Origin of the sequence: Pseudoalteromonas sp. BSi20439, from assembly GCF_000241165.1 — a bacterium.
In the GTDB taxonomy this organism is placed as follows: domain Bacteria; phylum Pseudomonadota; class Gammaproteobacteria; order Enterobacterales; family Alteromonadaceae; genus Pseudoalteromonas.
The window spans coordinates 1-57,256 of record NZ_BADW01000216.1 but is presented as its reverse complement, the minus strand read 5'-3'; the positions used below and the strand labels follow the sequence as shown (position 1 = coordinate 57,256).

General features: G+C 40.8%; 45 protein-coding genes, 1 tRNA gene, 1 rRNA gene and 4 pseudogenes. 37 read left to right on the top strand and 14 right to left on the bottom strand.

Annotated features, from left to right (window positions below; genetic code table 11):
* Positions 1 to 87 precede the first annotated feature (87 nt).
* The 6 genes from rrf (at position 88) to ihfA (ending at position 6,229) form a co-directional block, all read left to right on the top strand.
* Positions 88 to 202: ribosomal RNA gene (gene rrf, locus P20439_RS16395) — 5S ribosomal RNA — on the top strand.
* A 496-nt stretch (positions 203 to 698) separates the two neighbouring features.
* Entirely contained in the window at positions 699 to 1,754 is a 1,056-nt protein-coding gene (locus tag P20439_RS16390; RefSeq protein ID WP_036934517.1) for a DUF2066 domain-containing protein, read from the top strand.
* Positions 1,754 to 2,464 carry a DnaA regulatory inactivator Hda gene (gene hda, locus P20439_RS16385; protein WP_008114063.1) on the top strand — a complete coding sequence of 237 codons (711 nt, stop codon included), beginning with the start codon at positions 1,754 to 1,756 and terminating at the stop codon, positions 2,462 to 2,464. Before P20439_RS16390 ends, hda begins: the two co-directional genes overlap by 1 nt.
* 82 nt (positions 2,465 to 2,546) lie before the next feature.
* Positions 2,547 to 3,527: a phenylalanine--tRNA ligase subunit alpha gene (pheS, locus tag P20439_RS16380; RefSeq protein WP_008468473.1), complete on the top strand. Its 981-nt coding sequence runs from the start codon at positions 2,547 to 2,549 to the stop codon at positions 3,525 to 3,527.
* A gap of 15 nt (positions 3,528 to 3,542) precedes the next feature.
* Positions 3,543 to 5,930 (top strand): phenylalanine--tRNA ligase subunit beta, encoded by a 2,388-nt coding sequence (gene pheT, locus P20439_RS16375; RefSeq protein ID WP_008468471.1) that lies wholly within the window; start codon positions 3,543 to 3,545, stop codon positions 5,928 to 5,930.
* Positions 5,931 to 5,932: 2 nt separating this feature from the next.
* Positions 5,933 to 6,229 carry an integration host factor subunit alpha gene (gene ihfA, locus P20439_RS16370; protein WP_008114070.1) on the top strand — a complete coding sequence of 99 codons (297 nt, stop codon included), beginning with the start codon at positions 5,933 to 5,935 and terminating at the stop codon, positions 6,227 to 6,229.
* A gap of 41 nt (positions 6,230 to 6,270) precedes the next feature.
* Here the strand turns inward: ihfA and P20439_RS16365 are convergent, their stop codons facing one another.
* Entirely contained in the window at positions 6,271 to 7,068 is a 798-nt protein-coding gene (locus P20439_RS16365; RefSeq protein WP_008114073.1) for a DUF2989 domain-containing protein, read from the bottom strand.
* 172 nt (positions 7,069 to 7,240) lie between these two features.
* Between P20439_RS16365 and P20439_RS16360 the strand changes: the two genes are divergently transcribed.
* The 10 genes from P20439_RS16360 to ccoG all read left to right on the top strand — a co-directional run bounded on the left by P20439_RS16360 (position 7,241) and on the right by ccoG (position 20,303).
* Entirely contained in the window at positions 7,241 to 8,683 is a 1,443-nt protein-coding gene (locus P20439_RS16360) for a glyceraldehyde-3-phosphate dehydrogenase (protein ID WP_008114075.1), read from the top strand.
* A 192-nt stretch (positions 8,684 to 8,875) separates the two neighbouring features.
* On the top strand, positions 8,876 to 10,003 hold the full coding sequence (locus P20439_RS16355; protein WP_008114077.1) for a M14-type cytosolic carboxypeptidase: 1,128 nt from the start codon (positions 8,876 to 8,878) through the stop codon (positions 10,001 to 10,003).
* 361 nt (positions 10,004 to 10,364) lie between these two features.
* Entirely contained in the window at positions 10,365 to 11,867 is a 1,503-nt protein-coding gene (locus P20439_RS16350) for a sodium:alanine symporter family protein (RefSeq protein WP_008114078.1), read from the top strand.
* Between the two features lie 123 nt (positions 11,868 to 11,990).
* A complete protein-coding gene (locus P20439_RS16345) occupies positions 11,991 to 12,317 on the top strand; it encodes a hypothetical protein (RefSeq protein ID WP_008114079.1) in 327 nt (108 codons plus the stop codon).
* 1 nt (position 12,318) lies between these two features.
* Positions 12,319 to 12,600 (top strand): YeaC family protein, encoded by a 282-nt coding sequence (locus tag P20439_RS16340; protein WP_008114080.1) that lies wholly within the window; start codon positions 12,319 to 12,321, stop codon positions 12,598 to 12,600.
* On the top strand, positions 12,590 to 15,274 hold the full coding sequence (locus tag P20439_RS16335) for a DUF349 domain-containing protein (protein WP_008468468.1): 2,685 nt from the start codon (positions 12,590 to 12,592) through the stop codon (positions 15,272 to 15,274). The genes P20439_RS16340 and P20439_RS16335 overlap by 11 nt, the downstream gene beginning before the upstream one ends.
* A gap of 97 nt (positions 15,275 to 15,371) precedes the next feature.
* Positions 15,372 to 15,926, top strand: a complete 555-nt coding sequence (locus tag P20439_RS16330) for a DUF1439 domain-containing protein (protein WP_008114082.1) — start codon at positions 15,372 to 15,374, stop codon at positions 15,924 to 15,926.
* Positions 15,927 to 15,990: 64 nt separating this feature from the next.
* Positions 15,991 to 17,292: an AarF/ABC1/UbiB kinase family protein gene (locus P20439_RS16325; RefSeq protein WP_008114083.1), complete on the top strand. Its 1,302-nt coding sequence runs from the start codon at positions 15,991 to 15,993 to the stop codon at positions 17,290 to 17,292.
* Between the two features lie 56 nt (positions 17,293 to 17,348).
* Entirely contained in the window at positions 17,349 to 18,767 is a 1,419-nt protein-coding gene (locus tag P20439_RS16320) for a sigma-54-dependent Fis family transcriptional regulator (RefSeq protein WP_008114084.1), read from the top strand.
* A gap of 153 nt (positions 18,768 to 18,920) precedes the next feature.
* Positions 18,921 to 20,303, top strand: coding sequence for a cytochrome c oxidase accessory protein CcoG (gene ccoG / locus P20439_RS16315; protein ID WP_008468465.1), 1,383 nt, complete (start codon positions 18,921 to 18,923; stop codon positions 20,301 to 20,303).
* A gap of 27 nt (positions 20,304 to 20,330) precedes the next feature.
* Here ccoG and P20439_RS19055 read toward each other — a convergent pair whose 3' ends face one another.
* The 4 genes from P20439_RS19055 to P20439_RS16300 form a co-directional block, all read right to left on the bottom strand.
* Positions 20,331 to 20,528, bottom strand: a complete 198-nt coding sequence (locus P20439_RS19055; protein ID WP_008468463.1) for a hypothetical protein — start codon at positions 20,526 to 20,528, stop codon at positions 20,331 to 20,333.
* Positions 20,497 to 20,739 carry a hypothetical protein gene (locus tag P20439_RS19050; RefSeq protein WP_008468461.1) on the bottom strand — a complete coding sequence of 81 codons (243 nt, stop codon included), beginning with the start codon at positions 20,737 to 20,739 and terminating at the stop codon, positions 20,497 to 20,499. The genes P20439_RS19055 and P20439_RS19050 overlap by 32 nt, the downstream gene beginning before the upstream one ends.
* A gap of 35 nt (positions 20,740 to 20,774) precedes the next feature.
* Positions 20,775 to 21,689: a M14 family metallocarboxypeptidase gene (locus P20439_RS16305; protein WP_008468460.1), complete on the bottom strand. Its 915-nt coding sequence runs from the start codon at positions 21,687 to 21,689 to the stop codon at positions 20,775 to 20,777.
* Positions 21,690 to 21,811: 122 nt separating this feature from the next.
* Entirely contained in the window at positions 21,812 to 22,339 is a 528-nt protein-coding gene (locus tag P20439_RS16300) for a LuxR C-terminal-related transcriptional regulator (RefSeq protein ID WP_008114089.1), read from the bottom strand.
* Positions 22,340 to 22,497: 158 nt separating this feature from the next.
* On the opposite strand from P20439_RS16300, the gene P20439_RS19045 reads away from it, so the two are divergent.
* The 4 genes from P20439_RS19045 to P20439_RS16285 are packed head-to-tail and all read left to right on the top strand — an operon-like array spanning position 22,498 to position 26,945.
* Positions 22,498 to 22,887, top strand: a complete 390-nt coding sequence (locus tag P20439_RS19045; RefSeq protein WP_008468457.1) for a hypothetical protein — start codon at positions 22,498 to 22,500, stop codon at positions 22,885 to 22,887.
* On the top strand, positions 22,835 to 23,575 hold the full coding sequence (locus tag P20439_RS16295; RefSeq protein ID WP_242376096.1) for a hypothetical protein: 741 nt from the start codon (positions 22,835 to 22,837) through the stop codon (positions 23,573 to 23,575). Before P20439_RS19045 ends, P20439_RS16295 begins: the two co-directional genes overlap by 53 nt.
* Complete coding sequence (locus P20439_RS16290) at positions 23,576 to 26,647, top strand: efflux RND transporter permease subunit (RefSeq protein WP_008468452.1); 3,072 nt, start codon at positions 23,576 to 23,578, stop codon at positions 26,645 to 26,647.
* Positions 26,640 to 26,945, top strand: a complete 306-nt coding sequence (locus P20439_RS16285; protein WP_008468451.1) for a DUF3240 family protein — start codon at positions 26,640 to 26,642, stop codon at positions 26,943 to 26,945. The genes P20439_RS16290 and P20439_RS16285 overlap by 8 nt, the downstream gene beginning before the upstream one ends.
* Before the next feature lie 50 nt (positions 26,946 to 26,995).
* Here the strand turns inward: P20439_RS16285 and iadA are convergent, their stop codons facing one another.
* The 3 genes and pseudogenes from iadA to P20439_RS16270 all read right to left on the bottom strand — a co-directional run bounded on the left by iadA (position 26,996) and on the right by P20439_RS16270 (position 32,646).
* Positions 26,996 to 28,162, bottom strand: a complete 1,167-nt coding sequence (gene iadA / locus P20439_RS16280) for a beta-aspartyl-peptidase (RefSeq protein ID WP_008468450.1) — start codon at positions 28,160 to 28,162, stop codon at positions 26,996 to 26,998.
* A gap of 12 nt (positions 28,163 to 28,174) precedes the next feature.
* Positions 28,175 to 29,577 (bottom strand): annotated as a pseudogene (gene yfcC / locus P20439_RS18370) (putative basic amino acid antiporter YfcC).
* 141 nt (positions 29,578 to 29,718) lie between these two features.
* A complete protein-coding gene (locus P20439_RS16270) occupies positions 29,719 to 32,646 on the bottom strand; it encodes a TonB-dependent receptor domain-containing protein (protein ID WP_008468443.1) in 2,928 nt (975 codons plus the stop codon).
* A gap of 352 nt (positions 32,647 to 32,998) precedes the next feature.
* Between P20439_RS16270 and P20439_RS16265 the strand changes: the two genes are divergently transcribed.
* The 3 genes and pseudogenes from P20439_RS16265 (at position 32,999) to P20439_RS16255 (ending at position 36,828) form a co-directional block, all read left to right on the top strand.
* Positions 32,999 to 34,699: a cyanophycinase gene (locus tag P20439_RS16265; RefSeq protein ID WP_008468441.1), complete on the top strand. Its 1,701-nt coding sequence runs from the start codon at positions 32,999 to 33,001 to the stop codon at positions 34,697 to 34,699.
* A gap of 112 nt (positions 34,700 to 34,811) precedes the next feature.
* Positions 34,812 to 35,363 carry a flavodoxin family protein gene (locus P20439_RS16260; protein WP_008468439.1) on the top strand — a complete coding sequence of 184 codons (552 nt, stop codon included), beginning with the start codon at positions 34,812 to 34,814 and terminating at the stop codon, positions 35,361 to 35,363.
* Between the two features lie 133 nt (positions 35,364 to 35,496).
* Positions 35,497 to 36,828 (top strand): annotated as a pseudogene (locus P20439_RS16255) (IS4 family transposase).
* 26 nt (positions 36,829 to 36,854) lie between these two features.
* Here P20439_RS16255 and P20439_RS16250 read toward each other — a convergent pair.
* A pseudogene (locus P20439_RS16250) lies at positions 36,855 to 37,450 on the bottom strand (hypothetical protein).
* A gap of 389 nt (positions 37,451 to 37,839) precedes the next feature.
* Here P20439_RS16250 and P20439_RS16245 point away from each other — a divergent pair.
* The 3 genes from P20439_RS16245 (at position 37,840) to P20439_RS16235 (ending at position 40,729) form a co-directional block, all read left to right on the top strand.
* A complete protein-coding gene (locus P20439_RS16245) occupies positions 37,840 to 39,333 on the top strand; it encodes an acetyl-CoA hydrolase/transferase family protein (protein WP_008468433.1) in 1,494 nt (497 codons plus the stop codon).
* Between the two features lie 159 nt (positions 39,334 to 39,492).
* Positions 39,493 to 39,741 carry a hypothetical protein gene (locus tag P20439_RS16240; RefSeq protein WP_008114111.1) on the top strand — a complete coding sequence of 83 codons (249 nt, stop codon included), beginning with the start codon at positions 39,493 to 39,495 and terminating at the stop codon, positions 39,739 to 39,741.
* A gap of 448 nt (positions 39,742 to 40,189) precedes the next feature.
* Positions 40,190 to 40,729: a methyltransferase gene (locus tag P20439_RS16235; RefSeq protein ID WP_008468426.1), complete on the top strand. Its 540-nt coding sequence runs from the start codon at positions 40,190 to 40,192 to the stop codon at positions 40,727 to 40,729.
* 155 nt (positions 40,730 to 40,884) lie between these two features.
* Here the strand turns inward: P20439_RS16235 and P20439_RS16230 are convergent, their stop codons facing one another.
* The 5 genes and pseudogenes from P20439_RS16230 to P20439_RS17990 all read right to left on the bottom strand — a co-directional run.
* Complete coding sequence (locus tag P20439_RS16230; RefSeq protein ID WP_242376094.1) at positions 40,885 to 42,606, bottom strand: GGDEF domain-containing response regulator; 1,722 nt, start codon at positions 42,604 to 42,606, stop codon at positions 40,885 to 40,887.
* Between the two features lie 24 nt (positions 42,607 to 42,630).
* Complete coding sequence (locus P20439_RS16225) at positions 42,631 to 43,053, bottom strand: response regulator (protein ID WP_008468424.1); 423 nt, start codon at positions 43,051 to 43,053, stop codon at positions 42,631 to 42,633.
* Entirely contained in the window at positions 43,050 to 44,531 is a 1,482-nt protein-coding gene (locus P20439_RS16220) for a PAS domain-containing sensor histidine kinase (RefSeq protein ID WP_008468423.1), read from the bottom strand. The genes P20439_RS16225 and P20439_RS16220 overlap by 4 nt, the downstream gene beginning before the upstream one ends.
* 625 nt (positions 44,532 to 45,156) lie before the next feature.
* Positions 45,157 to 45,233, bottom strand: a tRNA-Pro gene (locus P20439_RS16215).
* Positions 45,234 to 45,352: 119 nt separating this feature from the next.
* Positions 45,353 to 45,973: pseudogene (locus tag P20439_RS17990) on the bottom strand (arylesterase); the annotation flags it as partial.
* On the opposite strand from P20439_RS17990, the gene P20439_RS16205 reads away from it, so the two are divergent.
* The 11 genes from P20439_RS16205 (at position 45,974) to ybgF (ending at position 57,087) form a co-directional block, all read left to right on the top strand.
* The gene (locus P20439_RS16205) at positions 45,974 to 46,687 is read left to right on the top strand and encodes an ABC transporter ATP-binding protein (protein WP_008468411.1); all 714 of its coding nucleotides are present in this window, start codon (positions 45,974 to 45,976) and stop codon (positions 46,685 to 46,687) included.
* On the top strand, positions 46,677 to 49,178 hold the full coding sequence (locus tag P20439_RS16200) for an ABC transporter permease (protein ID WP_008468408.1): 2,502 nt from the start codon (positions 46,677 to 46,679) through the stop codon (positions 49,176 to 49,178). The genes P20439_RS16205 and P20439_RS16200 overlap by 11 nt, the downstream gene beginning before the upstream one ends.
* A gap of 132 nt (positions 49,179 to 49,310) precedes the next feature.
* Positions 49,311 to 49,835, top strand: coding sequence for a crossover junction endodeoxyribonuclease RuvC (gene ruvC / locus P20439_RS16195; protein ID WP_008114131.1), 525 nt, complete (start codon positions 49,311 to 49,313; stop codon positions 49,833 to 49,835).
* Positions 49,836 to 49,837: 2 nt separating this feature from the next.
* Entirely contained in the window at positions 49,838 to 50,455 is a 618-nt protein-coding gene (gene ruvA / locus P20439_RS16190; protein ID WP_008114133.1) for a Holliday junction branch migration protein RuvA, read from the top strand.
* Between the two features lie 7 nt (positions 50,456 to 50,462).
* Positions 50,463 to 51,470: a Holliday junction branch migration DNA helicase RuvB gene (gene ruvB, locus P20439_RS16185; protein ID WP_008468403.1), complete on the top strand. Its 1,008-nt coding sequence runs from the start codon at positions 50,463 to 50,465 to the stop codon at positions 51,468 to 51,470.
* An 879-nt stretch (positions 51,471 to 52,349) separates the two neighbouring features.
* The gene (gene tolQ, locus P20439_RS16180) at positions 52,350 to 53,054 is read left to right on the top strand and encodes a protein TolQ (protein ID WP_008114137.1); all 705 of its coding nucleotides are present in this window, start codon (positions 52,350 to 52,352) and stop codon (positions 53,052 to 53,054) included.
* Positions 53,041 to 53,472, top strand: a complete 432-nt coding sequence (gene tolR / locus P20439_RS16175) for a protein TolR (RefSeq protein WP_008114139.1) — start codon at positions 53,041 to 53,043, stop codon at positions 53,470 to 53,472. Before tolQ ends, tolR begins: the two co-directional genes overlap by 14 nt.
* A gap of 4 nt (positions 53,473 to 53,476) precedes the next feature.
* Entirely contained in the window at positions 53,477 to 54,382 is a 906-nt protein-coding gene (tolA, locus tag P20439_RS16170; RefSeq protein WP_008114140.1) for a cell envelope integrity protein TolA, read from the top strand.
* 8 nt (positions 54,383 to 54,390) lie between these two features.
* Entirely contained in the window at positions 54,391 to 55,749 is a 1,359-nt protein-coding gene (gene tolB / locus P20439_RS16165) for a Tol-Pal system beta propeller repeat protein TolB (protein ID WP_008468400.1), read from the top strand.
* A 35-nt stretch (positions 55,750 to 55,784) separates the two neighbouring features.
* Positions 55,785 to 56,321: a peptidoglycan-associated lipoprotein Pal gene (gene pal, locus P20439_RS16160; RefSeq protein WP_008114144.1), complete on the top strand. Its 537-nt coding sequence runs from the start codon at positions 55,785 to 55,787 to the stop codon at positions 56,319 to 56,321.
* A gap of 13 nt (positions 56,322 to 56,334) precedes the next feature.
* Complete coding sequence (gene ybgF, locus P20439_RS16155; protein ID WP_036934501.1) at positions 56,335 to 57,087, top strand: tol-pal system protein YbgF; 753 nt, start codon at positions 56,335 to 56,337, stop codon at positions 57,085 to 57,087.
* Positions 57,088 to 57,256 lie beyond the last annotated feature (169 nt).

Sequence of the window (57,256 nt, the reverse complement as noted above, 5' to 3'; positions counted from 1 at the left end):
TAATTAAAGTAGATTACTGAAAACTTTTATTATCAGAAATTCCAAATTTTAGTTAGTGCGTAGTAATACGAACTGACATCAAATTTGCTTGGTGACAATAGCGTTTTGGACCCACCTGACCCCATGCCGAACTCAGTAGTGAAACGAAACAGCGCCGATGATAGTGTAGCATTTGTTATGTGAAAGTAGGACATTACCAGGCTCCAAATACAAGAAAGCCCGACTCGAAAGAGTTGGGCTTTTTTACGTCTGTAGGAAAGTGAAAAACAAAGGTTAAAGGTATTAGGTTAAAGAGAAAGAAAGCCTATTCTCTGCATTGATAATGTACTCTCTAGCGCTGTGGGCACTACGACATTCTACTGCGTTGTCGCTATGTAGTAGCGCACCGACTCCAAATACAAGCAAGCCCGATTCGAAAGAGCCGGGCTTCTTTACGTCTGGAATAAAGTAAAAGAAGGTTCGAGGTGAAAGGTATTGGGTTAAAGGAAGAGAATTGACCAGAATCGAGCCCACGACATTCTACTGCGCTGTCGCTACGAAGTCGTACACCGATTCCAATTAGCCGGTATTTGCTTTTAGGTTTTTTATGATCATTAAAGCGAGCTTAATGGTGTTAGTAACTGAGAAAAATATAATTTTGCTTTGTTAGTGGCTTTGATTTAGGATCAAAACAGTTTAAAACCATGAATGATTTGCCTGTGTATAGATTATTAATTAGCGCCTTATCCATTTTCTTTTGTGTTTCTGTATCAGCAGTTGAAGTAACTGATCTATATCAAGATATTTTGGTTGTAGAAGATAAATCTCGTGATACACGTTTAGATGCTAGCCGCAAAGCGTTGCTGAACGTATTAGTAAAAGTGAGCGGTGATAAAAGCGCGGACGAAAATCAGCTAGCGAAGCAGCGCACCAAAGACATATCTGATTACATGTTAAAATTTGAATACGATGAACGTATCCCCGGAGAGCTTAAATTATTAGTCAAATTTGAGGCTCGAAAGATCAATGCGTTAATTAAAGATCTTAATTTGCCACTATGGGGAGTACAGCGCCCACTAGTTGCTATCTGGTTAGGGATTGAAGATAACAGGCAACGAGAACTAGTAACGCAAGAAAGTTACCCACAGTTAGAGCAACTCATTTATGATAAAGCAAGCCGTCGTGGCTTACCTGTGGTTGTGCCTTTGCTGGATTTACAAGATAGACGCCTTGTTGGAGTCCCTGAGGTTTGGGGGAACTTTTCAGAACCAGTAGAAGAGGCATCTAAACGCTACAGTGCTGAGCGAAGTATTACTGCTAGGATGTATCAAGAATTTAACTCCGATAATTGGGTATTAGATTGGCGCTTCACCAATGATGAAATGTTTGAATCTAACCGAATTATTGGCTATAGACAGCAAATTGTTGCGCAAATGCTTGATGATTTAGCACAAGGTTTAGCTGGCGAATACGCCATCGATCCTAATGCGTATTATGAACAGCGTACTGCTAATTTGACCTTAAAAGGGACTGATACCTTTGTGGATATAGAATTGGCAAAGCGCCGTCTACTCAACCTAAGTGTTGTAACCCAAGCGGTTATCATACGTAAAACTCCCGATTCGGTTGAATTTAAGCTAGATCATACCGGCACTGTTAACGACCTTAAAAAAGCCCTTGGTCTTGATAATGCCTTTAAAGATTATGTTGACCCTCGTGCTTTTTATCACATAGTTGATAAGCAAAGCCTAGAGTATCAATGGGTTGAAAACTAATGCTAACTCAAGAGCCAATGCAAATGGCGCTACCGGTTACTTTACCGGATGATGAAACATTTGCCTCTTATTTTGGTGGAGAAGACTCATTAGAGGTAAGCCATCTAAAAGATAGTTTTGCTAAGCTTACTCATGCTTTTCAGTATACTTATTTGTGTGGCTTAGGAGACTCAGGTAAATCCCATTTGTTATACGCCACCTGTATTCAAGCCCAAGAGCGCGGCTTATCTAATATGCTGCTATCAATGCGAGAAGTTCTACATTTTGGCCCGATGGTTTTAGATGGACTTGAGGCGCTAGATGTATTATGTATTGATGATGTTCACCTAGTGGCAGGTAATGATGCATGGGAAAAAGCGTTATTTAACTTTTTTAATCGCTTTAATGAGCCTAATAAAATGTTGGTAGTAACCGCTGATTTACTGCCAAATATGCTTAATATTAGCTTGCCCGATTTAGAATCGCGTTTGAAGTGGGGTACCACTTTTCAAATTCGTTCTATGAGTGATGATGATAAAGCACAAGCGCTGGTTAAACGTGCGAACATGCGTGGACTTGAACTTAGCGACGAATGTGCGCGGTTTTTATTAACCCGTTTAAGTCGTGATATGCGCGCTTTATTGGATGTATTGGACAAATTAGATCATGCATCTATGGCTGCACAGCGAAAATTAACTATTCCTTTCATAAAATCAACGCTAAAGCTGTAGTAGGTCTAGAATCTAGACCCTGCTTTCAGTTATCATTAGCTAACTAAATTGTAATCACCTTCTTTGAAAGATCAGGTATCGAATGAACTTAGAAAATATATTAGCGCAAGCACTTGAGGCAGTTGCCAGTGCCAGTGAAATCGCGCAACTAGAAGAGATCAGGGTTAACTACCTTGGTAAAAAAGGCGAGATCACCAGCTTACTTAAAACACTGGGTAAAATTGCTCCTGAAGAACGCAAAGAAGCAGGCCAGGTAATCAATCAAGCTAAGCAAGATGTGCAAAGCGCAATTAATGATAAGCGTGAGCTTTTAGCGAGTAAAGCACTTGAAGAAAAACTAGCTGCTGAAACTATCGATGTAACTTTACCAGGGCGCGTTATGCCCTCTGGTGGCCTTCACCCAGTAACACGTACAATTGAGCGTATTGAAAGCTTTTTTGGTGAACTAGGCTTTGAAGTTAAATCAGGCCCTGAAGTTGAAGATGATTTTCATAACTTTGATGCGCTAAATATTCCTGAGCACCATCCTGCTCGCGCCGACCACGATACTTTTTACTTTAATCCTAAGTTGGTGTTGCGTACTCAAACTAGTGGTGTGCAAATTCGTACCATGGAAACAGAGCAGCCGCCGCTTCGTATAATTTCACCAGGGCGTGTATACCGTAATGACTACGACCAAACACATACACCTATGTTCCATCAGGTGGAAGGTTTAATGGTTGATACGGACGTTAGCTTTACTGAGCTCAAAGGTATTTTACATGACTTTTTACGTAACTTTTTTGAAGAAGATATGGAAATTCGTTTCCGTCCTTCATTCTTCCCATTTACAGAGCCTTCAGCTGAAGTAGATGTAATGGGTAAAGACGGTAAATGGTTAGAAGTATTAGGCTGCGGCATGGTTCACCCTAACGTACTTAAGTCTGTTGGTATCGATCCTGAAAAATACACCGGTTTTGCTTTTGGTATGGGTGTAGAGCGCTTAACTATGTTGCGTTACGGCGTAAATGATTTACGTGCGTTTTTTGAAAACGACTTAAAATTCCTAAACCAGTTCCGTTAAGAGTGAAGAAATAAAATGAAATTTAGTGAAAAGTGGTTAAGAGAGTGGGTAAATCCTGCAATTGATACGCAAGCTCTTTCGGAACAGCTTTCAATGGCTGGTTTAGAAGTAGATGGCGTAGAGCCGGCAGCAGCCAAATTTAATGGTGTTGTTGTAGGTGAAGTGATTGAATGCGGCCAGCACCCTGATGCAGATAAACTACGTGTAACAAAAATTAATGTTGGTGGTGATGAACTGCTTGATATTGTTTGTGGTGCACCAAATTGCCGCCAAGGTATTAAAGTTGCTGTTGCCACTGTTGGTGCAGTATTACCAGGTGATTTTAAAATTAAAAAGGCCAAACTTCGTGGTCAACCATCACACGGCATGTTGTGTGCGTTTGATGAGCTAGGCATTAGCGAAGAAGGCGATGGCATTATGGAATTGCCGCTTGACGCGCCTATTGGCACAGATTTACGCGAATACTTAGGGTTAGATGACAACATCATAGATGTAGATTTAACCCCTAACCGTGGTGACTGTTTAGGTATTAAAGGGCTTGCCCGCGAAGTCGGCGTACTGAACAGCATTGATGTTAATACATTAAGTATTCCAGCGGTAGCACCGACAATTGAAGATAAAGTATCAATCGAGTTGGTTAACGATGAGGCTTGTCCTCGTTATTTAGGGCGTGTTATCAAAGGCATTAACCTTAATGCTGAAACTCCTTTATGGATGGTTGAAAAGCTACGCCGTAGTGGTGTGCGTTCAATCGATCCGGTTGTTGATGTGACTAACTTTGTATTATTAGAACTTGGTCACCCAATGCATGCATTTGATTTAAATGCGATTGAGGGTGGAATTAAAGTACGTAGTGCAAACGCAGGTGAAGAATTAGTTTTACTTGATGGTAACACTGCAAAGTTAAATGAATCGACATTAGTGATTGCCGATCATCATAAAGCGCTAGCTATTGCTGGTATTTTTGGTGGTGAGCAATCTGGCGTTACTGACAAAACAGCTGATATTCTGTTAGAAAGCGCATTCTTTAACCCTGTGGCTATTGCTGGTCAAGCACGTAGCTACGGCTTACATACCGATGCATCTCATCGCTATGAGCGTGGCGTAGACTTTGCGCTACAACATGACGCAATGGAGCGCGCTACAGCGTTACTACTTGAAATTGTTGGTGGTGAAGCGGGCCCTGTTGTTGAAGCTGTGGCTGCTGATAAGTTACCTAAAGTAACTGAAGTACGTTTACGTCGGTCACGTTTAGACCGCGTTATTGGTCATCATATTGAAGATGCGAAAGTAACCGATATTCTGACGCGTTTAGGACTTGATGTTAAATTTGACAATGATAGCTGGAGCGCTGATGTGCCAAGCTACCGTTTTGATATTCGTATCGAAGAAGATTTAATTGAAGAAGTTGCACGAGTGTACGGTTATAACAGCATTCCTAATGTTGCACCGACAGCAAAACTTAAAATGACCACGCATGATGAATCAACTGTTGCCCTGAGCCGTTTTCGAAATGCGCTAGTAACACGTGGCTATCAAGAAGCCATTACTTACAGCTTTGTTGACCCTAAAGCGCAAGCTATTTTACACCCTGAGTGTAATGCACTGGTATTACCGCACCCAATTTCAATTGAAATGTCAGCGATGCGTGTAAGTTTAATGCCTGGGCTGCTTTCATCTGTTGCGTATAACCAAAACCGCCAACAACCTCGTATTCGCTTATTTGAACATGGCCTTAAATTTATCAGCGATGAAAGCGCAGAAAATGGCGTTTACCAAGTGCCTGTTATTGGTGGCGTTATTACTGGTTTGGTACATGGTGAGCATTGGGTTGAAGAAAAACGCAATGTCGACTTTTATGACCTAAAAGGGGATGTTGAAGCATTACTTGCAATTACCAACGATGTTAGCCGCTTTGAAATTAAAGCTGAGCAATCGGATGGTCTTCACCCGGGTCAGTCTGCCGTTATTTATGTTGATGGTAAAAAAGTAGGTTTCTTTGGCGCATTACATCCTCAAGCGCAAAAATCGTTAGATATCAACAATGCTACTTTTGTGTTTGAAATTGAAATGTCGGCATTAGAAAAAAGAAATTTACCTCAAGCTGTAGGGGTGTCTAAATTCCCATCAAATCGCCGCGACATCGCTATTTTAGTACAAGACAGCGTTAAAATTGGTGATATTTTAAACGTCATCGGAAAAGTTGGCGGAAATCAATTGGTTGACCTAAACTTATTCGATGTGTATAAGGGCAAAGGTATTGAGCCAAATTATAAGAGTTTGGCGATTGCTCTAACACTGCAGGCGGTTGATAGAACACTCGAAGAGAAAGATATCAATCAGGTAGTTGATAACGTGGTGGCCGCACTGGCCGAACAGTTTAATGCATCGTTGAGGGACTAGATATGGCGCTTACTAAAGCCGACATAGCTGAACACCTATTTGAAAAGCTCGGGATCAATAAAAAAGATGCCAAAGATTTAGTTGAAGCGTTTTTTGAAGAAATCCGCTCAGCGCTTGAAAAAGGCGAGCAGATTAAGCTCTCTGGATTTGGTAACTTTGATCTTCGAGATAAGAAAGAAAGACCGGGACGTAATCCGAAAACGGGAGAAGACATTCCAATTTCAGCACGTCGCGTAGTTACTTTTAGACCGGGACAAAAGTTAAAGACCCGTGTCGAAGTAGGCACAAGCAAAAAATAAACAAAAAGGCAGCGCAAGCTGCCTTTTTTGTATCTGTTGTATTATTTCCGGGGGGAAATAAACTTTCCTTGATCTATTTGCTGCAAAGTCTGCTCGGCTAACCTATCTAAACTCTCTAAATTCTTTCCTTGTGCTATTAACTGCTGCTCAATTAATAATATGTCGATATTTTTTATCCCAGAGAGCTCTGCTATTTTGGCAAAAATGTACGCGTGCTTATATTGATGATGCTTGTAAAAAAGGCTAATTAAAGAGGTGTATATTTCTGGATCAGGTACTTGCTTAGCTTGATTTAACGCCAGTGTGTTGTATAAAAAACCAATCGCTTTGTGCTCATCAACTTTAATATAATAAGACGCCAAGTAAAATTGCATTTCAGCACTCGTTTCAACCTCAGCAGTATTTTCTAGAGCAAGTAACCGGGTGAGTGCTGTTTCATCATTGTTTCTTGACCAATGGTAATAGAGTAGGCCAGGGTGAGTGGTTGCTTGTGTTTGCTGATAAATACGTGCCATTTCTTTATTACTAGTGAGATACGCTCGTCGACGGGCGGTGGTTTTACCTTTTAGCTTTATATGCTGAATATTAGCAGCTAAGCCGATACATTGGTTGTAGTGCTCAAACGCTTTGAGTAATTGATACTTGTGCTCATCGGTTGGTTGTAAGGATTCGCGGTAGCGAGAAAAAATAGTACGCTCTCGCTGTGCCTTACAGTGGCTATCGTGGTTAAGATCATTGCACATGGCGGGTGATTGCGCACAAACATCTTCAACGATAAAAGATTCTTCGCACCCTGCAAACAACAATGCAAAAGTGAGGGTTATGCGCTTAAAAGCCATCCGAGCCTCTCAATCATCAATAAAGTATTATTCTAGCCTAAACTTTAGTCTCTAACAGTGGAGAATAAAATGAGATTAAATTAGAATAGGCCTGCCCGAAGGAATGTGTTGCTCTCAAAATTCGATACATTCTTAGGCTATCCGTTCAAAATTGTTTAATTAGGTAAAAAAAATGACCTCATCTCACGAGTTAGAATACACAAGTAGCTGGCAAGAACGTCAAGATTACGCTGAAAGCATGCAACCAATTATTGGTAAATTGTACCGTAATCGTGGTATTGAAATCGCTGTTTACGGCCGTCCATTAGTAAACTCAAGCACTATAGATATTATTAAGTCTCACAAATCAGTAGCTCAGTTTGAAGGAACTAAACTTCGCCTACGTGAAAGCTTCCCATTCTTAGAAGCTATTAGCAAAATGGAATTAAATTCTGCCCGTATCGATATTGGTAAATTAGCATACAGCTATTTATACACAGATGCTGCGAATGGCCGTTCAGTAGAAGAGTTCGTTAAAGACGAGCTAGCTGAAATTGTTGATTCTGAGCCTAAAGCGCCACGTGACGTAGTACTTTACGGCTTTGGTCGTATCGGTCGCTTATTAGCACGTTTGTTAATTGAAAAATCAGGCCCTTATGCGGATCTAAACCTACGCGCTATTGTTGTGCGTGGTGGTAAAGACGGCGATTTGGAAAAACGTGCAAGCTTATTGCGTCGTGATTCTATCCATGGTCCGTTCAATGGTTCAATTACCATTGATAAAGAGCGCAATGCAATTAAAGCTAACGGTAGCTACATTCAAGTTATCTACGCTAATTCGCCAAGCGAAGTTGATTACAGCGCTTACGGTATCGAAAACGCACTTGTTGTTGATAACACAGGTATTTGGAAAGATGAAGCTGGTCTTGGTCAACACTTAGAATCTAAAGGTGCTGCAAAAGTATTATTAACAGCGCCAGCTAAGGGCAACATTAAAAATATCGTTTACGGTGTAAATAACCAAGATATTTTACCTGAAGATAAAATTGTATGTGCTGCAAGCTGTACAACTAATGCAATAACACCAACATTGAAAGCATTAAACGATCAGTTTGGTATTAAGAATGGTCACGTTGAAACAGTTCACTCATACACTAATGACCAAAACTTAATTGATAACTACCACAAAGCAGAACGTCGTGGTCGTGCTGCGGCACTTAACATGGTTATCACTGAAACAGGTGCAGCAAAAGCGGTATCTAAAGCATTACCAGAGCTTGAAGGTAAACTAACAGGTAACGCAATCCGTGTACCTACACCAAACGTATCGTTAGCTATCTTAAACTTAAATCTTGAAAAGAGCACGACGGTTGAAGAGCTTAATGCGTTTTTACGTGAAACAGCACTTCACTCAGACCTACGTGATCAAATCGATTACACAGCGTCAACTGAAATTGTATCTACCGATTTAGTAGGTAGCCGTTACGCAGGTGTTGTTGATTCTCAAGCAACCATTGTTGATGATAACCGTGTTGTACTTTACGTATGGTACGACAATGAGTTTGGTTATAGCTGTCAGGTAGTTCGCTGTATGCGCGACATGGCAGAAGTCTCATTCCCAAGTTTACCTCGATAAACACATGAGCAATTAAGAAAAGCCAGCACTTGCTGGCTTTTTTAGGTCTGAAGATTTTTAAAGTGAAGCGGTTATGGTACGCTTTATTAAATTAGGTACGTAGTAATAGCCGTTTAAAGTGCATGAACACGTACTTACCTCTTGGCTAAATCCCTTGGTCAAGATACACAGTTAACTAATAGGTTTGTTGTAATGAAAATCAGTAGCAATTTTGACAGTGGTAATATTAAAGTTATTGAAGCCACCGATCCGTTAAATATTCAGTTAGAAATTAATAAAGATTATCAGTCTGAGTTTTATCAGTGGTTTCACTTTCGTCTTGAAACAACGCCTTATCAACTACATCAGTTAAATATTAATAATCTTGATAAGTCTGCATATCCAGACGGTTGGGTAGACTACCAAGCCGTTGCATCATACGACCGTCAAACATGGTTTCGTGTACCGTCTTCGTATGAAAATGGCACACTAACATTTGAGCTTGAGCCTGAGTGCAGCAGCGTTTACTTCGCCTATTTCGCTCCATATAGCTACGACCGTCATTTAGATTTATTATCATGGGCACAAAGCCAAGAAATTTGCCAACTAGAAACACTAGGTCAAACCCTCGATGGGCGTGATATGAGCGTGCTTAAGATTGGCCAGCCAAGTGCAGATAAAAAAGTCATTTGGGTTACCGCTCGCCAACACCCAGGTGAAACTATGGCAGAGTGGTTTGTAGAAGGCTTATTACACAAGCTACTTGATGATGAAGACCCACATGCTGCAGCCTTACTATCAAAAGCGGTATTCTATGTAGTACCAAACATGAATCCAGATGGCAGTGCACGTGGTCACTTACGTACTAATGCTAAAGGGGTTAACTTAAATCGTGAATGGCAAACGCCAAGCATGGAAGACAGCCCTGAAGTTTACTTGGTGCTTAATAAAATGCGCGAAGCAGGCTTAGACATGCACCTAGACATTCACGGGGATGAAGCTATTCCATATAACTTTGTTGCCGGTAGCGAAGGTATACCAAGCTATGATGCACGCTTAAAAGGCTTAGAAGATAGCTTTAAAGCCGCGCTTTTAACGATTACTCCAGAGTTTCAAGATACTCATGGCTACGATAAAGACGAACCAGGTCAAGCTAACTTAACAGTAGGTTCATCAGCGACCGCTGAAGAATTTAAAGCGCTTACTTACACAGTTGAAATGCCATTTAAAGATAATAATGACTTACCAGATCCAGATTACGGCTGGTCAGATCGCCGTTCATATCAATTTGGTCAAGACACGTTAGCAGCCATTGTTAATGTTGTAGACAACTTAAGATAAAACGTTTGTTTCAAAGGGTATCAATAATATTGATACCCTTTTTATTTTAAGCTAAACCGGCCGTACCAGAAAATAAAATTCATTTACCCACCACAGCACCAAAACATTCCAATACACCTTCTCGGCAGATTTAATACCGCATAGTCTATATCAACCTGCACTGCGTAAAACGTCATCGACAAGTCTATAGTGAGTTGTTTTGAAAATTAACTGTTAACAAGGTTGGGTACTTAAGTTAATATAAATTAAACAATAAGAAAGACGGAAAAGATTAACCCCTTATTTCGTAAAGCTTATGACAGGTATTCTGAATAGCAGAGTATGGTAATTAATAATAATAAATATAACTGTGAGGATGTTCATGGAAGCTTTTGTAAGCGCCGTTAATGATGTTGTTTGGAGTAATGCACTCATCTATTTATGCCTAGGCGCAGGCTTATTTTACTCAGTGCTAACTCGATTTGCTCAAGTTAGACATTTTAAAGAAATGTGTAAGCTATTATTTAGCCCTAACACTTCAGAGAAAGGGATCTCGTCTTTTCAAGCCCTTGCTGTCTCATTATCTGGCCGGGTAGGGGTTGGTAATATTGCCGGTGTTGCAGCCGCAATTGGTTTTGGTGGTCCAGGTGCTATTTTTTGGATGTGGGTTGTTGCTTTTTTAGGTGCAAGCACTGCATACGCAGAATCAACATTAGGTCAAATTTATAAATTAGAAGAAGACGGGCAATACCGCGGTGGCCCAGCGTATTATTTTGACCGTTGTTTAGGGCAAAAGTGGCTGGCTGTATTATTTGCTGTGTCGGCAATTATAGCCTGTGGGGTTTTCCTACCAGGGGTACAAGCAAACGCTGTAGGTAATGCATTCACTCAAGTATTTGGTGATGGCACTATGGTGTCTACAAGTTTTGGTGACGTAGGCAGCTTTAAACTGGTTGCGTTGGCTATTATTCTTATTGTTTTAGCGTTTATTATTTTTGGTGGTATAAAACGCATCGCTAACTTTACCCAAATTGTTGTGCCATTTATGGCGCTTGGTTACATCGTTCTCGCCTTAATTGTGGTATTTATAAACTTAGACAAAATACCGGGCATTTTCTCGCTCATCATTGGTGATGCATTTACAGCTCAAGCAGGCTTTGGTGCCGCAATTGGCTGGGGTGTTAAGCGTGGAATATACTCAAATGAGGCCGGTCAAGGTACAGGCCCTCATGCAGCGGCTGCAGCAGAGGTTGATCACCCTGCACAGCAAGGTTTAGTTCAAGCTTTTTCTGTTTATGTTGATACACTCTTTGTATGTACAGCAACGGCATTAATGATTTTAATAACGCAGCAATACAACATTGTTGGCGAATTACCTGCGGGTCAATTCATTGTACAAAACGTTGATGCAGCAACTGAAGTGGGGTCAGCAGCGTTCACCCAAATGGCGTTGTTTAGTGTATTTGGTGGCTTTGGGGAAGCGTTTGTAGGCATCGCCTTATTTTTCTTTGCTTTTACCACCATACTGGCTTACTACTTCATTGCAGAGACGAATATCGCGTACTTAAACCGCTACTTTAAAGGAAGTATTCCGCTTGTAGCCGTAAAACTTGTCATTATGTTTATGGTAGCCTACGGCATGGTTAATAGCTCAGGTTATATTTGGACTATTGGCGACATAGGCGTTGGCTTAATGGCGTGGATAAACATATTGGGTATATTAGCTATTTTCTTTGTCGCTAAACCGGCCTTAACATGTTTGAGTGATTATGAAGACCAGAAGAAGAAAGGTGGAGAAATCACGTTTGATCCCGTTAAATTAGGGATTAAAAACGCCACTTTCTGGGAAAAACGTCTTGAGAAGCAATCTAAAGACGCTGAATAAACAGACCCTAATAACCTAATATGAACTATTGGGTTAAATTCAAAAAAGACAAAGAGCAATAAAACAAGTACAATGAAAAGCGCCGAAAGGCGCTTTTTTTATGCGTAGTATGGAGAGAGATGTATGGCGATTATTCGTTGCCCCAAATGTGCAAAATCAATTTCAGATAAACATCCGCAGTGTCCACATTGCCAAAGTAACGTTGCTGAATTAAATGCCGAGCAAGTTCAACAACTTCAACGTGAGCAGCGAATTAAAAAGCAGCAAATGTTTATGAACCACTCCTTTTTAGCGCTGATCTTATTTTTAGGTGGCTTCTTTTGTTTGTACTTCCTACAACCTCAAGAAAAAACACTTCAGTGGTATGCGTATACCTCAGCCATAGGCATTGGCTGTATTTGGTACCTTATTAACCGTATTATTTTAGTGACTCTGAAAAAGAAAAAATGACATGAATATTGACAACCTAGTACAGAATATTACTCCAGAATTATTTGAGCGTCTGCAATATGGTGCATCAACAGGAAAGTGGCCAGATGGCACACCTTTATCAGATGAACAAAAACAACAAACAGTGCAACTTGTGATGTTGTATCAAGCAAAAGTAGCACAATCAAACGAGCAGTTTACCATTGGTGCAGATGGAGAAATGATCCAAAAAACCAAAGCGCAACTACAAAAAGAATTTAAATCAGATAACGAAATAGCTAGGTTCAGTGAAAATGATCTTTAAACACCTTTTTACACCAAAATGGAAACACCCGAAGCAACAAGTTCGTTTAGATGCGATTGAAAAACTTGATGTAGCACGCGACGTAACAATTTTAAGCACCTTAGCGCTTGAAGACTCATCGGCTGAAATTCGTCGTAAAGCACTGCAAAAAGTAAACGATTTACCGCTTTGGTGGAAAGCTTACAAGCAAGATCAGGCATTAAAAGATGTGGCTGAGCAACAAATTTCGTCTGCTGTATTAAACAGTGAAAGTAGCTTATCGGCACAGATTAAAAATGAGTATATTGAACGCTTTGCACCGGTTAAAACCCTTGAAAAACTAGCATTTGCAGAAAAAGAACTGCAAGTGAGAGTTAAGCTATTAAAACGCCTAGCAAACCCTAAACTGATTGAAAAAGCCTTTAAAGAAGCCAATGAAGAGCTGCAAAAGCAGTTAGTTGATTTAGTGATTACACAGCAGTTAACTAAAGCTTTGTTAAAGCATGCTCAAGGTGAAGCTAAAACGGCCCTTGAAAGCCATCTTGAAAACGAGCGTTTAGCGCTTGAAATGCCAGCGCAAGTTGAAAATGCTACCCGTGTTATTTTAGCCAAGCTTAATGCACTGCGTGATAAACACGACTACGCTATTGTTGACCCACAAGCCGCCGAACTTATGGCACAGTGGCAAGCATTAGAGTTAAAATGGCTAAACGAAGAACATGTAAAAACCCTTGATGCTAAATATATTTCAATTACCGATAAGCTTGATGTTCACATTGCCACATTGAAAGCGCAGCACGAAATAGAGCAGCAACGTTTAGCGCAACAACAGCGCCAAGTCTTAGCATTAGCCACGTTAGAAGCGTTGAGTGAAGAAATTGAAAATGCATTACAGTTAGGATTAGAAACGCCAGAGCAAATTCAGCAAGATTGGCTAAATGCCAAAGTAGCGCAAGCGAAAGATACGCTAGATAAAACGCAACTGATGGCTGATCAGCAATCAAAACAAGTGATTAATAAGCTTGAGCAGCTATTCTCACAAGTTGCTAAGTTACCTGAGCTAACTACGGCTATTAAAGAGTATAAAATCGCCTATAGTACGCTTAGTGAAATAAAACCTGCAGAGCAACTTAGCGATTACGATCAACAGTTAACAGCGTTCAATGACACATTTAAAACTGCACGTAGTCACCTAAATGTACTTAGCACTGATTTACAAGCGTCATTCAAAACTCAGCTTAACAGCCATAAGAAGCAGTTTTTAGCCGCAATGAGCGAACTGACAAAGCCGCTAGAAAAAACCCAGAGCCAAGCTAAGCGAAAAGCGCGCGATGTTAAACGCTTGATTGAAGAAGGTCGTTTTAATGTTGCATTTGGCGTATTTAAGGGCTTCGAAGAGCTATACAATGCCTTAACTGAAAAGTATCAACAGCCACTGGTTAACTTAAAAGCCGACCTAGAAGCGCAATTAGCCGATGCTAAAGACTGGCAAAAGTATGCAGCGGCTCCTAAGCGCGCTGCACTTTTAGAAGAAGTAACACTGTTAGTTGTTGAGCCTTGCAACGATCCACAACAGCGTGCGGATCAAGTTAAAGTACTTCGCAAGCGTTGGAACGAGTTAGGACGCCTTGATACAGAGCAAGAAAAGCAGCAAGGTAATGAGTTTGATGAAAAAATTGAGCTTCTGTTTGCACCGTGTCGCAGTTATTTTGCAGAACAAGAAAGCCAGCGAGAAGCGGCTAAAGTAGAGCGTGAGCAACTAATAGCGCAAATGCATTCGCTGCACTTACAAGCGACAGAGGATGCTGATTTAGATTGGAAACAATTTGAAAGTCACTATAACCGATTACAAAAAGCATGGCGTAGCGTAGGTAAAGTTGATCCTAAAACATACCGAGTATTAAACGAGCGTTACAAGGCAGAGCAACAGCTTGTTGTATCTTCACTTAATGCGTTTCACAAAGGCAATGCTGCACTTAAAAATGAGCTTGTTGAGCAGGCGCAACAGCTATCTCAAAGTGAAAACCTAGCAGAGGCGTGTCAGCAGTTAAAGCAGTTACAGCAACAATGGCAGAGTATAGGTTTTGCAGGCTTAAAAGCTGAGAATGCACTGTGGCAAAAATTCCGTGAGTTTAATGATGCAACATTTACTAAACGCAGCGAAGAGTTTGAACAGCAAAAACGCGAGCAAGGTGAGTCAGATAAGCAGGCTACAGCTGAACTTAATGAGCTAGAGGCGGCTTTAAATAGTGTTGAAGGTAAAGCCCAATTACTGGATCTGCAAACCAAAATTAAAGGGTATATGCCATTTAAATCGTTAACGCCTAAAGTATCCGCTTTGTTGTCAGCTATAGATGAAAAGCTAACCGGATTAGCTGCCAAAAACGAACAAGCTAACTTAAACGCATTATTTGTTGCGCTTGAGAATAATGAACCAGTGCCAAGTCAGTTTACTGGTGCGGTAAAAACGGCATTAAGTACCGAGCAGTTGCTCACGCGTATGGAAATACTGGCTAACGTCAGTTCGCATGATTCAGCGCAGAGAATGGTTGAGCAAGTGGCAATGCTAGATGACAAACACCGTGGTGACCACGCTGATTTAAACTATTATTTAAAGCAATTAATAGCGCTCAGCGAAGGTTCAGTCAAAGCTGACACACTAGCAAGGTTAAAAGTTATTTTTGCTGTAAACTAAGCGCAATGACTTTTATCAACTAAAATAAAAAACCGCTATTAAAGCGGTTTTTATTATGGCTACTTACTGCCAAGACGATTAATGAATAGGGTTTTGCATGAAAATTTTTGTTTTTATTTCACTATTATTTTTAACTGCCTGTAACAGCACTCAGGGTATTTCGGTTTATTCATTTACAAATTCAGAGGTTGAGTCATTACTAAATAAAGAGTTACCTAAATTAAGTGAAAAAGTCAGCCTGATGGGGCTACCAGTCCAATTTGATGTGAATGATTTAAGCGTTAATATTGGCCCCGACAACAGTGATTATGTTTTATTAGGTGCTGATTCGAGCGCCGAGATTAATGCCTTTGCATTAAAGTACCCTGTGCGCTTAAAGCTACAAATACAGGGCACCCCTTTTTATGACAGCGAGAAAAAAGCCGTATTTTTACGTAATGTTAAGTTACTCGATTCAAGTATTGATGCCGGGGGTTTTAAAGGCAATTTAGGGTTATTAGATAATGAGGCGATGGAAGTTATGAATGCCTTTTTAGCGGTTAACCCTGTTTATAAGTTAAATATGAACGACCCTAAAATGGCATTGTTAAGTAATTTACCCTTAGATTTAAAAGTAGTCGAAGGCGCTATTAAGCTAGTGCCTCGGTTATAATTTAGATCCAATAAGCGCAATAAAACGTATAAGTTGGCCTTATTATTAATAGATTAGGTTAATTATGGCTAATGAGCGATCCGTTCCCACCTCTCGACTTTCACGATTTGCAAAGTTAGGCTCATTAGCCACCGGTGTTGCCACAAATATGTTAGTAGGTGGTGCCAAAAGTGCGCTTAGTGGTAAAGGCTGGGATAATAAAAGCTTATTACTCCAGCCGAAAAATATTGAAAACTTAGCCACTCAGCTATCGCACCTTCGCGGTGCGGCAATGAAGCTTGGGCAGTTACTTTCAATGGATGCTGGCGACTTATTAACTCCCGAGCTTGCGCAGTTACTGTCTTTGTTACGTGCCGATGCCAACCCAATGCCACATAAGCAATTAGTGAGCGTGCTAAAAGAGCAATGGGGGGATGACTGGTTATCGCGTTTTTCTCATATTGAACTAAGACCGTTTGCAGCTGCATCAATTGGGCAGGTTCATTTAGCTTATATAGAAAATGGTGATCAATTAGCCGTTAAAATTCAATATCCAGGTATTGCTAAAAGTGTGGTAAGCGATGTGGATAATGTGATCACTTTACTTACTTTATCGCGATTATTACCTAAAGAATTGGATATAAAACCCTTAGTTGAAGAAGCGAAAGCGCAGTTATTAGCTGAGGCTGATTACACCCTAGAATCACAGTATTTAGCACGATACAAAAACCTGTTATCGACTAACCCTCACTTTAAAGTGCCTAGTGTGTATGTAGAGCACAGCACTGCGCAGGTGCTTACAATGGAGTATGTTGATGCTAAACCTATAGAAGGCATTTGTGATCTATCCGCTGCTGAGCGAAGTCATGTTGCGGAGCAACTAATTAATTTGTTCTTTAAAGAAATGTTTGAGTTTAAGTTAATTCAAACCGACCCCAACTTTGCTAATTTTCATTACCAACCAGAGTCACAAAAAATTGTGTTATTTGATTTTGGTGCCACCCGAGAAATTACAGCTACCCTCAGTGATGCCTATTTAGCCTTGTTTAAGGCCGGCAGTAATAATGATCGTGCAGGGGTGCTCAATGCTGCCACTGCTATTGGCTATTTTAAAGACGCTTTAAAAGATGACTATAAAGAAAGATTGATTGATTTATTTTTAATGGCTTGCGAGCCACTTCGCTATAATGGCGAGTTTGATTTTAAATACAGTGAGCTTGCTGGCAATATCAAAGATGCCGGATTGCAGTTAAGCGCCCAGTCGCAGCAGTGGCATACTCCCCCTTTGGACGCATTGTTTATTCATCGCAAATTAGCTGGCTTATATTTAATTGCAGCGCGTTTAGAAGCCAAAATAAATATTAAGTCGTTATTTAGCCATTATTAAGTGCTAAAGCAGGATAAAATTGGCATAATACTCGCGATATTTCGCGAGGTCGTATTATGATAAAAAACTTTTTAAACGATCCTACCTTATTGCTCAATGCGGTAGGTGAGGGTATATACGGATTTGATTTGTCCGGTAATGCGGTATTTGTAAATCCAGCCGCAGAGCGAATGACTGGATGGACGGCCGATGAATTATTAGGCAAAAAAATACATCAATATCATCATCATAGCCATGCCGATGGCACTCCTTACCCTGCCGATGAGTGCCAAATTTATTGCACTATGTTTGATGGCAAACGCCGCGAAGTAAAAAACGAAGTATTTTGGCGTAAAGACGGCAGTGCCTTTGCCGTTGAGTACACTTCCACCCCCGTTTATAAAAATAACCAGCTTATTGGTGCTGTGGCAGTATTTCGCGATATATCAGCACAACAGCAAACGCAAACCCAGTTGCACGAAGCGTTAGTTCAAGTAAAGCATCTAAGCGAGCAGTTAAAAGATGAGAACGATTACCTTATTGCCGAGCTTAACGAGGATTGGCAAGATTCTGGGCTAGTTGGTCGCAGTGATGTATTTCAACGCATGTTAGATCAAATACAGTTAGTGAGTGAAACCGATAGCACCGTACTCATTCTTGGCGAAAATGGTACTGGCAAAGAGCTGGTGGCACGTAACTTACATAGATTAAGTAAGCGCAATGAGCAGGCGTTTATAAAAGTTAATTGTGCGGCATTTACTCCAAGTTTATTAGAGTCTGAGCTGTTTGGACACGAACGAGGCTCTTTTACTGGGGCGAACGAGCGTCGTAAAGGGCGTTTTGAACTTGCCGACCAAGGCACCTTATTTTTAGATGAAATTGCAGAGCTACCATTAGAGTCCCAAAGTAAGTTATTACGGGTATTACAAGAGCGTGAATTTGAACGTGTTGGCGGTAGTCAAACCCTAAAAGTCGATATTCGCATCATTGCTGCAACCAACCGTAACTTGTGGGAAATGGTACAAGCAGGGCAGTTTAGAATGGACTTATATTACCGTTTAAATGTGTTTCCCATTCATGTGCCTGCACTTAAAGAGCGAAAAGAAGACATTCCGTACTTGTGTCAAAACTTAATTGCGCAAATAAATAAGCGCTTAGGTAAACAGTTACAAGGGTTAAGTAAAAAAGCGATTAGACAATTACAAGCCTATGACTGGCCAGGTAACATTAGAGAGCTACAAAATGTACTCGAACGAGAAGCTATTTTATCTAAACACCCTACATTACAGTTAAGTCAGTCGCTTAAAGCGGGCGATGATAACGCCATAAACCCAACGCTTACACTTGATGAAGTACAAAAACAGCATATAAGCAGCGTATTAGCATTGTGTAATTGGAAAATTGCAGGTGAACAAGGCGCGGCAAATAAGTTGGGCTTACCAGAGAGCACCTTACGCTCAAAAATGCAGAAACTCGGGCTTCGCCGCAACAGTTAATTCGCGATATATCGCGATAGTCGCTAAATGTCGCGATATTATAGTTCGGTTTTATTTTTAAAATCATTTAATATCAATGCCTTGAGTTAAATTTCAGTGTGGTCTGAAAGTTGCAAATGCTTGCTTAATACCCGTCACTATGAAGTAAGTAGCATGAAGTTTGATATTAAAGAAGAAGACATGATCATAAAGCCCTATAAAGAAGAGGGGCCAATTTATATACGCGAGCAAAAAGGTTTTTTTCAACGTATACGTCGCAATTTAGGCTGGTTGTTAATGCTGAGTTTTATTGCCATTCCGTGGGTTCAATATAACGGCCAGCAAGCGGTTCTATTGGATGTGGCCACCCAAAAATTTACTATTTTTGGCCTTACCTTGCTCCCTCAAGACTTTATGATTTTAGCCATGCTGTTTATGGTGGGAGCGTTTGCCCTATTTTTTGTTACCAACTGGCTTGGCAGAGTATGGTGTGGTTATACCTGCCCACAAACCATTTGGATGTTAATGTTTTCTTGGGTTGAGCAACGTATAGAGGGTACGCGTAACCAGCGTATTAAGCTTGATAAGAGCCCGTGGGATATTACCAAATGGCGAAAAAAAATCACTAAGCACAGTGCTTGGCTGGTTATTTCGGTGCTCACAGCCACCTCATTTTTAGCGTATTTTATTCCCGCTAAAACCTTGTATCTCGAAATGTTAAATTTAGAGTGGTCTGGGATCACCAGTTTTTGGGTATTTTTATTTGCGTTTTGTACATATGGAAATGCGGGCTTTTTACGTGAAAAAATGTGTACTGTGGCGTGTCCGTATTCGCGCTTTCAATCGGTGATGTTTGATAAAGATACGCTGGTGGTTACTTACGATAGCGAACGGGGTGAAAATCGCGGCCGACGTAAACGCAAAGCTGATCCTAAAGCGCTTAATTTAGGTGATTGCGTAGACTGTAACTTATGTGTGGAAGTATGCCCTGCAGGGATTGATATTCGCAATGGCTTGCAATATGAATGTATTAACTGTGGTTTATGTATTGACGCTTGTGACGACACCATGGATAAGTTTGGCTACGAAAAAGGCTTAATTAAATACGCCAGTGAAAAGCAAATGGCAGGGCAAAAAACCAATCCATTTAGGCTTAAACTTGTAGGCTATGGGGCGTTAACTGCGCTATTAATTTTATCTATGTTTGCATGGATGTTACAACGTACCCCTATAGAAGCCTCAGTACTTAGAGATAGAAACGCATTGTACCGGGTAAATTACGAAGGCTTAGTTGAAAATCCTTACACGCTCACTATTATCAATAAAACTCAGCAACCGCTGCATTATTCAATTTCAATTAGCGGTTTAGAGGCGGCTACATTGCAAAGCCCAAATGCTATATTAGTAGAGCCTGGGCTGATGAAAAGTGTGCCGGTAACGGTGACTGCAGACGGCTACGATTTAGCACGCAAGGTGAGTAAGCTGAGTTTTGTGATCACTTCGCAAGAAGACCCCGCTATCACTATTACTAAAGACAGCCAGTTTTATAAAAATTAACCTTAAACCCTTAGCTAATTAATAATCTTAATCTGCTAAGGGTAGTTGCTTTGTTACAAATGCTTTGGCGCTTTGAAAATCATTAAAAAAGCAATCTTGTAAATGAGCATCACGACCTGAGCCATGCATGATCCGCTGTAATTGCCTTATAGCGATAGGAGAGGTGAGAACAAACGCACTGATCAAACAGTTATTAGTCCCCATTGTTTGGCTTACATCTACCATGTTTTTTTCTTGCATCGGGGGTAGCAGCAATCACTTCTGGGGAGTGGCTAATATAACCCCAGGGTAAATGCTTAAACGGTTCAATGGTATTTAATAGAGCGGCTTTAAAATGGTTTAATAACTCAGGATTTAAGTTACCTTTAAACTGCCCAATAACTATATTACCCTCAACGCGCAAGCTATAACTGCCGTAGTTATTTTCAAATTTCAATAGCCGCTCCTTTTACTTATTATCTACTGCATTGGTCACTTATTAATAATGTAGTCTAAGGCACCAGAAATTGCAGCAACTTGCGCTAATATGCACTCTTCAGGGTTAGCGGTTGCACTGTCGGGATACACCTCGGTGGTAGTCACATACGCTGCTTCAGAAAATCCCATGCATAGGCCTAAATCACGGGCCGCGTAATTAATTACCCCAAATTGCGCTTGTGGTACACCAATTAATTGCTGATTTTCATCGCTAGGTGCAATATGCGTTACTTTTTCAACATGTTCAATAATTGCTTTTTGAAAAGCGGGCTCAGGTTTGTTGCTATCAGCCACTAAATAAAAGCCATCAGGAATGTTCCAGTTGGTGTTTACTTTGCCTTCACGAGCCGCAAGTGCGGGTCTAAATTCACTGTTATCTGAATCGGTTGTTTCATGTAAATCGATGTGAGCAATTAAACGCGTGTTTAACGATTGCACATAGCTCATCACTGCCGCTGATTCTTGCGCTGGGCTGCCTTCATAAAAAGAGCGATTAGGGTCGTTCGCATCTGGGTTCCAACGATTAATTGTTTCATAACCCCATGGGCTAATACAGGGGGTAATTACAATATTAAAGTGTTCAGCATACTGATTTGCCAGTGTTTTAGCGAATCTTAAAGCGCCATGAACACCACTGGTCTCGTAGCCATGTACGCCGCCAGTAATTAAAACGGTGGCTTTGTTTGTATCAAAATTAACAGTTTTTAACGCGTACAAAGGGTAGCTACCTGCGGCATAATTAAGCTCACCGTATTGCTGTACTTCTAGAGTGCTTTTAAGTTCATCAATTAAAGTGACGACGTCTTGTTGATAACTGCGCTTAATTTTTTGTGCCTCAAGCCATTGGATTTTATTATTGTTGTTCCACTTCTCACCAGGCGTACCAATTGGGTAACTACTGTTATTCATATTAAACCTTTACGTTGAATTATCTCTGCGGGCTATAGAGCACATAGACCATAATGACGAAAATAAAGCGTTAGCTTAACGCTGACCAAAATAGCGCGCAAGTATATGCGATAGTCTCTGCATTAGTTAATGGCTGAGCTTGAATGCGGATAGTGCCTTTGTTGCATAAAGTCTTCTAAAAACCATGCGGCAAACTCATGTCTGCCCTCTACATCCGCTTTACTATATATATCTGAAGCTTGTTGGCGTACTGTTTTTTCTTTAGTGCTTCTTAGCGCGCTAATTTCTTTAAAGCTAAGCCCTTTGAGTAATAGCATGGCTACTTCCTGCTCGCTACGAGTGAGTGTCCACTGAGAAAACTGCGTTTGTATAACACCACTGTATTGATGGCGCGCGTCTTTCATTTCCTGCGATATGTTGTTTAGCTGAGTCACAGAGCTGTGTAATTCGCGCTTAAGGTTAATAATTTTTTTGGTTCGCGCGTTAATATCTTTAATTAAATACAGAGCACCCAAGCCAGAAATAATCACAATTAAGCTCTCAGTAAAAATATGCCACTGCGGCACCCCTAATTTTAAATCCATGATCACGTCAAAAAAATTTAACACCATGATCACCAATAGCGTTGCTGCGATTATTTTATCTCTCATTAAGTTCTCTACTATTAGTAAGTTAAGTTTGCAATGGACATATGTACTGTACTGCGAAAATCAGGGTTTATAAGCATATTAAGGCGTATGCCTGATGCGATAACCCCACAAAAAAGGCATGGTTATTCTATAAAATTAATCACATGCGAACAAACCAAATGCAGTTAAATTATACAAAAATACGATGTAATTTTGTTCATTACTTTAAAGCGTTATTATTTATCGCCGTGCTGGCTTATTTAGCTATTAACCGTGTGTTAGCCGCGCAAACGCTTGCTCCCATTCCGATTAGCGAGTTAAGCGGGTTTGATACTCAGTTTGCCACCACTCATGCTACTGACTTTATTGATGCTCAAAGTGTAATGGGGCAAGTAAGTTATAAGCCGGGTGTTAATTACACGGTATTGTTTGCATTTGATGTCGCGCAAATTAATTATTTATACGCTAATGGGAGCCATGTAAAAAAAGGCGCTATTGTGGCAACCATTCAAGGTAGTGACGTCCAGCACTTTTTTAGACACTTACCAATCAGCAAAAGACATGCTTAATGTCGCTAAGAGCCATTATGATATAAACAAGGTGCACCTGAAAAATAAAATTATTAGAAGCTCTGAGTGGGTTACTATTACGCAAAGCTACTATGCAGCCAAACTGAGCTTTGAGCATTTAAATCACCAAATGCGCTATTTGCAGGTTGATGAGCAAGAAAACGTGAGTTTGATCAGCCCAAAAACAGGGATATTACAATTTCCTACTCAAGCGGCAAATCGCATGTTAGGCGAACGAGCATTCGACATCCTCGACCCTAACAGTATTGAGGTTAAGTTTACTGTTTCTATTAGCTTGGGCAAAGAGGTATCTTATTTTAGGGTTTCTGAGCAGTGCCAACTCAGTATTAAAAGCGTAGACAATATTGCTAATAAGTACCATCAAACTATTTGGGCATCACCAAGCTCTGCACAATGTAACTTAACTATAGGGCAGAGTATTAAAGCGGTTCCGGTTAAAAAAATAACGGGTTACAGCGTTGCCAAATCGGCACTATTTGAGTTTGAAAATACCAATTATATTGCCGTCAAAGCTGACGAGCATCTTGAGTTTGTGCCTGTACAGTTAATTGGTTCACGTAATCAAGATTTTATTTTTAGCGCCAATATCCCCTTAAATAACCGACAAGTATTAATTAGCTCAGTAAGTGCATTGCAGGGAATGCTGTTGCATTTAGGGAGAGAGTAAATGTTAAACCTGCTTATTAAGTTTTCACTAACGCAGCGATTGTTTGTTAGTATTTTTGCCATTATTGCTATGGTTATAGGGGCTCGCTCGTGGTTGAGTATTCCGGTGGATGCATTTCCTGAAATATCGCCTACCCAAGTAAAAATTGTTTATAAATTACCGGGTATGAACGCCCTTGAAATTGAATCCCAAGTAACGCGCATTATTGAAACCGAACTACTGGGCATTCCTGCTCAGCAAATGCTGCGCTCTACCACCAAGTATTCGATTACCGATATTACCATTGACTTTAAACAAGGTACTGACATTTACTGGGCGCGCCAGCAAGTAAACGAGCGGCTGTTAAATATTTTACCTAGCTTACCTGCCAATATTAGTGGTGGTATGGCACCAATGAGTACGCCGCTGTCTGAAGTGTTTATGTTTACCATAGAAAGCCCTAATTTATCGCTGATTGAAAAAAGAGAGTTACTTGATTGGCAAATACGGCCATTACTGAGAACCGTGAGTGGCGTAGCCGATATAAATAGCTTAGGCGGGTATGCAAAAACGTTTGCTATCGCCCCTGATAACTTATTAATGCAGCAGCATCAAGTTAGCTTTTTACAACTGCGAGAGGCGATAGTGCAAACCAATCAAAATGGTGGCATAGGGCGCTTAGAAAAAGGCAACGATACGTTAATTTTGCGTACTGAGGGTAAATATAGCGATTTAGAGGCCATCAAAAATACAGTCGTTAAATCAACACAAAATAAGGTGATCCGCTTAAGCGATGTGGCCCATGTTGATGTAGGAAGTTTAACTCGTTATGGAGCAGTGACTAAAAATAGCGAAGAGGCTGTGCAAGGGTTAATTATTGCGCTTAAAAACAGCAACACTGCGCAAGTGGTCGCAGAGGTAAAAAGTAAGCTGCGCCAAATCGAAGCCTCATTGCCGCAAGGTACCAGCATTAATGTGTTTTACGACCGCTCAAACCTTATCAACACTGCAATTAGCACCATTACCAGCGCGTTGGGCCAAGCTATTATTTTAGTGATTGTATTATTGGCGTTGTTTTTAGGGGATATTCGCTCCTCTTTGGTGGTGTCGTTATCGTTACCTATGTCGGCGCTGTTAACTTTTATTATGATGAAACAGTTTAACTTATCAGCCAATCTAATGAGCTTAGGGGGCTTAGTGATAGCAATTGGTATGCTGGTGGATTCATCGGTTGTTATTGTTGAAAATATTTTAAATCGGCTGGCTAATAATCAACATTTACCTAGGCTGCATGTTATTTATCGCGCCTGTAAAGAGGTTGCTGCACCGGTTTTTTCAGGCACTATCATTATTATTATTGTATTTTCACCCCTGTTAATGCTCACCGGGCTTGAGGGGAAATTATTTACCCCTGTAGCGCTCACTATCGTATTTGCTATGTTAAGTGCGCTATTGTTATCGCTTACAGTTATTCCTATTTTAGCCTCGCTATTGTTGAAAAATGAACCCGTAAAACAGCCTAAAATGGTGACGTTGTTACAAGGCTTTTATAGTAAAACCCTTGCTGAGGCGATTAAAAAGCCAATGCTAATAAGTGTTACTTCAATAATGGTACTGATCCTCAGTGGCGTGTTATTTCAGGGACTTGGTAAAAGCTTTATGCCAGTGCTAGATGAAGGCGACATTATTGTTCAACTTGAAAAATCTCCCAGTATTTCATTGCAGGCCTCCCTTGATATAGACAAGCAAATTGAAGCCACTCTGTTAAAAAATACTCCTGAAATAGTGCAAATTGTCGCGCGTACTGGATCGGATGAACTGGGGCTTGATCCAATGGGATTAAACGAAACCGATGTGTTTATGGAGCTGGCACCAAAAGAGCAATGGCGCTTTGCTACAAAAGCGCAACTAATAGAGCATATTCGCCAAACGCTTGCGCAATTTCCAGGTGTTAATATTGGTTTTACTCAACCTATTCAAATGCGCGTATCAGAAATGCTCACCGGTAGCACTGGCGATATTTCAATTAAAGTGTTTGGTAACGACATTGCAACTTTGTCATCGCTTGCCGAAAAAATCACTGCGCTTGCAAATAGTATTGAGGGGGCGAGTGATGTGCAAATGGCGCTTATTGAAGGGGGCAAATACGTTAATATTAAGCTCAACCCTGAAGTTGCGAGCCAATTTGGTTTAACAACGCAAACACTAAGTGAGTATTTAAAGTCTCAGCTTGAGGGATTACAGGTATCCACGTTGCAAGAGGGCAATCGCGTTATTCCCATTGTATTTAATAGTGCTACAGCTAAAAAACAATTAGTGGATTTATCTTCTATTCAAGCGCTAAAAAGCAGCCTTATTTTAATGCCAGATAATAGCCTAATGCCGCTTGAAGACGTTGCTAGTATTGGTTTTAAAACAGGGCCATTGTTAATAGAGCGCGAAAAGGCTAAGCGCTTTGCCTCAGTTAGCGTCAACGTAGATAACCGCGATGTGGTGAGTTACGTGAATGAACTTGAAGCTAAAATTAGCAGCAACATAAAGTTACCCAGTGGGTTTACTTTGTCTTTTGGTGGCGAGTTTGAAAGTCAGCAACGCGCAACGCAAAATTTATTAGTACTCATTCCTGTGGCGTTAATATTAATATTTATTATTTTATTTACCACCTTTAAATCGCTATCTAAATCAACGCTGATTATTGCCAATATCCCGTTTGCGCTGATGGGCGGGGTGATTGCCTTGTATATTAGTAATGAATATTTATCGGTACCTGCATCGGTAGGGTTTGTTGCCCTATTGGGGGTAGCCGTACTTAATGCGATTGTGATGATCAGCTATTTTGAACAAACTAAAATGTTTGCTGCAAATGTAACACAGTGCATTTTAGATGGTGCAAGTAGGCGGCTACGCCCTGTATTAATGACCGCGACAACCGCTATGTTTGGTTTATTGCCGCTGGTGTTTGCAACAGGGCCAGGGGCTGAAATACAAAAGCCATTAGCTATCGTAGTTATTGGTGGGTTAATTACCTCCACTATTACAACACTTTATTTATTACCTATCTTTTATGGTTGGTTGGAGAAAAAACATGGCTGAACAGTTACTTTTTACCCTAAATGCACCTACAAACATAAAAGATGACGTGGTTGATATATTAATAGGCATAGACTGCATTACCGGCTTTAACTTAAAAAAAATTCAAGGCTATAGTAAAGAGCACAGCGAGTTTGATATTGCCGAGCAAGTAGAAGGGCATCGCAGTTTTTATCAATTTGAGGTGCATATTTTATTATCTGAACTTGCCATAGTAAAAACGGCGCTAAGCCCTGTTTGTAGGTACACGCCGTTAAAGTATTGGGTAACCCCAATTTATGAAAGTGGGCACTTAGGATAACTCAATATCTAGCATTTTATGCTGCTGAGCATTCTCAGCAGCATTGCGTGTTACTCGAACAATCCTTTTATAACCGCGTGGCGGTTTTGCACCATTAATGTGCCGTTAGCCCATACATACTCAGGGGTTAAGGTCTCTTTATCGAGAAGCACAACATCCGCGTCGCTCGCTGTTTTAAGGCGGCCTTTATCAACTCCTAAAATATCGGCAGGGTTACTGGTTATGCTCATTAAAGCGTGCTCAATATGGACGTTATATTGCTTAACTGCTTGCTGAAACGAGGTTAATAAAGAGGACTCTTTGCCTACCTCTAACCCTAATAAGTTAAAGTCTTTATCAAAAATAGGTAAACTAGCATGGCCATCTGAGCTCATAGTGAGTTGATTTGCGGCAACACCTTGCTCCAAGCAGTAGGCAAGGGCATGGGCTGCTGCATATTCACCATGGGCTAAATCGTAGTCAGTGGTGCTGGTGGTAAAGTCGATAGTACCGCCTTGATCACAAAAGTGAATACCGGCATCAAGAAGTGCTTTATTGCGGTTCATATGCGTAGGATAAAACTGTTTAAGCTTAATATCACTTTGCTGAGCCACCTGATGCAAAATACTCAAGTGACTATCAACAGGGCCGACATGAATACTCACGGTGCCTTTTTTACCACTGAGCATACCGGCTACTTTAGCCTCAGCTGCCAATTCTGCTAATTGCTGTACCGTGGGTTGGCTACTGCGATGATCAGAAATCGCCACTTCACCAACACCTATAAACTCTTCTATAAACATGATGTCGTCAGTAATTGAGTGAGTAAGAGTTTTCGCGGGTAAATGATACGAACCGGTATGGCAAAATACATTCAGCCCTTGCTCTTTTAGGCCTTTTGCTTTGGCAACCAAGTTGGTAAGCGTACGTGAGCTTGAATCGGTGCCCAGTGCGGCCACCACCGTGGTGGTGCCCGATAAGGTTGCATCGGTTAGGTTCATTTCAGGGGTGCGGCTGGCAAATCCAGCTTCGCCACCGCCACCGGTAATATGCACTAATGAATCAACAAACCCTGGAACAACCAGCTTGTTTTTACCGGCAATTCGTTTGACGAGTACACTGCTGTCGAGGGTTATATTTTCGTCAATAGCAATGATTTTACCACCGCCAATTAAAACATCTTGTGTGCCTAGGTAGGTGGGTGCATAAACGGTTGCACCTTGTATTAAAGTTAACATAACAAATTCTTTTTATTGATAATTAATAAAGTAAGCAAGAAATATAAAGCCGCTTGCTAATACAAAAAGTGCTAGGGCAAAGCGCCAAATAAACGCAGCCCATTCTCCCCAATCTAATTTCACGACCCCTAAACAACCAATTAAACTAGCTGAGGTGGGAATTAAAATGTTGGTTAATCCATCCCCTAATTGAAAGGCCAATACCACAATTTGCCTTGATACATTGAGCAAATCGCCAAGTGGAGACATTAACGGCATAGTGATGGCAGCTTGCCCTGAACCCGATGAAACAAAAAAGTTAAATACACTTTGAAACACCAGCATTCCCCAAGCTGCAATGTAATCTGGCACACTGGCTATGCTGCTTGCACAGTAATAAAGCAGGGTGTTGAGGGTTGAGGGAGTGGTTAAATCACTACCCCCTAATAGCAATACAATGCCCTTAGCCAGTGCGACCAATAACGCTGCTGGCAATAACTCTTGCGCACCGTGTTTAAAGGCATCAGCGCACTCATTCGCAGTTAGCTTTTTAAACACGATGGCAATTAATGCACTGATAAGGCCTATACAAAAAAACTGTGCGGCAAGCTCAGGAATATAATATTGGCGAGCCATCACCCCCCATACAACCCAGGCTATGCCCAATACAAACACTAATAATGTGAGTGCATCGGCTAGGCTGAGTTTAATCGCTGGCTGATCACCCGTTTTTTGGTTTGTATTTTGATGCGTTTTGCATAGCGCATAGTAAACACAAGGCCTACAAGGGTAAAACAAGCCCACGCTAACATACGAAAGCCAGCACCAGAAAACACCGGAATTTCAGCTATCGATTGAGCTATAGCAATGCTAAAAGGGTTCATCCATGAGGTGGCAAAGCCTATTTGCGTGGCCACATAGGTTGTGAGCACAGTAACTTTAGCGTCGTAGCCAAGCTGTTGCATAATAGGTAGCAGCACAATACAAAAGGCAATAGCCTCTTCGCCCATACCAAATACTGCGCCGCCTAACGAAAATAGTAAAAACAGTAAGGGAATAAACAGCCATTCAACCCGCTTGGTTTTATTAATAAGTGCCATAATACCGTTATTAATCGCACCGGTTTTCATAATAATGCCAAAGGCACCGCCAGTGATTAAAATAAACGCCATTACGCCAATCGCTGCACCATATTTATCACCCGACACTAAGCCTTCAAACAACACATTTGCTAAACCAATGTCGCCACCTTGTGCAAAAACAGGTGGTGATTGTTGGTCGTTAACGGCTTGATATTGTGAAAGCTGCACAGTGTGGCTACCAGGTTCTGCATTAAATACCCCAGGGGTAATAAATACCGTGGCCATATAGGCAACCACTGCCACACACAGCAAAATGATGCTTGCATCTGGCATAGAAAATTGTTTTTGTTTCATAATTTCACTTTAATAAAAGGTCATTGTGTTGATGCGTAAATAAACGCTTAAACGTACTTTAGCACTTAATAGGCAGTGTCACTGTAGCCATGACCAGTAATAAAAGGAAGGCCGCAAAGCGTTTGCTTTGCGGCTAAGTGGTTAAAAACGGTAGCTAATACTTAATTTATAATTAGCACCTAGGGCATTATGATTAATTGAATCAAAGCCACGGCTTGAACCATAAAGTGTGGGTGGCTCTTTATCAAAAATATTATTGATGCGCGCGCGCAAAGTCAGCGATTTATTAACATAGTAACCTGCTGATAAATCCCAAACGAGCCAATCGTCAACCTGATGCTCACCTTTTGAGTCTAATACGCCAAGCGAATCTAGTTCATCAATTTCACGCCCACGCAGGCCTTCTATGTCATCTTCGTAGCTACTGGTGTAGTTTGCACCTAAGTTAAGGTAGTAACTTTGCGCTTCCCAGTCGATTGACATACGCGCAATGTTTTCAGGGTAACGATACGTCCCCACCAACTTCTCTAACGAGTCAGACCCAGGTTTATTACGTTCAAACTCAAGGTAATGAGTGCCGTCAAAGGCAAAGGTTAAATCGCCGCTTGGTAATTCAAAACGATGGTCAAACTTAAAGTCTATGCCAGCTAAAGTTTGTGTACCGGTGTTTTCAAGTGGGATAGCATGATCGCGAAACAGCGGTAAAAATAGCTCGTCATCACGCGGGTTAAATTCATCGATGTAACTGGCTAAAATCTCAGTTAAATTGGCACCGTCTTGCTCTATGTTTAAACCACTGGTGTCGGTGACATCGCATAATGCTTCATCGTACGATATGCCTTGCTCGCCCGGTGGTACAATGCCACAGTGACGAAGTGATGCATCGGTAATAGCGCGGTTGAGCACAGCGGTCATGTTGGTATCGATTACTTCTTCATGATCAAACTGCCAGTAATCAAGGGTTAAATTAGTATTAGCCGATGGGCTCCATGCAAAACCAACACTAATAGCCTCAGACTCTTCTGCATTTAAATTAGGGTTACCTAATTCTAACGAATTAACACTCACTTGTGTGCCATCACCCATACAGTATAAATCGGCTACAGCTTGGTTGGCACCGCAGTCAAAAGTAGATTGCGTGGTTCTTAATTTAACACCAGCCTGCGTAAGTGAAGGAGCTCTAAACGAGGTTGACCATGATCCACGAACAACTAACGAGTCAGTCGGGCGATAGCTCAAACCAATTTTAGGATTAAAAGTGCCACCAAAGTCATCGTAATGATCGTATCGACCCGCTGCTTGTAGCTCTATTTGCTCACTCAGTGAAATACTTAATTCAGCAAACGTGGCATATTGAGTGCGATTGGCCTCTGACAAACTAGAGCCAAAGCCAAATACATCAACAAGGTAGTCTTTGTCTGCTTGAGCTTGTGAATTAAGTGAAGGAATATCGCTTAGCTCTTCACGGCGTGCTTCTACCCCAAATGAGGCATAGGCTGGTAGGTCGTTAAAGGTAAATAGTTCACCATTAAAGTTAGCATCCCAGCCGTAAACAGTACTTTCTCCACTGCGTGTTGGGCGAGCTTGCGCTGTTGCCAAAACGGCATCGTTAGCGGCGTCGCCTTGAAGGAAAGGGTTGTAAAAAGGCAGTAACTCTCCCGATGCACAATTTAGGTCAGTACCGTCAAAACTTGCCAATGTACCGTCTGAACAAAGCTCGCCAGTGATCGCGCCATGAAACTGGTAACGATTATATACCCCTGCAATCGCTTCTTGCTCTGAACGTGAGCGAGAAAGAGTAACACCAGACTCCCAGCCCCAATCACCAATTTCACCACTTAGACTACTTACTAAGCGAAAGTTTTTCGTTTCTACTTCCACTGTTCTTGGAGCATTAAAGCGGGCATCAAAACCAAAACCATACACTTCTCGGCCACTTTGAGTATCAAATGGATCAATGTAGAGTTGATCTAATAAATCATTACTACCATCGGCATTATCGTAAATAAATAAGGCGTCTTCTAAAATATAAGGGCCGTCGTCGTCATTAATTTGGTTAATAGGTGAGGGCGATGAATACGCTTTTGCCTTGGTTTGGCTGTAAAAAAAGTCAGTGTGCCATTGTAGACCACCGAGCTCACTATTAAACATAAAGCCGGTTGAAAGGCTCTCAAATGGGGTATCTAGGTAGTCATCTTGATTAGGGTAGTAAGCACAAATTTGTTCACCAAATTCAGTAGTCACTAATTCGGTTTTACAGTTTGGTGATGGAAGTTCGTTACCGTCTCGGCTGCTGAAATAATAAATATTCGGTGAGTTCTCCAGCTTAGGTAAATATGAGTAACCATTAACTAATGAAGGTGAGGCGGTATAATCACGATCGGTCGCTTTAAAAGCGTTACGGTCATATATATCAGCAAATACCGTTAAGTTACTCTCGCCTATTTTTGTACCATACACTAAGTTTAGCTGCTTTTTACTTTCGTCATGCTGATCAAAGCTATCGGCAAACGAAGTATTGATTTCAGCCCCTTCAAAATCATCTTTTAAAATGTAGTTAATAACACCCGCTACAGCATCGGCACCATAAACGGCTGATGCACCGGTGGCTAAAATATCAATACGTTCAATGGCCGCTAGAGGAATAGAATTCACATCTACAAAGTTTTCAGTACCTGCAGCAAATGAACTAGGCGCAACTCTTCGCCCATTTATTAATGTCAGCGTTGCTGAAGGCCCCATGCCTCTTAAACTCGCTGCTGATTGACCTGCAGGTGTAGAGGTAGATGTACCGCCACTTTCAGAGGTTGAAAATGTGCCACTTCCACCTTTAAATACAGATAAATCTTTGAGTAATTCATGAATAGTATTAGCGCCGGAGCGTTTAATTGCATCTTGGTCTAGCACGGTTAGTGGAATAGTGCCTTCCAGATCAACGCCTTTTAAACGTGATCCTGTTACTTCTACTCGTTCAATGTTGGTATCAGTTTGAGTTTCTTGTGCATACACACAAGTGACAGGGCTCAGTAAAGCGCTTACTGTGGCCGCAATAGTTAGTTGACGAAACATTGTAGTACCTTTTGTCTTTTTTAAGCGCGCAGAAATAGGTTTAATATTTCTTAAGGCTTTAATTATTATGGTTTTTAGACAGGGCAGTGGTGAAATGACACGCTGAGCCCCTCACAGAAATCAGTGAGGTGGTGGGCTACTCGTCAAACCACTCCGAAAGGTAGTGGGGTGAGTAGAAATATGTTGTAAGCAGTGTTGCTTTTTTAAACATAATTCTCGTTCCAAAAAGGTTTTTGACAAAACTAGCAAATGGGTGCTAGCTTACTCGCGTTTTAAAGTTCCTTTTTTTTATAGCAAGCGAGAGGCTCTCTCGCAAGTCATTTTTTATAAATTTTTACATGAGTGTAACATAATGGAACGAATATATTTACCAAACAAGCGGTTAGTTAAATCGCGAATAATAACCACTTTTTTATCAATTTTAATTGCTTTTTCGCTACAGTTAAGCGCAAAAGAGTCTAATCAAACTCTTGTTTTAGTGGGTGGAGCTCTCACAACATGTGCCAGTTTAAGCCCTAAAAACTGTGAAAAAAATACTCAGATCTCGGGTAAAACGCATAATGTATTTACGCTCTCTCACACTAAAATTAGCCAAATAAAGCAACAATGGCCCAGTAAAAATAGCCAAGCTAAAAATAACACTATTAAAAATTTAGCAACAATGCAGGCTAAGTCATCGCCCACATTATCGAAAAAAGAGTTGTTATGGCTATGGCGTGACATTGATAGTAAACAGCTCAATAATTTATCGGATCAAGAATATAATTTTGTAGTAGATATGCTTGAAGTAGCGCAAATCCAAAGCGACAACACACGGCTAAAAGAGCGGGTAAATACCGCGCTTAATAGCGAAGCGGCAGCGACAGAGATTTTGCAGTTTATATCGGGTAGTTTAAAAGTTAATAACGCAAACCCGAGTATGCTGGCCATTACTGCCTCAAGCAGAGATCCTTACGAATCTGCTGATTTTTACGAAGGATTACTAAACTTCCCTAATGTAAATTCACAATGGCTTGCATTAACCCCAGCGCTTGCTAAAGCAATAACCACTAAAAAGTGTGGTGATTTAACCACGCTTAGGCACTCAGAGATGGGGTTATATCAACGCGAGCATATTTACCCTGATCGTACCCAAGCAGAATATGAACTGTGTAAAAAAGGCACCGACGCTTTAATCGAGCTAATCAAAAACAGTACCGGTGTCATGTTTAATGGTGGCGATCAAAGCCTAACTCGAAAAGTATTATTTGATGAAAATAACCACCCTTACCCATGGACAAAAGCATTGCAGTCACGCCCTGTTATTGTAGGCACAAGTGCAGGCACCGCGGTGCAAAGTGGCGGGCAAGTTCATGGTGGTAACGCGGTTATGATCACTAATGGCACAAGTTTATCGGCATTAAAAGAAGGCGCACAAGCCATTGATGCCCCCAGTGAGCGCTCAAGCAGTGATAGCTTAACTTACAACCGTTTTGGCGGTTTAGGCACGTTTAGTTACGGTGTGTTGGATACACATTTTAGCGAGCGTAATCGTACATTAAGGTTAGCCACTTTGCTCGACAACCTCAATGAAAACCAAGCTCAGCCCGCTTTTGGCTTTGGTGTAGACGAAACCACCGCTTTAGTGGTTATTAAATCTGGAGCTGGCAATTTAATGACAGTAATTGGTAAAAATGGTGTGGTACTAGTAAAACCTAAAGAACGAATAGAGGCTGAGGCTAAAACTTACCTTTTTTCATACTGGCCTGCTGGCAGTGTGATTGATATAAAAAATAACGATTTTACCCTAAGCCAGCGCAGTATTAGCCAAGCACTGCCAGCAATTAAAATACCGCCTTTACCAATTCAGCGTTTTGGCAGCATTTTAACGCAGGCCAAATTACGCTCTTTAACGCAAGCCATGTGCCTTAGCCAAGAACAAACGGCGGTTGGCCAGCAAGATGAGTTTATTATTAGTTTATCTGCCACGCCTGAGTCTGGATATCACCGTATTAGTGCTGCGCAGTATGGCTGTGCAGTGAGTAATTTAGAAATTGCAGTGAGTACCTTTTAATTTAATGTCACACAAACTCATTTAATTAAACATGCTGCTTAGTTGATTTTAGATTAAGCGGCCATACTATAGTTATAAGCGTGTTTATTAAATCACAACAAAAGGAAGGTTCATGAGTAAAGTAGCGGTTATTTATTTTTCGGGATATGGCCATACCAAAAAAGTGGCTGAATTTGTAGCTGATGGAGCAAACGCTCAGCTTATTGCAATCGATGAGAATGGCGACATAAAAGACACCGATTGGGATGTATTAAACAATGCAGACGCCATTATTTTTGGTGCACCTACCTATATGGGCTCATATCCTTGGCAGTTTAAAAAGTTTGTTGATGCTACCTCTAAAGTATGGTTTACCATGGGGTGGAAAGACAAAGTATTTGGCGGGTTTACTAATAGCGGCAGCCTAAATGGCGATAAACAAGTCACCCTAATTAGTATGCAAACATTGGCTTCGCAACATGGTGGAATTTGGGTAAGCCTAGGGTTACCACCGGCCAATAAACTGGAATCAACTCGTCAAGACATCAATAACTTAGGCGGTTCAGTTGGCGTATTAGTGCAATCACCTACTGATGCAGATGAATCTGCTATTCCATCAGGCGATTTAGAAACGGCTCGTTTATACGGCGAACGTTTAGCTGATGTAGCGAAGCGTTTAAAGTAAAAATCACTTTAGTTAGCTAATTTTAAAAAGCCACATTGTGTAATGCCGATCAGTTAAGAATATTTTTGATCGGTTGACTGATCTTTTTAACGCTTTCAAAATCCGATATCAGTCTCTGGTATCGGATTTTTTTATGCGCTTTGAAAATGAATTAGCGGTCGCTTTTAACTCTTGTGGTAGTTTTCATACATTCGAAAAATATGCTGAGCTACTTTCCCCTCAACTTATTCAGCAAGGCTTTGAACAAGCTGGTGTGGCTACCATTCGTAAAAGAAGATTGCCGCTTGAAACGGTTCTGTGGTCAATTATTGGCATGTCTTTATATCGTCAGAAATCGGTTTGGGATATTGCTACACAAATGGACATTATGTTGCCCGATAAGAAACCATTGGTCGCGCCCAGTGCGTTGGTCTAGGCTAGACAGAGGTTGGGTGAATACGCTGTTCGAGAGGTGTTTCGAGTGATGGCAAAGCATAGCTATGAGTCTAATCAATTTGAAACTTAGGCTGGATTAAATTTGCTGGCTGTTGACGGTGTTGTATGGCGAACGGCTGATACGCTGGAAAATCATGAAGTGTTTGAGACACAGAGTAATCAACATAGAGAGAATACTTATCCTCAGATCCGTATGGTTTGCCACATGGAAATTACCAGCCATCAACTTATCAATAGCGCCTTCTCGGGTTACCGCACCAATGAAATGAAGTTGGCCGAGGAGTTGGTAAGCACGACTCCAAATAATTCTTTAACACTGTTTGATAAAGGGTATTACTCCCTTGGTCTGCTAAATCGTTGGCATCAAGCAGGTGAGCAAAGACACTGGATGATACCCGCGAAAAAAGACCTTCAGTATGAGGTGCTACGTAGCTTTAGCAAACAGGACCAGCATATACGTTTAACCAGCACACCACAGGCAAGGAAGAAATTCACTGACTTGCCTGAATACGTCGAAGCAAGATTAGTTACGAAAACGATAAAAGGGAAAACGTATCGAATGTTATCGTCAATGGTAGACCCAATGCGATTTCCAGGTGATGAGATGGTTGAATTATATCGATACCGATGGGAAATTGAGTTGGGCTACCGCGAGATGAAGCAATCACTTCTTAACAGCGAATATACGCTAAGAAGTAAACGCCCAGATATGATTAGGCAAGAACTATGGGGCGTACTGCTGTGCTATAACTTAATCAGACAAGGAATGACGGCAGCAGCAGGGAAATTAGGAGATGTGTTACCCAATCAACTTAGTTTTACCAGCTGTTCAATGGCTATTACACACTTCTTCGTTACTGTATCGTTGAGCAGTCCAGGCAATATTCCTAAAGCATACAATGCCTTGCTCACAAAAATGAGCTTCTTCTTGTTACCAGAAAGGCGAGAAGACAGGAGCTACCCAAGATGGGTAAAACCTAAGCCAAAGAAGTATCCGACTAAAAAGAAAAATGCCAGTCAGCTTAACTGACTGGCATTACACATTGTGTGGCTTTTTTAGTTTGATAATTCCAATTTTTGTTGTTTGTGCTCTAGCTGGTATAAGCTTGAAAATTGACGTTTATGAACTTCAAATAAATACGCTCTTAGCTGCTCTTTACCATGGTGAATGTGTTTAATTTTGCTGCTATGCCACATTTACTCTGCCTAACTGGTTCTAGGTCTAATGATATCGCCGCTTCGTTAGGTAAAATAAATTGCATATTTTGCAAATCATCAAGCTCACTATGTATTGATGTGGGTTTTAAAAATATCCCTGTGCTGGATATAGATTCAATGCAAAAACCTTGGCTTTGGATATTTAATTCACTTAGCCGCCAGCTGCGTTGAACCCCTTTTGTATCAATCACTTCGGGAGCTTCTAACACAGTGCTGAAATGGCCTAATTCATCGGTTTTAAATTGAAGTGGAAACCATAGTTGGTAGTGAGCTACTTCAGCCAGTAAGGTTAATTTAGCTTGCCCAAGTAAATGCGCAATACCGTCTGGAATCGATGTTTGTACTGTAAGCTTTGTTTCAGTGTATAATGCGGTACTTTGGCTGGGTTCAAACAGCCCTGAAAGAAAGTTAATTTCTTTGTCAGATAAATCCATGTATTTTCCTTAATACTTAAATTATAGATTTTATTCCTTACAAGGTTACTGCCGAATGAATGAGCAGTTTATTATTTTGTAAGCTTCGCAATGTATGGCTTTGTTTTTATACACTTTGTAATTTCAACTTCCCTAGTGAAAATAATAAGTGATTGATTATATTGAGTCTTGTTTTAAATTTAACTAGGGCGATTTAATGATTGAGTTAAATTTTTTAGTATTTTAACCCCATTAGCACCAATAAGTTAAGTTATTAAGTGTACAAAATTAAGGCGTTTTACGATGTTTTTATATCAACAATGCGTAAATGAGACTTAGGTCTAGCTTACGAAGCATGCGGAAATACTTAGAATAGCGCCCAAATAATAATGGGGTTTAAGGGGTTCCAAATGCAATTAGAACGAATTCGTCGTAGCGACTTACACAACAAAGTGATGTCTGCAGAGCAGGCCAGTTTATTTATTAAAGACGGCATGACCGTGGGTATGAGTGGTTTTACTCGTGCCGGTGAAGCGAAAGCTGTACCACGTGCGCTTGCAGAGCGAGTGCGTGAAAACCCAATGAAAATTAACCTAATGACGGGCGCGTCATTAGGAAACGACTTAGATAAGCTACTAACTGAATCAGGTGCGTTAGCGCGTCGTATGCCATTTCAAGTAGACAGCACATTACGTAAAGCGATTAACAACGGTGAGGTCATGTTTATTGACCAGCATTTATCTGAAACCGTTGAACAGCTACGTAATCATCAGTTAACGATGCCTGATGTAGCGGTCATTGAAGCCGTAGCTATTACTGAAGAAGGCCACATAGTACCTACAACATCAGTGGGCAATTCAGCCAGCTTTGCTATTTTTGCCAAACAGGTAATTGTAGAAATTAATATGTTACACCAGCCAGAGCTTGAAGGGCTGCACGACATTTATATTCCATCTTATCGTCCTACACGTACGCCAGTGCCGCTAGTGAAAGTAGATGACCGCATTGGTAGTACTGCAATTCCAATTGATCCGGCTAAAATTGTGGGTATTGTATTTACCAATCAAAGTGACTCATTTTCAACCGTTACCGACCCAGATGCAGATACAGCCTCTATTGCACGTCACTTAGTGAACTTTTTTAAAGAAGAAGTAGCACAAGAGCGTATGCCTGAAAACCTAGGCCCATTACAAGCCGGTATTGGTAACATTGCCAACGCAGTAATGATGGGTTTATTAGACTCTGATTTTAAAGACCTCACTATGTATTCAGAGGTACTACAAGATTCTACCTTTGATTTAATTGATGCGGGTAAACTTAATTTTGCATCAGGGTGTTCAATTATTTTATCAGAGCGTTGTAACTCACAAGTATTTAATAACCTTGAAAAGTATCGTGATAAGCTAGTACTTCGACCACAAGAAATGTCTAATCACCCTGAAATTGTGCGTCGTTTAGGTATTATTGCAATTAACACTGCACTTGAGTTTGATATATATGGCAACGTTAACTCAACCCATGTGTGTGGTACTAAAATGATGAACGGTATTGGTGGTTCAGGCGACTTTGCACGTAATGCGCATGTATCGGTGTTTGTAACTAAATCAATTGCCAAAGGTGGCGCTATTTCAAGTGTTGTGCCTATGGTAAGCCATGTTGATCATACCGAGCACGATGTTGATATTTTAGTAACCGAGCAAGGCCTAGCTGATTTACGTGGTTTAGCACCACGCGAACGTGCAATTGAAGTCATTAAGCACTGTGTGCACCCAGATTACCGCAACGCCATGCTTGATTACTACGAGCGTGCTTGTGTACGTGGCGGCCATACGCCTCATATTTTAGAAGAAGCATTCAGCTGGCATACACGCCTTGAACAACAAGGCACAATGAAGCAAAGCTAATACATAAACCCCGCATTTGCGGGGTTTTTAGTTTATGATGCTTTATAGCGCGTTGTTATTGTTTTGCCATAAGGTGGTTTAAGTTTTTACTGTGTGCTGTAAAATAACTGCATACTATTTACAGACTCGCCGTGGCGAGCAACATACAGAGTAACCATAATGGAAAATAAACTAACCGCAATCGACACTCTCGCTGAACTTGAAAGCTTTTTACTGCAAGTGGAAAACGGCGGCTTAGGTTTAACTGGCGTAGCAGGCGTCGGCATGGCAACTAATAATGCCGACGGCAGCCGTTTTGTCGCGGTGTTTGATGACAAGCAACAACTTTTATTAGCCCGTGAAATTACCGAAGAGATTTTTCAAAGCGGCCAAGACATGGTGCGCAACGGCGTAGGGCGTAAGCATTAATACCTCTAGGGTCTGTTGACCTTTCAAGGTTAAATTTGCAGCAGTCTGTTTGGTATTTAGGCAAGGCAGCGCCTATGTGGTGTGGTTATTCCCCATAAATAGGCGATAACGCAGCATCAATGCCAAACAGGCGCTGCCCGAAGGGTTCTGCCTAGGGGCGATTTACTCTTTGTTACTCGGTTTTGACTTAGCCCACTAGGTTACAAACCTCGCGCCGCGATTAAACCGCCCCTAGTTTGAACAGATTTTAATCCGAAAAGGTCAACAGACCCTAATCTAAAAAGCGCCAAATGGCGCTTTTTTTGTGAGTTTGAATGTTTTTAACCAGTTGTTAAATTTAAAATAAATTTACTCAAATGCCACGCTATGTAATGGTTTTACTATGTAAAAGCGAATAATCACCAAAGTGAAATTATGACTATTCAACAGTTAACAGAGGTTAGTTAGTATGGACTTTATTGCTATCGCACTTTTCTTTTTAGTTCTTCTAATAGCCTTCTCTATTGTTTGGGGTACGCTAAAAACGGGAATTTCACCGATGATGAGTTCAAGTAAAGCGCGCCAAGCTATGCTTGCTGAAATAAACATGGATGAAAAGGGCGCATTAATTGATTTAGGTTCAGGGTGGGGAACGCTCGTTATAGCGGTTGCCAAAAAACACCCTAAGAACCAGATTATTGGCTATGAGTTATCTTGGTTTCCTTGGATGATTTCAATTCTTTTTAAATATAGTTTGGGTTTAGATAACCTTACTCTCTATCGAAAAGACTTTAAAAGTGCCGATCTCAGTGCTGCGTCTACTTTGGTATGTTACTTGTTTCCAGGTGGTATGCTAGCGCTTGAAGATAAGTTAAAACATGAATTGTTTAAAAACATCACTATTGTGAGTAACACTTTTGCTTTGCCTTCATATAAACCAACTAACGTGATCAAACTTAAAGATTTTTACCAAACACCTATTTATGTGTACCACTGGCAACCTCAATAGCGGTATTTAATTAGAACCAGCAAATTTTATGGTTAAATTAGCAAAAAGGTTTTTTAAAACGATCAAAATAAAGAGCGTAATGATGAGCGCAAGCTGAAGTGATTTGCTATTTTACTGGGATAATAAATGCGAACATAGAGAGATATTGTTTAGTGTTAGTGCTTAGCTGATGTCATATTTTTTATCCATAAGTTCATGTTATCTGCAGACATTGGTTTGGCAATATAATAGCCTTGTCCATGATAGCAACCCATGCCAATAAGCACTTTTTCGAGCTCTTGTGACTCTATCCCCTCTGCTACTAGGTTATACCCAAATGCTTTACTTAGCGCCACGATACAGGTAACGATAGACTTGTCTTCCTGGTCTGATAGGAGTTTTTTAACAAAGCTTTGGTCTATTTTTAGTGTATCTAAAGGTAATTTTTTTAAATAACTCAAAGAAGCGTAACCTGTGCCAAAGTCGTCTAAAGCAATACTCACCCCTAAATTTCGACAGCCATTGAGCACGTCGACTGCTTGGTCAACATTTCCAATTGTGGTGCTCTCTAAAATTTCCAACTCGAGTGTTTTTGGCTTTATATTATTGGTGCTGATGAGTAACTCTCTGAGGTTTTCAACAAAGCCTTCACTAAGTAAATGGGCTGGCGAGATATTTACACTCATACAAAGGTGATTTCTTGTCCAAATTTTATGTTGTTTTAGGGCTTCAGCGAGTACCCATTCGCCAATCAATATCCCAATGTGTGGGTGCTCTAATACCTCTGAAAAGTGACCTGGGTAAAGTAAACCCAAAGTAGGGTGATTCCAGCGTATTAGGGCTTCAACGCCAATCAACTGGTGATCCATCAAATTGACCTTTGGTTGATAATGTAAAATAAATTCTTTACGGGCAATGCCTTTCTCGGCAGCCAATAATAAATCATGTTTAGCATGCCTTAGACTTTCTTCTTCCGGATCAAAAAACAGAATTCGGTTTGTCCCAGACCTTTTAGCTTGGTACATGGTTTGGTCGGCTCGGCGTAAAACGTCATCGCAGCTTAAGCCATCATTATTAGGAAGCGCAACGCCAACACTAGCTGAAATTTGAACAGAGCACGAAAACTCTGCTAATTTTATCGGATCGTTTACCTCAATCAGCACCTCTTGTAACAGAATCTCATATTCTTGTATCGTGTGCGCAGCCCCCCTTAATAAAAAGATAAACTCATCTCCGCCGATACGCGCGAGTGTATCTTCTTTACGTAATGTACTTTGCAGCCTCTGGGCAATGGTTTTTAACACGAAATCACCGGTTTCATGACCGTATTTGTCATTAATGGGTTTAAAGTTATCTAAATCTAAATAGGCAACGGCGAGCTTTTGCTCAGATTTAATGGCCTGTTGAAGTTGATCAATTAAAATAGGGCGGCTTGCTAAGCCTGTTAGGCTATCGTAGTGTGCCATGTTATGAAGTTTTTTTTCTAAGCTTGCGCGTTGAATGGAGCTAGATATAGAGTGTATTAATTGAGCGCTTTTTAATTGGTTTTTAAGTAAATAATCGCTTGCTCCTAGCCGCATAGCTTCTGCTGCTATTTTTTCATCTCCCAAGCCTGTGACCATAATCACAGCACAATGGTTATTAACAGACTTTCTAATATTATCTAGCAAGGTAAGCCCCGAGCCGATACCTAATCGGTAATCAACTATGACACAATCAAACTCCCCATGCTCAAGATAAGACATCGAGCTTTCAATAGAGGATGCCTCTGAAATTTTCGCCTGTATATTAGAGCGAGATATCATACGGCGTATTTGCTCTCTATCAACCGCATCGTCATCAACAATGAGTAGGTTAATACTGTCGCAGGTTTCAAAGTGATCTATTGAAGTTATCATATCCATATCTCTTGCTAAGATGGCTTATTCAAGCTCAACGGCATGTATATAAGCATCCATAAGTGTCGCTAATTTGGCAAACTGCGGGCCAATTGCATGTTTAACCATATAACCTGCTACGTTGTTATGGTACGCGCGAGTGCGATCGTTATCCTCATTTGAGGTTGTTAGGATAAATACAACGGTATTGTTTAATTTTTTATCTTTACGAATATGTTCTAAAAATTCAAAGCCATTCATCACTGGCATATTCAGGTCTAGCAATACTAAGTAAGGCTCTGATATTTCTTTTTGTTGCGCTTTTTCTCGTAACGCATCTAGTGCCAGCTTTCCGTTTTGTTTCCAAATTATTTTAATTTTAGGATCAACTTTTCTTAAGCTTCTTGTTACGGCTTCTGCGGCAACATCGTCATCCTCAACAAGCAGTATAGACAGATTTTTGATCATAAATTTTCTTTCCTTGCAAAGCGCGGCCACCACACATGAAATGTAGAGCCTTTTTGCGGCTCATTTGAACTAACAGAAATACGCCCACCATGAGTTTGTGCGAGGCGCCGACTAATAGACAGCCCAATACCTGAACCCGACTTATCATCTGAGGTTGTTTGAAATAAACTAAAAATACGCTCGTAAGCCTCTGCTGGTATACCGGGGCCATCATCAGTAACCGTTATATGGCAAAGCGTATTTTCTGCTACACAACGAATCTCTATAGTTCCCTCTTTACTGTCATGGTGTTTAATGGCATTACTTAGCAAATTACGAACAACGGTTTCAAGCGGCGTCCATGCAGTGACAATGGTATTTAATTGAATGTCTTTATGAAGCTTCATTCCAGCCGGTAAATCTAACAGTTCGGTAACGTTAGAAATTAATTTATGCATATCGATTACTTGAGTATCTGGGGTAGCTTTGCCAGCTCTTGCATAGGCCAATAAATTATCAATTAACGTCTCCATTTTATGAATACGGTCATCAATACGTGTTAAGTTATATTCCACTTCAGCTGTAGTAGTGCCTAAATCTTCTTTTATCCATTCAATTAAGTTTGAAATGCCCCGCAATGGAGAGCGTAAATCATGAGAAGCCACATAGGTAAACTCTTTCAGGCTAGTGTTATTTTCTTTTAGCTCAGTTTCCATTCGTTTTCGTTCTGTTATATCTAATAACGACACAAACACCATATCTTCGTCATTGGTATTTATAAAAGGGCTCAAGCCTACTTCAACTGGGAATTCTTTTCCGTCTTTGTGTAAGGCGGTTAAATCTCTGCCTGCTCCCATACTTCTGACACTGGGCTCACGGTGAAATGAATGACGAAGGGCAGAGTGATGCCCTTGGTAGCGCTGCGGTAATAACATTTCCATTTTTTTATCGAGTAGTTCTATTTCACTGTAACCAAAAGATTTACATAACGATTGATTTACCGCTTGTATAATGCCCGCTTGGTCAACTATTAACACACCATGTGGTGCAGCCTGAATAGAGCGTTGAAACATATTATTTGCGCGCAGCCTTTGCGATATATCTACTAATGTGGCTAAAACTAACTCTTGTTGTCCGTGTATTGGGTTTAAACCTATTTCAATTGGGATTTGCTTACCATTTTTTTGACTCGCAAATAACTCACGGCCTTCACCCATTAATCGTTTTCGAGGGTTAGCAAAAAACTGACTCATCAAATGGGTATGGTTCGCTTTAAATTGCGCCGGAAGTAAACTATCTATGTTCATTCCTATGAGTTCTGAATCCTCATAGCCCAGTATTTCAGATAGTTGACTATTGGCAAAAAGGATCTGAGCATCAGTATTAACTATCATTGCCCCCATGGGTAAACAATTAACTAGCTGAGTTAAAAACGTCTCATCCATATTTATATTTGAACTTAGTGAGTTAGATTTTTTATTTACTTTTTTAAGGTCCATCAAGCATCCGGCAAGTAAATTTAGTTCCCATAATATAGTAATAGTCGAACAAGTAATGAACAGCAAACTTAGAGGAAGAACCTGTTATTTAAATACCCATTTTAATAATTTCTTCTTATATTTTAGCGAGTCGTTATAGGTGAAAAAGACATATTGATTTAGGGTTGGGGTGGGGAATATTAGTTGTAGTGCTTATTAGATATAGCTTTGTTTTAGATAACCCTACACTCTATCGCAAAGGATTCAAAAATGCTGATTTTAGTACGGCTACTATTTGTGTTAACTATTTATTGGCGCTCGGCATGTCTTGAAAACAAACTAATGTATAGAAAAGGCCAAATCTTGACTTCAGACATCATACTTATTGAATGCCTGCCCACAGCTGCATATCAATAAACTCAAGCCAATACATCAAAAAGTAAAAGTAGATACGTGCTTCTTTATTATTTGAAAAGTATTTAAGTGAGGCGTCACATAATCTCAATACCTCTGAAATCAAAAAAGCAGAAAAACAGTCAATAAATTGGTTGGTGCGATAAATGTGCGATATTTTTTATTATTAAATTAGGTAGTACGACAGGAAAATAGTTTTAACTAGAGAAAATAGAATTTAAAGAGGGATTAATGGTCGGTATGGAGAGATTCGAACTCTCGACCCCTGCCACCCCATGACAGTGCGCTACCAAGCTGCGCCACATACCGACTTCGATAGCAATAGTACGTGTATTTATAAAAAAATCAATAAGCTTTTGTTTGTTTGGATGTTTATTGCGCAAGCGTGTGATTTTAAGCGCTTGCGCAGAGTGTTTTACACGGCCTGAGTCTTTATTTAACCACTGGTTGATCGTGTTATACATTTCATCTCGTAGTATTGGTTGGGCAGTTTTGTTAGGGTGTAAGTTATCGTTTTGCATTAGCTCGCTTTTTCCTGCTACTTTAAGCACAAAAAACGGCATTAAATGCGAGTCGGTAGCTTCACTAACACTGGCAAAACTATCGGTAAACATTTTACTGTAACGCGGGCCATAGTTAGGTGGAATATATATTTCCATAAGTGCGGTTTGCGCATCTGCAGCTTGGCTTTTTTCAATTAAAGCCGTTAAGTTAGCCTGCATTTTAGTGATAGGAAAACCGCGTAGGCCATCATTAGCACCGAGCTCAATAAGTACGTGAGTGGGTTGATATTGTTCAAGTAGCGCGTCTAATCGGCGCAATGCACCGCCGGTGGTTTCGCCGCTAATACTGGCATTAACTAAGTTGATAGGGCGTTGCTTGGCATCGTATTTATCTTGTAACAATTGCACCCAGCCTTGTTCTTGTTTTAAGCCATAGGCTGCGCTTAAACTATCACCAAGTATTAAAATCGTGTTGTTAGCTGCCGCGTGTAGTGGGTTAATAACTAAAAATAAAATGAATACACAACGTAGGATTGAATGAGTCATATGTCAGCGCTTTCTCAATTAAATATAATTCAAGTAAATGGTCTATCTAAAGTGGTTTCCACCTTTGAAGGTGAGTTGTCCATCCTCAGCGACATCAGCTTTAATGTCAAGCATGGCGAGTCTGTTGCCGTAGTAGGCACCTCTGGTTCCGGTAAGTCTACATTATTGAGCTTGCTAGCAGGGCTTGATACCGCCAGCAGTGGCGAGGTAATGTTAGATGGTGAGCCTTTGCACAAGTTAGATGAAGAAGCGCGAGCAGCACTGAGAGCCGCTAAAGTTGGCTTTGTGTTTCAGTCTTTTATGTTGGTGCAAAGTTTAACCGCACTTGAAAATGTGATGCTACCCGCTGAGCTTGCTGGCGAATACGACGCTAAAGAGCAAGCGCTCGCGCTACTTGAAAAGGTTGGCTTGAGCCATCGTATTGATCATTACCCGTCGCAGTTATCTGGTGGTGAGCAACAACGAGTTGCGATTGCTCGTGCATTTGTGGGTTCACCTAAAATACTGTTTGCCGACGAGCCATCAGCTAACCTAGATAGCAAAAATGGCCACATGATAGAGGCGTTATTATTTGATTTAAATAAGCAAAATGGTACTACGCTTATTTTAGTTACCCACGATGAAGCACTGGCGCAAAAGTGTGAACGTATTATTCAGATTGAAGCCGGTGAGCTGGTACACAATTCAACTGAGGAAATGGCAAATGTGGGCTAAATTAGCACTTAAACTATTTTCTCGAGAGTTTCGCCGTGGTGAACTAACCGTTATAAGCGCAGCCATTGCTTTAGCGGTATTAACCGTGCTTACTTTATCTATGGTAACCGAGCGAATCGCAGAAAGTATTGCGCAAAAAAGTAGTGCCTTTATTGCAGCCGATAGGGTGTTGGCCAGTAACCATGCCATAGATACCGCTTATATTACTCAAGCTAAACAGCAAAACCTCAAAACAGCGCAAATGGTGTATTTTGATACAATGCTGTTTGCAAACGATGAAATGCAATTTAGCTCAGTAAAAGCTGCGTCAAACAGTTACCCGCTTAAAGGCCAGTTAAAGGTTAAGTCGGGCTTAAACGCAGAAACAGAAGTTGCCCTAGGGGCACCAACCCCCGGTAACGTGTGGTTAAGTGAATCGGTTTTTTATAGTTTAAATATAAACGTAGGCGACCAAGTTGAGCTGGGTGCTGCGTTATTCAATGTGGAAAAGGTGATTGTTGAAGAACCCGATGCGCCGTTTAATGTGTTCTCTAGTAGCCGCAGGGTACTTATTAATATTGACGACGTACCAAAAACTGAAGTAATACAGCCTGGTAGCCGTGTATTTTACCGCCAGTTGTATGCAGGTGATGAAAGCGACATAAATAGTTTTTACGATTGGCTAAAACCGCAACTTAAAGAAAACCAAAATTGGTATGGTGTTAAAGACCGCCAATCGCCTATTTCAAATAGCTTAAATAGAGCTGAAAGCTTTTTGTTATTAGCCGGTTTGCTAGGGATTATTTTAGCCGCGGTTGCTATTGCAGTATCGGCTAAGCGCTATTGTGAGCGTCAATACGACCCAGTCGCAATGATGAAAACTTTAGGTGGCAGTCGCGATATGATCCGTAAAATTTACCTTATGCACTTATTAATGGTATGTACCATGGCGGTGGTTGTTGGCCTAGCTATTGGCTATGGTTTGCAAGAGATGGCCACCGGTTATTTAGCTAAAAGTATGGGTACCGAACTGCCCATGGCTGGTTTTAAGCCTTGGCTGGTGGCGATTAGTACAGGGGTTATTTGTGCGGTTATGTTCTCTATTAAGCCACTTTTAGATTTATTTGATATCCCACCGCTCAGAGTACTTCGCCGTAACTTAGGTGATCGCCTTGCGGTAAGTAAAATTCATTTAGGGCTAAGTGCACTCACCGTGTTTTTATTAATGTGGTTATTTAGTAATAACATAAAAATTACGCTTATTTTGTTTGTCTCAACGCTTGCGCTTATTTTGGTGTTATTTTTAATCTCTAAGTTAATATTTGGCGGTGGCCGCAAGCTTGGCTTAAAGCCGGGTAACAGCTGGTCGTTGGCTATTGCGTCTATTCAAAAGCGCGCCAATGTTAATGCAGTGCAGTTAATTAGCTTTTCGTTAGCGATTAAATTACTGTTATTTTTAATTGTGCTTAAAAACGATATTATTTCTGATTGGCAGTCACAATTACCAAGTGATGCACCTAATGCTTTTTTAGTGAATATTACGCAAAATGAACTGGACCCAGTTAATGAATATTTAGCACAAAAAGGCATTCAGGTGTCGGAGTTTTACCCGACTATTCGTGGTCGTGTAAATGCCGTCAACGGTGAAGCGGTTGCGCGTGAAGTGTCACTGCAAGACAACGAGAAAAAAGACGAAGAAGCCCGCTCAGGCATTGGCCGCGAGCTCAATTTAACCTGGCTTGACGAAGTCCCTTCGCAAAATGACATTATCGATGGCAAGTGGTTTGGCGATGACGCCGTTGCCGAGGCCTCACTGGAAGAGTCAATGATGCAGCGCCTCGATGTTAAATTAGGCGATACGCTTACATTTTTAATCGGTGCGCAGTCGTTCGACGCTAAAATTACCAGTGTACGTAAAGTAAATTGGGCTACCCTCAAGCCTAACTTTTTTATTATTTTAAGCCCAGATGTACTTAGCGACTTTCCGGCAACCTATATTTCATCGGTACGCATTGAGCCTGAGCAAAAGCGCGACTTTAGCCAGTTATTACGTTCATACCCCACTATTACAGCAATAGATGTAGATAATTTTGTTAAGCAAATACAGTCGACTATTGAGCAAGTGTCGTTAGCCATTGGTTTTGTATTGGCTATTGTGGTGTTATGTGGTGCGTTGGTACTAATATCGCAGGTGCAAGCAAGCTTAGGTGAGCGCATGCAAGAAATAGTAATATTGCGTACATTAGGCGCTAAAAGTCGATTAATAAAAAATGCTACTTTGTATGAGTTTTTATTGCTTGGCGGTTTAGCCGGACTGGTAGCTGCATTTTTCAGTGACATTGCACTGTTAATAGTGCAGCAGCAAATGTTTGATTTGGCGGGTAAGCTGCATCCAAATATTTGGATTATTGGCCCCGTTGCTGGTGGCGTGTTTGTAGCAGGTTTAGGTTATTTTATGATTGCCCGTACGCTCAAACAAAACACCCAAGGCTTAGTGCGCGCATTGGCGTAAACTTTTTGGCCAAATAGAGTTTAAATGCCTACTTTTTAAGTAGGCATTTTTGTTTTGGCTTGGTACTGGTAATTTATACAGTGCTCTGGCATTATTAGCATTATTAATAAATAACAATAATGAGAATGCTGTTTGGCCATTATTTTAGGGATCGATCCGGGCTCGCGTTTAACGGGTTACGGTGTGGTTGCGCACCAAGGTGCTAAGTTTACTTACTTAGGCAGTGGCTGTATTAAATTAGCCGATCACGACTTTCCCACCCGACTTAAAATGATCTACCAAGGTATTACGCAGCTTATAGAGCAGTTTTCGCCTGAAACCTTTGCTATAGAAAAAGTATTTATGGCGCATAACCCTGATTCTGCTTTAAAACTTGGTCAAGCTCGTGGTGCTGCCATTGTCGGTGCCTCTATGGCCGACTTACCAGTGTTTGAATACTCAGCACGGCAAATAAAGCAAGCTGTAGTGGGTAACGGTGGTGCCGATAAATCGCAAGTACAACATATGGTTAAAAATATACTTAAACTGCCGGGTACGCCACAAGCCGATGCAGCAGATGCACTCGCGATTGCGATTTGCCATGCTCACTCTGAACAAAATTTAATAAAACTAGCGGGTAGCGCAAGCAAAACCGTTAGAGGACGTCTAAGGAAATAACAATGATAGGTCGCTTAAACGGCGTGTTAGTTGAAAAACAGCCCCCAGAAATATTATTAGAAGTGAGTGGTGTTGGCTACGAAGTACAGATGCCAATGACCTGTTTTTATGATTTACCCAAAGTCGGCGACAACGCCATTGTGTACACTCACTTTGTAGTACGCGAAGACGCACAGTTATTGTTTGGCTTTAATAATAAAACCGAACGAGCCTTATTTAGAGAGCTGTTAAAAGCCAATGGCGTAGGGCCAAAATTGGGTTTAGCTATTTTGTCTGGTATGTCGGCGCAGCAGTTTGTAAGTTGCGTAAATAATGAAGATGCTACCGCTTTGGTTAAATTGCCAGGTGTGGGTAAAAAAACCGCAGAGCGTTTAGTGCTCGAAATGAAAGACCGATTAAAAAATTGGGGCAACGATTTATTTACCCCGTTTAGCGATAGCGCCGTAATAGAGCCTGCGAGCGATGCAACTATAGCCAATAATGCGGCCGATGATGCGGTTTCGGCGTTAGTGGCGCTCGGTTATAAATTGCCACAAGCGCAAAAAGCAGTAAAATCAGTAAGCAAACCCGATATGTCGACTGAGGTTCTAATTAAAGAATCTTTGAAATCAATGCTGTGAGTAAATTATGATCGAAGCTGATCGCTTAATAGATGCTGCTGAAAAAACCAATGAAGACACCATAGACCGTGCTATTAGGCCTAAGTTACTGGCTGACTACCGTGGTCAGCCGCATGTTAAGCAACAAATGGAAATATTTATTGAAGCTGCGCGAAGCCGCAGCGAAGCGTTGGATCATTTATTAATATTTGGTCCGCCAGGCTTAGGTAAAACCACACTTGCTAATATTGTAGCCAATGAGCTAAATGTAAATATTAAAACCACCTCGGGCCCTGTGCTTGAAAAAGCCGGCGATTTGGCGGCATTGCTTACTAACCTTGAAGAGGGTGATGTACTATTTATTGATGAAATACATCGCTTAAGCCCGCAAGTAGAAGAAATACTCTACCCTGCAATGGAAGATTACCAGCTCGATATAATGATAGGTGAAGGGCCAGCAGCACGCTCTATTAAGCTTGATTTACCTGCATTTACTTTAATTGGCGCAACTACCCGTGCGGGGTCATTAACCTCACCACTGCGTGACCGCTTTGGTATTGTACAGCGTTTAGAGTTTTATTCTGTGGAAGACTTATCGCATATTGTGGGGCGCTCAGCGCATTACCTTGATTTAGTAATGTGTGACGATGGCGCCGCCGAAATAGCCAAGCGCTCTCGTGGCACGCCGCGTATTGCAAACCGTTTATTGCGCCGTGTGCGCGATTACACCCAAGTTAAATCAGATGGTACGGTTAATGCTGAGGTTGCTCAACAAGCCCTCGATATGATTGATGTTGATAAAAGTGGTTTTGATTACATGGACCGCAAATATTTACTCGCCATTATTGAAAAATTTATGGGTGGCCCCGTTGGCCTCGACAACTTAGCCGCTGCCATAGGCGAAGAAAAAGAAACCATAGAAGATGTGATTGAGCCGTTTTTAATTCAACAAGGCTTTATTCAGCGCACGCCACGCGGACGAATTGTGTCGGATAATGCGTACCATCATTTTGGTTTGTTACCTAAAAAAGATTAAAGATTAATTAGGTTCTTTCTAAAGCCACTGTCATTTTATCGACAGTGGCTTTTTAGTATGGGCAAAGGTTAAATTGAGACGTATTTTACTTTGCCAATAATTCACTGAGCGTTAAGACATATCAGGCTATTGTTCGCCTGCTGTGACAGTGTTTAGGCCGAATTTAGATGGTTTGCTAAATTGCAGGCAAAAAAAAGCCCGCAAAAAATGCGGGCAAACAACAAGTTTAAGGAAGTAATCTAGGGAACTACGTTTTACTTGTTGAGGTCATACCCCAAGAAGTAAAAAAGTAATACGAAATAAATCATATTACGAGGAACTGGATTCAATGAAATAGCTTTCATTTAATGCGCTAGCTCGGTATGGGAGAATAATACCGAAGCGACACAATTTGTTCAAACTAGAAAATTTATATTTTCAGATAAAAAAAACTAATAGCAGGGGTTTTTTGTTTTAGCTTATTGTTGCATGTTAATTAATCATTAATTCTATAAGTTAATGAAATGCTTTGTTTATGTATATTAACATATTAACGTTCGGTATTAGTTTTACTATTACGTTAAGGTAAGGATGTGGTAATTATGAGTGCTTATGCATTAATTTTGAATAAACAGCGTGTTTTTGTAACTCTTTAGTGAATCTAAGCGCGCTAATATACAGCCTTGTTGTTATTTATTTATACAGTAGAACAAGAGTTAAATAGTAAATATTGAGTAAAGCTGTTTTTTTAACGTTTTTTGTTGTCTATTCACAGCAATATCGTTGTCAGCAGGAAATACACTAGATACACTAGCTAAACTTTAATGGTGGCGAATGTATTGCTAAGTTACCTTACTCAAATAAATCAATTTGATGTTTTTAATTATTTAGGAGTTTAACGTGGGATCAGGGCTTAATTTTTTAGATCTAATTCTAGAAGCCAGTTTGCTTGTGCAATTAGTAATGCTAGCGTTGGTTGCTATGTCGGTTATGTCGTGGGCTATTATTTTTCAACGTAAAAAAGCCATCTCTGACGCCTTAGCAAATGCCAAAAAATTTGAGCAACGTTTTTGGTCTGGTGTTGACCTGAGTAAGTTATATAACGAAATTTCATCACGCGGTGGCCAATCAGCTGGCATTGAAGCGTTATTCACTTCAGGCTTTAAAGAGTTTGCACGTCATAAAAAAAATACCTTTCAAAGTGCGGGCATTGTAATGGAAGGCACACACCGTTCGATGCGGGTTGCGCTTTCTCGTGAAATAGAAAAACTAGAATCAAGCTTATCGTTTTTAGCAACAGTGGGTTCAATTAGCCCATACATCGGCTTATTTGGTACGGTGTGGGGTATTATGAATGCCTTTATTGCTCTAGGTGAAGTAAAGCAAGCAACCTTACAAATGGTTGCACCCGGTATCGCAGAGGCACTAATTGCTACAGCAATGGGTTTATTTGCGGCAATTCCAGCTGTTATTGCTTACAACCGATTTGCTAATAAAGTTGAAAAGTTAGAATCTCACTACATTAACTTTATGGAAGAATTTGCCAATATCTTACACCGTCAAGCAGCTACCCAAATAGAGGCTCAAGCGAATGTACCAGCGTAAAAAGCGTCGCCCAGTCGCAGAAATTAATGTAGTACCATACATTGATGTAATGTTGGTGCTGCTTATTATATTTATGGCCACTGCGCCGTTAATTACTCATGGTGTAAAAGTCGACCTACCAAAAATGGAAGAGTCGGACTTAGTCGATACCAAGGACACGCCACCCATTATTGCCTCTATTGATGCCGATGGTAAGTATTACGTAAGTGTAGGTACCGATCCTGAAGAGCCAATGGAAGCATTAGATGTAGCTGCAGTAATTAAACTACAACTAATGAAAAACCCGGATGTGCCTGTGATGATAAAAGGCTCGGGTAAAGTGTCGTATCAGGAAGTGTTACTGTTAATGGACTTTTTAAAAAATGCAGGTGTACCGTCGGTCGGGTTAATGACCGAATCCTTTGAGGGGACCAAGTAACTGTATGAGTAGTTCATTAATTAAATCAGTATTGCTGCATTTAGCGTTAGGTGGGTTTTTGTATGCGTCAGCAAACATTCATCCTCCTAAACCTAAAGTAATGGAAGTGACGCTTAATGCGGCTATTCCTGAACCAGAGAAAGCGGTTTCGGCGGTTACGGTTGATCAAAAGCAAGTTGAGCAAAAAATAGCTGAGCTTAAAAAGAAAGAAGATGATAAAAAGCGTGCTGAAGATAAACGCATTCGCGATTTAGAACGCAGAGCAGCCGATGCACGTAAACAGCGTGAAGCTGAAGCAAGGCGCATTAAAAAGCTTGAACAGCAGCGCAGAGCGAAAGAAAAAGAAACCGCAGAAGCGCAAGCACAAGCTAAAAAAGCCCGAGAAATAGAACAGCGCGAGCGAGCAAAAGCTAAGCAAGCCGAAAAGCAAAAGCAAGAAGCTGAAAACGCGGCAAAAGCAGCTGCCGATAAACGCAAAGCGGAAGAAGCGGCACTTAAAAAAGCTGAAGAAGAGCGTAAAAAACGCGCTGAAGAAGCAGAACGTAAACGTCAGCAAGCATTGCAAGAACAAATGCTGCAAGAGCAACTTGCCAAAGAGCAGGCGGCTCGTAATAAAATACGTCAACAGCAAGTAGTCAGTGAAGTTGATAAATTCCGCGCTCTAATTATGGCGCGTATTCAACAAAACTTACTAATTGATGAAAAAATGAAAAACCAGCAATGCCGCATTAATATCCGTCTTGGATTTAATGGGCTAGTAACGCAGGTAAAATCGTTAGGCGGTGATAAGTTAGTGTGTGAGGCTGCATTAAGAGCCGTTCGCATGGCCGACACATTACCGGTATCTAAAGACAAAGACGTATTCGAGCAACTAAAGAATATTAATATAACCATCGCGCCAGAGTTTTAAGGGATGACATGTTTAACAAAATTAAAATAGCCTGTTTAGTTTTAATATTAGGATTTCAAAGTGTGGCACATGCAGCACTTGAAATTGTTATTACTGAAGGTATAGACGGCGCAAGACCGATTGCGATTGTGCCATTTAAATACCAAGGTATTGGTCCTATTCCAGAGCAGCTAAGTGATGTAATTGCTGCCGATTTAATGCGCAGCGGCAAGTTTAAGCCTGTGAGTGTGTCGCAAATGCCGCAACAACCTCACAAAGATGCGGATATTGATTACAGTGCTTGGGTAAATCAAGGTGTAGAGGCTGTATTGGTTGGTGAAGTAGAACAGCAAACCAACGGACGCTATTTAGTGCGATATGAGCTGGTTGATGTTATTCGCGGCCAAATCACTGGCGGTGAAACACAAATGATGAGCAGCGGTAAGCTGATTCAAAGCCAAGATCATATTTTAGAAGCGCGTCAAAGCGTGATTGGTGAAACTGGCTTTCGTCGTTACTCGCACCGCATCAGTGATGTAATTTATGAAAAACTTACCGGTGAAAAAGGCGCGTTTTTAACAAAAATAGCCTATGTTATTGTTCGTGATACTGATGAAAAGCCTTATCAGTTAGTGGTTGCTGACTACGATGGCTTTAATGAACAAGTATTATTGCGCTCAAAAGAGCCATTAATGTCGCCAGTATGGTCACCAGATGGCACAAAATTAGCGTATGTAACATTTGAAAATCGCCAGAGCCAAATATTTATTCAAGACATTTATACCGGTAAACGTGAATTGATCACCAGCTATAAAGGAATTAACGGTGCGCCGCAGTTCTCGCCAGATGGTAAAAAGCTACTGTTGGTGCTGTCAAAAGATAAAACTGGTGCAACTGAGGTTTACTTATTAGACTTACTAACACGTAAAGAGACACGATTAACTCGCCATCGCAGTATAGATACCGAACCTTCGTGGTACCCAAATGGTCAAGATATAGTATTTACGTCGGAAAGGGGTGGTAATGCTCAGATTTATAAGTTAAATTTAAAAACTGGCAGATCTCAAAGATTAACCTTTGACGGTGACATGAACCTAGCGGGTTCTATTTCGCCAGACGGAAAAGAATTAGTGATGGTAAACCGTACTAACGGACAGTATCATCTTGCTAAGAAAGAGTTGGCTACAGGTGCGTTCCAAGTTTTAACCCGAACTCGCCTTGATGAATCGCCGAGCATAGCGCCAAATGGCTCGATGATTATATATAGCACGCTCCATAATAATAAACAGGTACTTGCGCTAGTATCGATGGACGGCCGTTTTAAAGCACGCTTACCTGTGCTTGATGGACAAGTAAAGGCACCGGCTTGGTCGCCATATTTACAGTAATAATTGCTGGTTTACTCAAAATAGGAATCTACTCAATGCAACTTAACAAAATACTTAAAGGCCTGCTAATTGCTGTGCCAGTAATGACACTAGCAGCTTGTAGCTCATCTTCAGATATCGATGAAAATGCAGCTAACCAGTCAAATCAAGCAACTGTTGAACAAACAACTGATACAGTTGAAGTAGCAACAATGACGCCAGAGCAACAAGCTGAAGAGCAACTTCGTCAAAAGTACGAAGCGCTTCGTCAAGAGCAAATCATTTACTTTGGTTTTGACACTGCAACGATTCAAGGTCAATACGGCGAGCTACTTCGTGCACACGCTGAGTTTTTAGTTAAAAACCCTTCAGTTAAAGTATTAATCGAAGGCCACGCAGATGAGCGCGGTACGCCAGAGTACAACATTGCACTGGGTGAGCACCGTGGACAAGCAGTTGAAAAATACCTACAAAGTTTAGGTGTTTCTGAAAGCCAAATTTCAGTAGTTAGCTACGGCGAAGAGAAGCCAATGGTTAAATCTCGCACTGAAGAAGCTTTCGCTAAAAACCGCCGTGCGGTACTAGTTTACTAAGATAAGAGATATTATGAAGCCGAAAATTATTTTGGCAGCCATGATATTGAGCGGGAGCACCCAGTTAATGGCTGCTCCCGCTCCTGTTTCAGAAGCTGCAAGTTCACAGTCGAGCATTGAAAAGCGTTTAGCGACGCTTGAAAAGATGATGCAACAGCGTAACTTCTTACAAGTAGAGTTACAGCAACAGCTTAACTTACTGCAAGATGAAGTGAGTCAAATTCGCGGTGTTACCGAAGAGCAAAGCTATAAACTAGAAAAAGTATTGCAGCGCCAACGCGAGCTTTATCAAGAAATTGAGAACCGTGTTAGCCAAGCGTATGCAAAGCCGACCGCTCCAGCGCCTACAACAGACTACACACAGCCTAGTAATGAGCAGAGCTACAGCAGCGATTTATCTGAAAACGAAGCGTACGAACGTGCTGTTGCGCTTATAATGAAAGATAAACGCTACGACCAAGCTATTCCAGAATTTCAAGCGTTCTTAACAACGTATCCAAATTCAGTGTACACCTCAAACGCACATTATTGGCTGGGGCAACTATTAACGATTAAAAATGACGGTGTAAAAGCAGCCGAGCACTTTAAAGTAGTTGTTAACGAATTTCCAAATTCAAATAAACGCCCAGATGCGATGTTAAAGCTTGGTACACTTTTACAAGAGCAAGGTTTGAAGGCAGAAGCACAAAAAATACTGAATGAGCTTATCAATCAGTACCCAAGTACAACTGCTGCTAAATTAGCCACAGATCGCTTATCAAAATAAATGTTGATGCTTGATTAGACTGCTTTTTGTCATAAGCGGTCTAAAATTGCTCAACTAGACATAAAAACTTAAAAAAAGAGACAATTTCGGTTGCACTCATTTTATAAATAAGTATTATAAGCGCCCGCAGCAAACGAATGGTAACCCCACTCGAAATGCGACAAAAAGA

Coding starts and splice junctions, on each gene's coding strand:
- hda (WP_008114063.1), top strand. CDS start 1,754: ATGCTAACTCAAGAGCCAATGCAAATGGCGCTACCGGTTACTTTACCG.
- pheS (WP_008468473.1), top strand. CDS start 2,547: ATGAACTTAGAAAATATATTAGCGCAAGCACTTGAGGCAGTTGCCAGT.
- pheT (WP_008468471.1), top strand. CDS start 3,543: ATGAAATTTAGTGAAAAGTGGTTAAGAGAGTGGGTAAATCCTGCAATT.
- ihfA (WP_008114070.1), top strand. CDS start 5,933: ATGGCGCTTACTAAAGCCGACATAGCTGAACACCTATTTGAAAAGCTC.
- P20439_RS16365 (WP_008114073.1), bottom strand. CDS start 7,068: ATGGCTTTTAAGCGCATAACCCTCACTTTTGCATTGTTGTTTGCAGGG.
- P20439_RS16360 (WP_008114075.1), top strand. CDS start 7,241: ATGACCTCATCTCACGAGTTAGAATACACAAGTAGCTGGCAAGAACGT.
- P20439_RS16355 (WP_008114077.1), top strand. CDS start 8,876: ATGAAAATCAGTAGCAATTTTGACAGTGGTAATATTAAAGTTATTGAA.
- P20439_RS16350 (WP_008114078.1), top strand. CDS start 10,365: ATGGAAGCTTTTGTAAGCGCCGTTAATGATGTTGTTTGGAGTAATGCA.
- P20439_RS16345 (WP_008114079.1), top strand. CDS start 11,991: ATGGCGATTATTCGTTGCCCCAAATGTGCAAAATCAATTTCAGATAAA.
- P20439_RS16340 (WP_008114080.1), top strand. CDS start 12,319: ATGAATATTGACAACCTAGTACAGAATATTACTCCAGAATTATTTGAG.
- P20439_RS16335 (WP_008468468.1), top strand. CDS start 12,590: ATGATCTTTAAACACCTTTTTACACCAAAATGGAAACACCCGAAGCAA.
- P20439_RS16330 (WP_008114082.1), top strand. CDS start 15,372: ATGAAAATTTTTGTTTTTATTTCACTATTATTTTTAACTGCCTGTAAC.
- P20439_RS16325 (WP_008114083.1), top strand. CDS start 15,991: ATGGCTAATGAGCGATCCGTTCCCACCTCTCGACTTTCACGATTTGCA.
- P20439_RS16320 (WP_008114084.1), top strand. CDS start 17,349: ATGATAAAAAACTTTTTAAACGATCCTACCTTATTGCTCAATGCGGTA.
- ccoG (WP_008468465.1), top strand. CDS start 18,921: ATGAAGTTTGATATTAAAGAAGAAGACATGATCATAAAGCCCTATAAA.
- P20439_RS19055 (WP_008468463.1), bottom strand. CDS start 20,528: ATGGTAGATGTAAGCCAAACAATGGGGACTAATAACTGTTTGATCAGT.
- P20439_RS16305 (WP_008468460.1), bottom strand. CDS start 21,689: ATGAATAACAGTAGTTACCCAATTGGTACGCCTGGTGAGAAGTGGAAC.
- P20439_RS16300 (WP_008114089.1), bottom strand. CDS start 22,339: ATGAGAGATAAAATAATCGCAGCAACGCTATTGGTGATCATGGTGTTA.
- P20439_RS19045 (WP_008468457.1), top strand. CDS start 22,498: ATGCAGTTAAATTATACAAAAATACGATGTAATTTTGTTCATTACTTT.
- P20439_RS16290 (WP_008468452.1), top strand. CDS start 23,576: ATGTTAAACCTGCTTATTAAGTTTTCACTAACGCAGCGATTGTTTGTT.
- P20439_RS16285 (WP_008468451.1), top strand. CDS start 26,640: ATGGCTGAACAGTTACTTTTTACCCTAAATGCACCTACAAACATAAAA.
- iadA (WP_008468450.1), bottom strand. CDS start 28,162: ATGTTAACTTTAATACAAGGTGCAACCGTTTATGCACCCACCTACCTA.
- P20439_RS16270 (WP_008468443.1), bottom strand. CDS start 32,646: ATGTTTCGTCAACTAACTATTGCGGCCACAGTAAGCGCTTTACTGAGC.
- P20439_RS16265 (WP_008468441.1), top strand. CDS start 32,999: ATGGAACGAATATATTTACCAAACAAGCGGTTAGTTAAATCGCGAATA.
- P20439_RS16260 (WP_008468439.1), top strand. CDS start 34,812: ATGAGTAAAGTAGCGGTTATTTATTTTTCGGGATATGGCCATACCAAA.
- P20439_RS16245 (WP_008468433.1), top strand. CDS start 37,840: ATGCAATTAGAACGAATTCGTCGTAGCGACTTACACAACAAAGTGATG.
- P20439_RS16240 (WP_008114111.1), top strand. CDS start 39,493: ATGGAAAATAAACTAACCGCAATCGACACTCTCGCTGAACTTGAAAGC.
- P20439_RS16235 (WP_008468426.1), top strand. CDS start 40,190: ATGGACTTTATTGCTATCGCACTTTTCTTTTTAGTTCTTCTAATAGCC.
- P20439_RS16230 (WP_242376094.1), bottom strand. CDS start 42,606: ATGATAACTTCAATAGATCACTTTGAAACCTGCGACAGTATTAACCTA.
- P20439_RS16225 (WP_008468424.1), bottom strand. CDS start 43,053: ATGATCAAAAATCTGTCTATACTGCTTGTTGAGGATGACGATGTTGCC.
- P20439_RS16220 (WP_008468423.1), bottom strand. CDS start 44,531: ATGGACCTTAAAAAAGTAAATAAAAAATCTAACTCACTAAGTTCAAAT.
- P20439_RS16205 (WP_008468411.1), top strand. CDS start 45,974: ATGTCAGCGCTTTCTCAATTAAATATAATTCAAGTAAATGGTCTATCT.
- P20439_RS16200 (WP_008468408.1), top strand. CDS start 46,677: ATGTGGGCTAAATTAGCACTTAAACTATTTTCTCGAGAGTTTCGCCGT.
- ruvA (WP_008114133.1), top strand. CDS start 49,838: ATGATAGGTCGCTTAAACGGCGTGTTAGTTGAAAAACAGCCCCCAGAA.
- ruvB (WP_008468403.1), top strand. CDS start 50,463: ATGATCGAAGCTGATCGCTTAATAGATGCTGCTGAAAAAACCAATGAA.
- tolR (WP_008114139.1), top strand. CDS start 53,041: ATGTACCAGCGTAAAAAGCGTCGCCCAGTCGCAGAAATTAATGTAGTA.
- tolA (WP_008114140.1), top strand. CDS start 53,477: ATGAGTAGTTCATTAATTAAATCAGTATTGCTGCATTTAGCGTTAGGT.
- tolB (WP_008468400.1), top strand. CDS start 54,391: ATGTTTAACAAAATTAAAATAGCCTGTTTAGTTTTAATATTAGGATTT.
- pal (WP_008114144.1), top strand. CDS start 55,785: ATGCAACTTAACAAAATACTTAAAGGCCTGCTAATTGCTGTGCCAGTA.
- ybgF (WP_036934501.1), top strand. CDS start 56,335: ATGAAGCCGAAAATTATTTTGGCAGCCATGATATTGAGCGGGAGCACC.